Raw genomic sequence first — 57,671 nt, 5'->3', positions numbered from 1 at the left:
GGCCCTGGTCGCGGAAATACTCGGCAACCGTCAGGCCGGTCAGGCCGACGCGGGCGCGTGCGCCCGGCGGCTCGTTCATCTGGCCATAGACAAGTGCTGCTTTGGAGCCCTCGCCGCCGCCCTTCTTGTTGACGCCGGACTCGATGAACTCGTGATAGAGATCGTTGCCTTCGCGGGTGCGTTCGCCGACACCGGCGAACACCGAATAGCCACCATGCGCCTTGGCGATGTTGTTGATCAGTTCCTGGATCAGGACGGTCTTGCCAACGCCGGCACCGCCGAACAGGCCGATCTTGCCGCCCTTGGCGTAAGGCGCCAGCAGGTCGAGCACCTTGATGCCGGTGATCAGGATCTGCGCTTCCGTCGACTGCTCGACATAGGATGGCGCCGGCTGATGGATGGAACGCATTTCGATGCCGTCGACCGGGCCTTCCTCATCGACCGGCTCGCCGATGACGTTGATGATGCGGCCGAGCATGCCCGGGCCGACCGGCACGGTGATCGGCGCGCCGGTATCATAGACGACCTGGCCGCGCACCAGACCTTCGGTCGAGTCCATGGCGATGCAGCGCACGGTGTTTTCACCGAGGTGCTGGGCAACCTCGAGCACGAGGCGGTTGCCGACATTGGTCGTCTCGATCGCATTCAGAATCGCCGGCAGATGATCGCCGAACTGCACGTCGACAACGGCGCCGATGACCTGGCGAACCTTGCCGACAGCGCCTGTCGCCTTGACGGCGACAGAAGATGTCTTGGCCGGAGCGGCCTTGGCCGGTGCTGCCGCCTTCTTGGCCGGAGCTGCCTTCGCTGCTGCCGGAGCCTTTGCCGGCGCTGCCGCCTTTGCGGGGGCTGCGGTCTTGGGAGTCGCTGCTTTCGCCATCGTCTTTACCCTTTTTCGTCCTTTTGTTTCTCACACGATCCGACGGGGTCGATGACCCCTGGGGAATCGCGCCTAGAGCGCCTCGGCGCCCGAAATGATTTCGATCAGTTCCTTGGTAATCTGGGCTTGCCGCTGGCGGTTGTAGGTGATCGACAACTTGTTGATCATGTCGCCGGCGTTGCGCGTCGCATTGTCCATGGCGCTCATCTTGGCGCCCATTTCGCCGGCCGCGTTTTCGAGCAGCGCCCGGAAAACCTGCACGGAGATGTTGCGCGGAATGAGGTCGGAGAGGATCTCGCCCGGCTCCGGTTCGTATTCATAGACGGCGTTGCCGCCGGCCGTCGCGTCGGCGGGAGCCGAAGCCACACCGGCCGGAATGATCTGCTGCGCGGTCGGGATCTGGCTGATCACCGATTTGAACTGCGAGTAGAACAGAGTGCAGATATCGAAGCCGCCCTCGCTGAAGAGGTGGATGACCTTCTTGGCGATACCGTCGGCATTGGCAAAGCGAAGGGTCTTCACCTCACGCAGATCGATACGATCGATGATCATCGATGCATAGTCACGGCGCAGGATATCGAAACCCTTCTTGCCGACGCAGAGGATCTTGACCTGCTTGCCGTCGGCCAGAAGCCTGCGGATGTGATCGCGGGCAAGGCGGGCGATCTGCGAGTTGAAGCCGCCACACAGGCCGCGCTCGGCGGTGCAGACGACGAGCAGATGCACGTTGTCCTTGCCGGTACCGGTCATCAGCGCCGGGGCATCGCCACCGCCGCCGATTGCCTGGGTGATGTTGGCCAGCACCGAACCCATGCGCTCGGAATAGGGGCGCGCTGCTTCCGCGGCCTCTTGCGCACGGCGCAGCTTCGCCGCGGCGACCATCTGCATCGCCTTGGTGATCTTCTGCGTCGCCTTGACCGAGGCGATACGGTTACGAAGGTCTTTTAACGAAGGCATGCTTCAAACCTGATCCCGTCGTCCGGCTTCGTTCAAGCGAAGGTCTTGGCGAAGGCGTCGATCTCGGCCTTCAACTTGGCGCGCAGATCGTCCGACAGCGCCTTTTCCTTGCGGATGGCGTCGAGAACGTCCTTGCCCGCCGCACGCATGTGGCTGAGCAGGCCATGCTCGAACTTGCCGACCTGGTTGACCGGCAGCTTGTCTAGATAGCCGTTGACGCCGGCGAAGATCACGGCGACCTGCTCTTCGGTCTTCAGCGGCGAGAACTGCGGCTGCTTCAGAAGTTCGGTCAGGCGCGAACCACGGTTCAGCAGGCGCTGCGTGGCGGCGTCAAGATCGGAGCCGAACTGCGCGAAAGCCGCCATTTCGCGGTACTGCGCGAGCTCACCCTTGATCGAGCCGGCAACCTGCTTCATCGCCTTGATCTGCGCGGCGGAGCCGACGCGGCTGACCGACAGGCCGACGTTGACGGCCGGACGGATGCCCTGGAAGAACAGGTTGGTTTCGAGGAAGATCTGTCCGTCGGTGATCGAGATCACGTTGGTCGGAATATAGGCCGAAACGTCGTTGGCCTGCGTCTCGATGATCGGCAGGGCCGTCAGCGAGCCACCACCCAGATCGTCGTTGAGCTTGGCGGCGCGCTCGAGCAGGCGCGAGTGCAGGTAGAAAACGTCGCCCGGGTAAGCTTCGCGGCCCGGCGGGCGGCGCAGCAGCAGCGACATCTGGCGATAGGCAACCGCCTGCTTCGACAGATCGTCATAGCTGATCAGCGCGTGCATGCCGTTGTCGCGGAAATACTCGCCCATGGTGCATGCCGTGAACGGCGCCAGGAACTGCATCGGCGCCGGATCGGAAGCGGTGGCGGCGACGATGATCGAATATTCGAGCGCGCCGCGCTCTTCCAGAACCTTGACGAACTGCGCGACGGTCGAGCGCTTCTGGCCGACAGCGACGTAGACGCAGTAGAGCTTTTCCTTCTCGGGACCATTGTCGTGCACCGACTTCTGGTTGAGCATGGTGTCGAGAATGATGGCGGTCTTGCCGGTCTGACGATCGCCGATGACCAGCTCGCGCTGGCCGCGGCCGACCGGGATCAGCGCGTCGATGGCCTTGAGGCCCGTCGACATCGGCTCGTTGACCGATTTGCGCGGGATGATGCCGGGCGCCTTGACGTCGACGCGCTTGCGTTCGGTCGCCTTGATCGGACCCTTGCCGTCGATAGGATTGCCGAGCGCGTCGACGACGCGGCCGAGCAGGCCCATGCCGACAGGCGCGTCGACGATGGCGCCGGTGCGCTTGACGATGTCGCCTTCCTTGATGTCGCGGTCGGCGCCGAAGATGACGACACCGACATTGTCGGCTTCGAGGTTGAGCGCCATGCCGCGGATGCCGCCGGGGAACTCGACCATCTCGCCGGCCTGGACATTGTCGAGGCCATAGACACGGGCGATACCGTCGCCGACGGACAGAACCTGTCCGACTTCGGAGACTTCAGCCTCCTTGCCGAAATTCTTGATCTGGTCTTTCAGAATTGCGGAAATTTCCGCGGCGCGGATGTCCATCAGCCGACCTCTTTCAGTGCAAGCTTGAGCGAATTGAGTTTGGTTTTGAGCGACGTATCGATCTGGCGCGAGCCCATCTTGACCACCAGCCCGCCAAGCAGCGACGGGTCGACGGTGACGGTGATGGCCACGTCCTTGCCGGCAACGCTTTTCAACGCAGCCTTGAGTTCGGTCTGCTGGGCAGCGGTCAGCTCGTGAGCCGACGTCACTTCAGCAGCGGTCTCGCCACGATGTTCGGCTGCGATCTGGCGGAACGCCCTGATCATGCCGGGAATGGCGAACAGACGGCGATTGCCGGCGACGACGCGCAGGAAATTGCCGGTCAGCCCGGTGATCTTGGCCTTGTCGGCGATCGCGCCGATAGCCTTGGCCTGATCTTCGCTTGAGAAGACCGGGCTGTTGATCAGGCGGGTCAGGTCGGCGCTGCCTTCCAGCATCGCTTCGAAACTGTTGAGGTCGGCTTCGACCTTGGCGACGGAATTTGCCTGCAGCGCGAGTTCGAACAGCGAACCCGCATAGCGTTCTGCGACACCTGAGATTGGCGATGACGATTGGGTCACGGACCGTCTTTTCTCTTGTCTGACAGGCCGCAGATTGTTGGCGCGAGCAAAAACTCTGGCTAAATCTTTGACCTTACTGCATTTTTTCAAGCACGGAGACGCGGCTTCCGCTATCCCCGGCCGAAAGTCGATTGCCGTCTAGCACAGGCATTTTAAGACCGCAATGCATCGTCCGGCATGGTTTTCAGGCACTATTGTCGCATCCGGCGGCAGAGTCCAATCGCAAGTCCCGGATTAGGCTGGGATTCAAGGCAAAAAGCCAAAGGCAAAGGCGAGCGGCGGCCCCGCAAGCGCCAGTTCGATTACCACGGAAACCCAGTTGTAGGGCGTGTTGGCGCCATCCGACATCATCGCCAGCAAACGGCCGAAGGCGGAGAACAGCCAGCAGAAGCCCAGCGTCATATAGATCAGCGGCTGGGCAAGCAGGATGCAGCAGATGCCGACGCCGAGATAGAACCCGGCCATCGCGGCACGGCCCTCGGCAACCGCTTCCGGCTTTTCGGGGATCGCCTGAATCCGCATGATCTTGAAGCCGATGCGCGGCGCCAGAAACATCAGCAGGCCAAAGACCAGCGTCACGGCGGCACTCGACCACGCCGCCCATTCGCCCTGGCTCATTGGCCACGGAAAGGCAAAATCCATCTTGTCCCCTCGAAAAAGCCTGCTTCGAAAATCCCGCGCATTCTAGCGAAGGTCGAGGCATGCGCCAGTACAGCATTGGCGATTTTCGGCCGAAGACCTATGCGCCCAGCGCGAACTCGACCGCGGCTTCGACATGGATGCGCGTCGTGTCGAAGACCGGGACGTCGAAATCCTGCTGGCCGATCAGCATGGTGATCTCGGTGCACCCCATGATGACACTGTCGGCGGCCTCTTCCGCGCGCAGACGATTGGTCTCGGCGATGTAGGCCGCCTTCGAGATATCCGAGACGATGCCCTGGCAAAGTTCCTCGTAAATCACGCGATGAACCATGTCGCGCCCAGCACCATCGGGCACCACGGGCCGCAGGCCATATTTATCGGCAAGCCGGCCCTTGTAGAAATCCTGCTCCATGGTGAAGCGCGTCGCCAGCAACGCCGGCCGCTGCATGCCGGCGCGCTTGACGGCGATGGCCGTGGCGTCGGCAATGTGGATCAAGGGGATCGACACCGCTGCCTGCACCTGGTCGGCCAGCTTGTGCATGGTGTTGGTGCAGATCAGCAGGCCTTCGGCGCCGCCGGCCTCGAGCTTGCGCGCCGCCTCGGCAAGGAGCACGCCGGCGCCGTCCCAATCACCGTGATGCTGCCGCTCGGCAATCTCGGCGAAATCGAACGACCACAACAGCAGCTTGGCCGAATGCAACCCGCCCAGCCGCTCGCGCACGATCTCGTTCAGCATCCGATAGTAGATGGCAGTCGATTCCCAGCTCATGCCACCGAGCAGGCCAAGGGTTTTCATGGCAGCTTCCGCCTCTCAACAATTTCCGCACAGCCTATAGCCGACATCCGCGCCCTTACAAAAAGCTCTGCGGATCGATATCGACCTGCACCCTGACCGAACCGCGCTGCTTCGGTCCATTGGCCAGCATGGCACGAATGAACCCTTGCATGTCGGCACGCCGCTCGCCCTGGATCAGCAGGCGAAAGCGATGGCGGCCGCCGAGCAGCGACAGCGGCGCTTCCGCCGGGCCGAGCACGAACAGGTCGCTGGCCTCGGGCGCCACGCGGCGCAAGCCGCGTGCGTGCCCCTCCGCTTCCGCCCGCGTTACCGCGCTGACGATAACGCCGGCCAGCCTGCCGAATGGCGGCAGCGCCGCCCGCTCCCGCTCGGAAATCTCGCGTTCGTAAAAGGCCTCGGCATCACCCGAGACGATCGCCCGCATCACCGGATGCTCAGGCTGGAAGGTCTGCAGCAGGCCGAGGCTTTTCTTGCCGGTTCGGCCGGCGCGGCCGGTCACCTGGCTGAGCAATTGAAAGGTGCGTTCCGCCGCGCGCGGATCACCATTGGCAAGGCCGAGATCGGCATCGACAACGCCGACCAACGTCATGTTGGGAAAGTTATGGCCCTTGGCCACCAACTGGGTGCCGATGACGATATCGGCCTCGCCATTGGCGATGGCTTCCAGTTCCAGCCGCAGCCGCCGCACGCCGCCCATCAAGTCTGATGACAGCACGATGGTGCGCGCTTCGGGGAAATGCGAGACAACCTCCTCGGCGATGCGTTCTACGCCCGGCCCGCATGCCACCAGATGATCGAGCGTGCCGCATTCCGGGCAGGCTTCGGGGCGGCGCTCATTGTGGCCGCAATGATGGCAGACCAGCTGGCCGCGAAAACGATGCTCGACCAGCCATGCCGAGCAGACCGGGCAACCGAAGCGGTGGCCGCAGACCCGGCACAGGGTCAGCGGCGCATAGCCACGCCGGTTAAGGAACAACAGGGATTGTTCCTGCCTCTCCAGCGTCCGGCGCATATGGTCGAGGAGCACCGGCGACAGGAAGCCGCCCCGCGCCGGCGGCGCACGCCGCATGTCAACCGTCTTGAGATCGGGCAGTGCCGCCTCGGCGAAGCGGGCGGAGAGCACCGCTCTGTTATACTTGCCTTGTTGGGCGTTGACCCGGCTTTCGACCGATGGCGTCGCCGACGCCAGCACGACCGGGAAGCTGCCGAGATGGCCGCGCACCACCGCCATGTCGCGTGCATTGTAGAAGACGCGGTCTTCCTGCTTGTAGGCGGGGTCGTGCTCTTCGTCGACGACGATCAGGCCAAGCTCCTTGAACGGCAGAAACAGCGCCGACCGCGCGCCGGCAACGACACGCACGCCGCCCTCCGCCACCTGACGCCACACTCGTTCGCGCATTCTTGGCGGCAGATCCGAGTGCCATTCGCCCGGCTTGGCGCCGAAGCGCTGCTGAAAACGTTCGAGAAAAGCATGTGTCAGCGCGATCTCCGGCAACAGGATCAGCACCTGCTTGCCCTGGTCGAGCGCCGCTGCCACCGCCTCGAAATAGACCTCGGTCTTACCTGACCCGGTCACGCCGTCGAGCAGCGCCACGTTGAACACGCCGGCCGCGACATTGGCGCGCAGCATCAGCGCTGCATCGCTCTGGTCCGGCATCAGTTCGGGTATGGCGTAAGTTGGATCGGGCGCGGCCACCACCGGCCGTGGCGGGATCATCACGGTTTCGAACACGCCTTGCGCCTTCAACCCGTCGATCACCGTCGACGACACGCCGGCCGCGTGCGCCAGTCCGGAGCGCGTCCAGGCAAGCCCGCCCTCCGCCGTCTCCAGCACCCGCTCTCGCGCGCCCGTCATCCGGTCGGGGGCCAGAAGCGTGCGCTGCAGCCCTTCGATCCAGGGTTCGGGATCGAAAGCCTCCGGTGCCCGCAGCAGCATGCGCGCCACCATGCCGGGCGGCGACAGGGTGTATTGCGCCACCCAGTCGACGAAGCGCCGCATGGCGCGGTCGATCGGCGGGCAGTCGAAAACCTGCTCGATCGGCCGCAGCTTTTTGGCGTCGATATTTTCAACGACGCCGTCCCAGACAATGCCCGCGACCTGGCGCGGACCGAGCGGCACGCGCACGATCGAGCCCGGCACCACGCGCATGCCGGCAGGCACCGCATAGGTATAGGGGCGCTCGGCCGGCATCGGCACCAGCACGGGGGCGGCCGCGACAAAGGGCGAATCTTCCATCATGATGTGCGTGACCTTGCCCCGACTTTGGTCTAGATCAAAGAGCAACACTGAACGTGCCCTCCCCAGCACGACGAAATCGTCAGGAGACCCGCCATGAAATTTTTTGTCGATACCGCCGACGTCAAGGATATCCGTGAGCTCAACGATCTCGGGCTGCTCGACGGCGTCACCACCAACCCGTCGCTGATCCTCAAATCCGGCGGCAAGATCGCCGATGTCACCAAGCAGATCTGCGACATCGTCAAGGGCCCGGTCTCGGCCGAAGTCACCGCCACCGAATATTCCGAGATGATGCAGCAAGCCAAGGTTCTGGCCAAGATCGCCGACAATGTCTGCATCAAGGTGCCGCTGACGCTCGACGGCCTGAGGGCTTGCAAGACGATCCGCACCGAGATGAACCGCATGGTCAACGTGACGCTGTGCTTCTCCGCCAACCAGGCGCTGCTTGCCGCCAAGGCCGGCGCCTCGTTCATCTCGCCTTTCGTCGGCCGCATCGACGATATCGGCCTCGACGGGATGGAGCTGATCCAGGAAATCCGCCAGATCTACGACAATTATGATTTCGAGACCGAGATCCTCGTCGCCTCGGTCCGCACCGTGAACCACGTCAAGCAGGCTGCCCTGATCGGCGCCGATGTGGTAACGGCGCCGCCGGCGACCCTAAAGGCGCTGGTCAAGCACCCGCTGACCGACAAGGGCCTGGAGCAGTTCCTCGCCGACTGGGCGAAGACCGGCCAGACGATCGGCTGATAAGGCGATCGGCTCAGTGCCCCTGATAGAAAAAGGCCGGGAAACCGGCCCTTTTTGCACGCTGTGGTCGCCACGGCAATTGCTGATCAATCCGCGCCGTCATGGTCAGGCGCGGCCATCTGTGGTCGCCGGCCCATGATGATTTCGCGTTTGCCGACATGGTTGGGCGCGCCGACCAGGCCTTCCTTTTCCATGCGCTCGACCAGCGACGCGGCGCGGTTGTAGCCGACGCCCAGGCGGCGCTGGATGTAGGATGTCGAGCACTTCTTGTCGCGCGCCACCACCTTGACCGCCTCGTCGTAGATGGCATCGCTGTCTTCGGCCGCGATCGATCCCTTGTCGAACACCGCGCCCTCGTCGGCTTCGACCTCTTCTTCATCCTCGTCAGCCGTCACGGTTTCCAGATATTCGGGGCGGCCCTGCGCCTTCAGATGCGCCACCACATGCTCGACCTCCGCGTCGGAAACAAAGGGACCGTGGACGCGGGAAATACGCCCGCCACCCATCATGTGCAGCATGTCGCCCTGGCCAAGCAGCTGTTCGGCGCCTTGCTCGCCCAGGATCGTGCGGCTGTCGATCTTGGATGTCACCTGGAAGGAAATACGGGTCGGGAAATTGGCCTTGATCGTGCCGGTGATGACATCAACCGAGGGACGCTGCGTCGCCATGATCAGGTGAATGCCGGCGGCGCGTGCCATCTGCGCCAGACGCTGGATCGCGCCTTCGATCTCCTTGCCCGCGACCATCATCAGGTCGGCCATCTCGTCGACGATGACAACGATATAGGGCATCGGCGCCATGTCGATTTCCAACTGTTCGAAAAGCGGCTCGCCAGTGCCCTTTTCGAATCCGGTCTGCACGGTCATGACGACTGTCTCGCCCTTGTCTCGGGCCGCGGCGGCGCGCTCGTTGTAGCCATCGATGTTGCGCACGCCGAGCTTCGCCATCTTGCGATAGCGGTCCTCCATCTCGCGCACGGCCCATTTGAGCGCGGTGACGGCTTTCTTGGGATCGGTGACAACAGGCGTCAGCAGATGCGGGATACCGTCGTATACAGAGAGCTCGAGCATCTTGGGGTCGACCATGATCAGCCGGCACTCCTCCGGCTTCAGCCGGTAGAGCAACGACAGGATCATCGTGTTGATGGCAACCGACTTGCCGGAGCCGGTGGTGCCGGCGACGAGCAGGTGCGGCATCTTGGCCAACTCGGCGATGACAGGCTCACCGCCGATTGTCTTGCCGAGGCAAAGCGCCAGCTTGCAGCTGGTGTTGCGGAAACCCTGCGATTCGATCAGCTCGCGGAAATAGACGGTTTCGCGTGTCTCGTTCGGCAGCTCTATGCCGATGACGTTGCGGCCGGGCACGACGGCAACGCGTGCTGAAATCGCCGACATGGAGCGGGCGATATCATCGGCGAGCCCGATGACGCGGGAGGATTTGACGCCCGGCGCCGGCTCGAATTCGTAGAGCGTAACGACGGGGCCAGGCCGAACATGGATGATCTCGCCGCGCACGCCGAAATCCTCGAGCACGCTTTCCAGAAGGTCGGCATTCTGCTCCAGCCGCTCCTGCGACATGTAGAAGCCTTGCCCCTCCGGCGGCTGTTGCAGCAGCTCCGCCGAGGGAAGCTCATAAGCCTCGCCGGTGGTGGCCGGCACAATTTTGCCGACCATGGGGAGCGGCGAGGTCAGACGCCCGGCCTGAGCCAGCCCTGCCTCCTCCACGCCTTGCGCGGCCTGCGTCGGAACAGCGGTGCGCGCGATAGCGGGAGCAATGACCGGCCGCTCAGCTTGCCGTGGCGCGCTGGTCGCTGCGGGCTGAAGCGCGGCGTCATTCGAGTTGGCCGGGCGGACCTCCGGCAAGGCTGGCGATGCTTGCTGGCCGGGAAGGCATTCGATGACACGAAACGACGAGGTCGGGTCGGCCACGGGAGCCCGACGCTTGTCGACCCGCCCGGCCACGGCCGGCGCGTTCGGGCGCGGAGCCGGGGCGGCCTGAGCCACCGGCAACGGGCCTTCGACCATGTAGGGCGCCATAAGCTCGAAGAAGACGTGATCCGACAGATAGGGCCAGCGCGCGGTCTCGCGGCCCGCCGCTTTGGCCGGTGTCACCACCCTTCCCTGGGCGGACGCCGGCGGGATGGATGTCCGTGCCGTCAGGGCCGTTCTCACGCCAGCTGGCACAGCGGCCCGCGCCTTTTCGCCGGCATGTCCAACTGGAACGGAGACAGGGGCCGGTGCGATGACTCGGTTGGCGACGGGCGGGCGAGCAACACCTGCAGCAGGACCCTGGTTTTTCATCGGCGAGGACGAGGCTGCAGGCGATGCCGAAGGCGATCGCGCGGTTATTTGCGGCACGGACTGCGCCAGCGGTTCACTTTGCTCGGCGGCAATCTGGTCGCGCGGCGGATGGCGTGGGCTGGGTTCATAGTCCGGCGTGCGCGTAAACCGCACATTGGGCGCCAGGAAGAAATAGTCTTGCCAGGCGGGGCTTTCATTGCCGCCGAGGTCAAGGTGCGGCGGCGGTGAACCCGCTTTGGCGACGCCAGAGCGAGGGCCATCCGCCTTGCTGCTCGGGCCGTCCAGACGCCCTACCTCGGGATCATCCGATGAAGCTGGCTTCCATGAATTGACCCGAGGAAAACGCTTGGATTCCATGCTCAAGACTCACGCTGCAATGTCTGCTGAGCAATAGGGAGCGAGTGGTTAACAGCTGCTTCCCGACGGATCGATCGCGCAAGATTCTTGGGCAGAAATCGCGTCGTGCTGGCCGCCATGAACAAGCCAGGGGAGCGGCCTCAGAGCATCCATGCCGGCGACACGATTCGCGCGTCAAAACAACGCCGTCCCGCACGGGACAAAGCGATCTGCGTTTCCTCGAAACGATGAACGGCGTTAGCCAGCCTTGCCGTGCTTGGCCAGATCCTGAGCGATGGAAAGCTGAAGTGCGTTGGCCAGTTCGTTTGCCGCGCGATTCTCGGCGTCGATCTGTGCACGGTAGGAAGCGAATTCCTGGCGCGGCCTGTCGAAGGACGAGGTGATCGAGCGCTTCCCGGTCGCAATGACGACGCCGGTCTTGGCATCGCTCAGCGTATACGTTGAAGTCAGCATCACCGAACCGGCAGTCGGCTCATCCTGATCGGTTCCGACCTGCACGAGCGCAGCGGATTCGACCAGTTCAGTCACCCCAAGGTCCAGCGAATAGGCTGGCGAGGCTGGTTCACCAGCACCTCTTCCAAAGCCGAAGATCAGGTTGTTGCGAACCTGCTGGGCGTAGCGCGTCTTGACCGGCTTGATGGCGATCGAGGCCAGTTCGGCATTGGCGCTCTGCGAGCCGGCCGACAGCGGCGCATTGGAATAAAGCGGCCGCACCGTGCATGCCGACACCAGCGCCAGCGTGCCGATCAGGCTGGAAACCGCTATCGCGCGCAGCAAACGCGGCACGTCTGTCTTGTTTGGATCAGGCAACGACATTGACGATCCTCTGCGGCACGATGATCACCTTGCGCGGAGCCTTACCTTCAAGTGCTTTCTGCACGAAGTCGAGAGCCAGAACCGCTTTTTCGACCGCACCTTGGTCCGCGTCGCGGGCAATTGTCAAATCGCCGCGCTTCTTGCCGTTGACCTGCACCGGATAGGTGACTTCGTTGTCGACGACAAGCGCCGGATCGAAGACCGGCCAGGGCCGTTCGGCCACCAGATCGGTACCGCCGAGCGCTTCCCAGCACTCCTCCGCCAGGTGCGGCATGACCGGCGCGATCAGGTGCACCAGGATGTCGACGGCCTCGCGGCAAGCGCCTTGCAGCGCCGCATCTGCCTTGCCTTCGGCTGCCTCGTTGAGCGGCGTGGTCAGCGCATTGGCCAGCTCGTAGATGCGGGCGATGGCGCGGTTGAAGGCGAGCTTCTCGATATCCTCGCCGACAGCCTTCAGGATCTTGTGCGCGGCCTTGGAGACGATGCCGGCCTCGCCATCCTTTGCCGCCTCCGGCTTGACCTTGGCCAGCGTTTCGGCGGCTGTCGACACCAAGCGCCAGATGCGTTGCATGAAGCGATGCGCGCCGGCGGCGCCATCATCGGTCCACTCGACATCGCGCTCCGGCGGCGAATCCGACAGCATGAACCAGCGCGCGGTGTCGGCGCCGTAGCCATCGGTGATGTCTTCCGGGCTCACCGTGTTCTTCTTCGACTTCGACATTTTTTCCAGCGGGCCGATGGCCGCGAACTCGCCGGTAGCGATTTCAATGGCGCGGCGCTTGCCGTCGACGTCCTCGAACTTCACCTCGGTCGGCGCCAGCCAGCGGCCGTTTGACGCAGTGCCGATCCGATAGGTCTCGTGCACGACCATGCCTTGCGTGAACAAGCCCTTGAACGGCTCCGCCAGATCGACATGGCCGGCCTCGCGCATAGCGCGAGTGAAGAAGCGCGAGTAGAGCAGATGCAGGATCGCATGCTCGATGCCGCCAATATACTGATCGACCGGCAGCCATTCATTGGCCGCCTTGGGGTCGGTCGGCTCATGCGCCCAGGGCGCCGTGAAGCGGGCGAAATACCAGGACGAATCGACGAACGTATCCATCGTGTCGGTTTCGCGGCGCGCATCCTTGCCGCATTGCGGGCATGTGACGTGACCCCAGGTCGGATGACGGTCGAGCGGATTGCCTGGCCGGTCGAACTCGACATCGTCCGGCAGCCTGACCGGCAGGTCGGCCTTCGGCACCGGCACCACGCCGCAATCCTCGCAATGGATCATCGGGATCGGGCAACCCCAATAACGTTGCCGCGAAATACCCCAGTCGCGCAGGCGGAAATTCACCTTGCGCTCGGCCATCGGCCGGTTGCCTATGGTCTTCTGCTCGAGCAGTTTTGCGACCTCATTGAAAGCAGCATCCGGCGTCATGCCGTCGAGGAAACGCGAATTGATCATCGCGCCGTCATCGACAAAGGCTTCGTCGATGACCTGGAAGGTCGAGGCGTTCTCGCCGTCAGGCATCACCACCGGCACCACCGGCAGGCCGTATTTGTTGGCGAAGTCGAGATCGCGCTGGTCATGCGCCGGGCAGCCGAAGATGGCGCCGGTGCCATATTCCATCAGCACGAAATTGGCGACGTAAACAGGCAGCGTCCAGCTGTCGTCGAACGGATGGACGACGCGAATGCCGGTATCGAAACCCTTTTTCTCGGCGGTTTCCAGCGCCGCCACCGAGGTGCCCATGTGGCGGACCTCTTCGATGAACTTCGCCAGCGCCGGATTGTCCTCGGCGGCCTTCCTGGCCAGCGGATGATCGGCGGCGATTGCCATGAACGACGCGCCGAAAATGGTGTCGGGCCGGGTCGTGTAGACTTCCAACTCATGCTCGCCGGCGGCCGGTGTCGCCAGCGGCCAACGGACCAGCAGGCCTTCCGAACGGCCGATCCAGTTCTGCTGCATCAGCTTCACTTTTTCAGGCCACTCGTCGAGGCCTTCGAGCGAATCCAGCAGGTCCTGCGCGAAGTCGGTAATCTTGAAGAACCACTGCGTCAGTTCGCGCTGCTCGACCAGTACACCAGAGCGCCAGCCGCGCCCGTCGATCACCTGCTCGTTGGCGAGCACGGTCATGTCCTCCGGGTCCCAGTTGACCTTGGAGGATTTGCGCGTCACCAGCCCCTTCGCGACAAAGTCGAGGAACAGCATCTGCTGGCGGTGGTAATAGTCGACATCGCAGGTGGCGAATTCGCGCGCCCAGTCCAGCGACAGGCCCATGACCTTGAGCTGCTCGCGCATGGTGGCGATGTTCTGATAGGTCCACTCCTTGGGATGAACCTTGTTTTGCATCGCCGCATTCTCGGCAGGCATGCCGAAGGCGTCCCAGCCCATCGGATGCAGCACGTTGAAGCCCTTGGCCCGCTTGTAGCGCGCCACCACGTCGCCCATCGTATAGTTGCGGGTATGGCCGATATGGATCTTCCCGGAGGGATAGGGAAACATCTCCAGCACGTAATATTTCGGACGCGGATCGTCGTTTTGTGCCTCGAACAGCTTCCTGGAGTCCCAGGCCTTCTGCCATTTGGGCTCTGATGCGCGCGGATTGTATCGTTCGGTTGCCATGGGATGTTTTTCACTTAAAAGCATGCGCGGACTGCGGGCGACAGCTCGGCAGTTCAGGAATGTGGTCCGGGTGTTCACCATGGTTTGGCAAACCCGTCAACCATATGGGTATCGCGTCTGACAAAAACGCGGGTCAAAACAGCAGGATTTAGAGATGGGCGACGCCGTTCAGCAGTTTCTCGCGGTCAAGGCGAAGATCGCCGCCGCCGAGCAGGAGGCACGGCGCGAGGCCGGTGCGGTAACGCTGGTGGCGGTCTCCAAGACCTTCGACGCTGCCGATATCAGTCCGGTGATCGAGGCTGGCCAGCGCGTCTTCGGCGAGAACCGCGTTCAGGAAGCGCAGGGAAAATGGCCTGACCTGAAGCAGGCTTTTCCGGATATCGAACTGCATCTGATCGGCCCGCTGCAGTCGAACAAGGCAAAGGAAGCCGTGGCGCTGTTCGACGTCATCGAGACGGTCGACCGTGAGAAGATCGCCGTCGAACTCGCCAGGGAGATTTTCCGCCAGGGCCGGATGGTGAAACTCTACGTCCAGGTCAACACCGGATCCGAACCTCAGAAAGCCGGCATCGAGCCCCGCGACGCCGTCGCGTTCGTTGCCCGCTGCCGCGAAGTCCATGGCCTCGCCATCGAGGGCCTGATGTGCATCCCGCCGGCGGATGAAAACCCGGGGCCGCATTTCGCCTTGCTGGAAAAACTGGCGCGGGAGGCTGGCATCGAGAAACTGTCGATGGGCATGTCCGGCGACTACGAGACGGCAATAGCCTTCGGCGCCACCAGCGTCAGGGTCGGCTCGGCGATTTTCGGCAGCCGGTAACCGCTGGCAGGCTGGTCCAACTCATTAGATTAATTGCGCCAAGACTTGAAACGAAACGTACCGTTCTTATTTGCCTGACGTCATCACAATTGCTCTGGAGCCTTCACCATGCGCTACAATCAGCTTGGAAACACGGGGATGTTCGTCTCCGAACTTTGCCTCGGCACCATGACCTTCGGCGCCGCCGGGCAAAATGCCCAATGGGGCTTGATAGCCAGTCTCGACCAGAAAGGCGTCGACGAGATCGTCGGCCACTCGATCGCTGCCGGCGTCAATTTCTTCGACACGGCGGACGTCTACTCTTTCGGCGAGTCGGAACGCCTGCTCGGCCAGTCGCTGAGGAACCTCGGCGTCAACAGGCAGAACGTGGTCATTGCCACCAAGGCTCACGGCGCCATGGGCGAAGGCCCGAACCAGCGCGGCTCCTCGCGCGGCCACATCATGGATTCGGTCGACGCCAGCCTGGAGCGGCTGCAGCTTGACCATATCGACCTCTACCAGTTGCATGGCACGGACACAGTGACGCCGATCGACGAAACCTTGCGGGCGCTCGACGATCTCGTCGCCAGCGGCAAGGTGCGTTACGTCGGCGTCTCGAACTGGGCGGCGTGGCGGATCGCCAAGGCGCTCGGCATCGCCGACCGCAAGGGCTTTGCCCGTTTCGAGACCGTCCAGTCCTATTATTCGATCGCCGGCCGCGACCTCGAGCGTGAGATCGTGCCGCTGCTCAACGAGGAAAAGCTTGGGCTGATGGTCTGGTCGCCGATGGCCGGCGGCTTGCTTTCAGGCAAATACGGCCCCGGCGCGCCGGGCAATGGCGAAGGCCGCCGCGCCAGCTTCAACTTCCCTCCGGTCAACGAAGACCGCGCCTGGGCGGCCGTTGCCGTCATGCGCGAGATTGCCAGGAAGCACGATGTCAGCGTCGCCACCGTGGCGCTCGGCTATGTCCTGGCAAAGCCCTTCGTCATGAGCGTCATCATCGGCGCCAGCCGGATGGAACAACTCGAACAGAACCTTGCCGCAACCCAGGTGAAACTCGACACTGACGATCTCGTCCGTCTCGACGCGGTCAGCGCCTTGCCGGCGGAATATCCCGGCTGGATGCTGGAACGCCAGGCGGCGGGCCGGCGCCCGGCTCCGTTCACGCCGAAAGCATAATTGCCTGTCAGACACAGGTATCTCGGGAGCCGGGCGGTTCTCGAGATACCCGCCTCAGATCAGCCGTGCGTTTTCAGCCAGAAAGTCGAGAAAGGCGCGCACCCGCGCCGGCAAGTGCCGGCCCTGCCCGACATAGACGGCATGGGTCGCCTCCTCATCGCCGGGATTGAAAGCCTCGAGCAGCGGCACCAGCCGACCGGCGGCAATGTCGGACGCGACATGCCAGCGCGCCAGCCTTGAGATGCCTGCCCCGGCCAGCGTCATCAGCCGCATCGCCTCACCGTCGCTGACCAGAGTATTCCCGGTGATCGGCACGATGATGGTGTTGCCGGCCTCGTCGTGAAACGGCCAGCCATCGACATGCCGCACGAAACCGAAGCCCATGCGGTTATGATGTTCGAGATCGGCGGGAATGCGAGGCACGCCATGCGCCTCGAGATAGGATGGCGCGGCAACGACGACGACCGGGCTTTGCCCGAGCTTGCGCGCCACCAGTCGCGACTCGCCAAGCGGCCCGGCGCGGATGGCAATGTCGGCACGCTCCTGCATCAGGTCGATGACGCTGTCGGTCAGCACCAGGTCGACCGAAATTTCCGTGTAGCGTTTGAGGAACCGCGGCATCAGCGGGATCAGCCGATGCACCCCGAACGGGACATAGGTGTTGACCCGCAGCCGTCCGCGTGGCGCGGCACCCGCAGCAGCCTCACGCTCGGCCGCTGCCATGTCGGCCAGGATGCGCAGGCCGCTGTCGTAGAAAGCCGTCCCTTCCGGCGTGAGCTGCAGCCGGCGTGTCGAGCGGCTGACCAGCCGCGCGCCGAGCCTCGCCTCCAGCCGCGCGATCAGCTTGCTGACCGCCGATGGCGTCATGCGCAGTTCGCGCGCCGCGGCCGAAAAACTGCCCGTCGCGGCAACGCGAGTAAACACTTCGATCTCGCCGGAGCGGTTGATGTCAGGCCTGGCCATCTGTGAATCTATTTCACAGAAAGTATGCCTGAGACAAGTCTGGTTCACAGTGCGTGGCGGCACGATCTTCCGGGTCAGGGCGCGGATGGCGCTCGTCGCCGAAGTGGAAACCCCGATGCCCCTTGCTCTCTACGCCCTCGCAGCCGGTGCCTTTGGCATCGGCGTCACCGAATTCGTCATCATGGGCCTGCTCATCGATGTCAGCAAAGACCTCGGCGTCTCGATCTCCGCCGCCGGCCAGCTGATTTCAGGCTATGCGCTCGGCGTCGTCATCGGCGCGCCCCTGCTGACCATCGCGACCGGCAACTGGCCACGCAAGACCGTGCTGCTTGCGCTGATGGCGATCTTCACGCTTGGCAATCTCGCCTGTGCGCTGGCGCCCGACTACTGGACGCTGATGGGCGCCCGCATCATCACCGCCTTTGCCCATGGCACTTTCTTCGGCGTCGGCTCCGTCGTCGCCACCGGGCTGGTCGCACCCAACAGGAAGGCCTCGGCGATCGCGCTGATGTTCACAGGCCTGACCATCGCCAATATCCTCGGCGTCCCCTTCGGCACCTGGCTCGGCCAGGCCTTCGGCTGGCGGGCGACCTTCTGGGCGGTAACGCTTGTCGGCCTAGCGGCCTTCGCCGTCATCTTGCTTCTGGTGCCGCGCAGCCGGACGGCGCCCGAGAAGAGCGACCTGAGCGCCGATCTCGCCGTGCTTCGCCGCACGCCTGTCCTGCTCGGTCTCGCCACCACCGTGCTTGGCTATGCCGGCGTCTTCGCCGTATTCACCTACATCGCACCCGTGCTCACGGAGATCAGCGGCTTCAGCGAAGCAGCCGTATCGCCGATCCTGCTCGTCTTCGGCGGCGGGCTCATCGCCGGCAATTTGCTCGGTGGCAAGGTTGCCGACCGCTGGCTGGTGCCAGCCGTTCTCGGCAGCCTCGTGGTGCTGGCACTGGTGCTCGGCACCATGACCTTCGCTGTCCACAATCAGGTGATGGCGGTCATCTATGTCGGGCTGCTTGGCGCCGCCGCTTTCGCCACCGTGGCGCCGTTGCAGATGTGGGTGCTGGAAAAGGCGCAAGGCGCTGGCCAGAGCCTCGCCTCGTCCTTCAACATCGCCGCCTTCAATCTCGGCAATGCCGCCGGCGCCTGGCTTGGCGGCGCGGTCATCGCCCACGGTCTCGGCCTCGGTGCACTCACCTGGGTCGCAGCCTTGCTGCCACTCGCGGCACTCGCCGTGGCGGGACTGGCGCTGCATTTGGACAGGCAAGAAGAGCGGCTGATCCCGGCAGCTGCCGGACCCGCCTCGATAGAGTAACGGCCGCGCAGATCCACCCTCGAAAGACCCGAACGCAGACCCCGAGAGGAGAGACCGTCATGATGAATTCAGTTCGCCATACCCTTGCAGCCAAACACCTGACACTCATTGCCCTCGCCTTGGTGGCCTCGTTGGCGGCCGGCCCGGCCTCGTCAGGCGAAAAACCAGCCTGGGTCGGCACCTGGCTCGCCAGCTCCCAGCCGACATGGGGACCCGACTTCGCCTTGCCGGTGAAGATCGCACCGCAACTTGAGAACCAGACCATTCGCCAGACGGCCAGGATCAGTGTTGGCGGCAAGCGGTTCCGCATCGTTCTTTCAAACGAGTATGCGAATGTGCCGATAGACATCGGCGAAGCTCACGCGGCGATCGCCGGCGAGGGTTCGAAAATCATCGCCGGCACGGATCGCATACTGACCTTCGGCGGCGAGGCGAAAGCAACAATCCCCGCCGGCGCGCCTTTGATCAGCGACCCGGTGGATCTGCCTCTCGACGCCTTGAGCAGCCTCTCGGTCTCCATATATCTGCCACAGGCAACGCCGATCTCCACCTTCCATTGGGACGGCAAGCAGACCGCCTATATCGGCAGCGGCAATCAGACGGCCTCGGAGACTGTGACCTCCGCGCAGACCACCGACGCCCGCATCCTGCTCAACGAAATCCTCATCGATACTCGCGAAAATGATGGCGCCGTCATCGCCATCGGCGATTCAATCACCGACGGCAATGGCGCCTCGCTGGACGCCGACAACCGGTGGCCAGACCTGCTGGCCGAGCGCCTCGCGCCAATGCGCATGGCAGTGTTGAACGCGGGCATTTCGGGCGCAAGGCTGCTGAGTGATGCCATGGGCGTAAAGGCATCGGCGCGCTTTGGCCGCGACGTGCTGGCGCAGCCGGGCGCGAAGGCGGTGGTCGTGTTGATCGGCATCAACGACATCAGCTGGCCCGGCACGCCCTTCGTCACGGAAAAAACACTTCCCACGCTTTCCGCGCTCACCGACGGGTATCTGCAACTCGCCGCCCAGGCGCATGCCCACAATCTCATCATCATCGGCGGCACATTGACACCCTTCGAGGGAGCGCTGAGCGGCACCCCGCTCGACAGCTACTACACGCCTGAGAAGGAAGCCCTGCGCCAGAAGGTCAACACCTGGATCAGGACCAGCGGCGCCTTCGATGCGGTGGCCGACTTTGACCTGCTGCTCCGCGATCCCGCGCATCCGACACGCCTGCTCCCGGAATTCGATTCCGGCGACCACCTGCATCCCGGCGGCAAGGGCAACCGGGCAATGGCTGAAGCCGTCAGCCTGTTGATCAAGAACTGAGTGGCCCAGCACCACCTGATTTCACCATTCGCGATTGAAAGGACAAGACCATGGACTATCGACGTCTCGGCGCATCGGGCCTGAAGGTACCGGCGCTCTCATTCGGCGCCGGAACCTTCGGCGGCTCCGGCCCGCTGTTCGGTGCCTGGGGCAACAGCGACGCGCAAGAGGCGCGGCGGCTGATCGACATTTGTCTCGAAGCCGGCGTCAACCTGTTCGACACCGCCGACGTCTATTCGAATGGTGCTTCCGAACAGGTGCTTGGCGAAGCCATCCAGGGCCGCCGCGACGATGTGTTGATCTCGACCAAAACCTCTTTGCCCATGGGCGACGGGCCGAAGGACTACGGCTCCTCGCGCTCGCGCCTGATCAGGGCCGTTGAAGACGCGCTCAAGCGCCTCGGCACCGACTACATCGACCTGTTGCAACTGCATGCCTTCGATGCCTCAACCCCGATCGAGGAAGTGCTGTCGGCGCTGGACGATCTCGTGCGCGCCGGCAAGCTGCGCTATGTCGGCGTCTCCAACTTCTCCGGCTGGCAAGTGATGAAGTCGCTGGCGGAAGCCGACAGGCACGGCTACCCGCGCTACGTTGCGCATCAGGTCTACTATTCGCTGGTCGGACGCGACTATGAGTGGGAATTGATGCCGCTCGGCCTCGACCAGGGCGTCGGCGCACTGGTGTGGAGCCCGCTTGGCTGGGGCCGCCTGACCGGCAAGATCCGCCGTGGTCAGCCAGTGCCGGAGAAGAGCCGGCTGCACGACACGGCAAGCTTTGGGCCGCCTGTCGAGGACGAGCATCTGTACCGGGTTGTCGACGCACTCGACGCGGTGGCGCAGGAGACTGGCAAGACCGTGCCGCAGATCGCCATCAACTGGCTGCTGCAGCGCCCGACCGTCTCTTCCGTCATCATCGGCGCCCGCAACGAGGAGCAGTTGCGCCAGAACCTCGGCGCGGTTGGCTGGGCACTGACATCGGATCAGATCGTCAGGCTCGACGCGGCAAGCAAGGTGACCGCGCCCTATCCCTACTTCCCCTACCACCGCCAGGAAGGCTTCGCCCGGCTCAACCCGCCGGCGGTCTGACCGTCGCCATTGGACCAGGGTGTGTTGAGATTCAGGTCAGGCCGCGCCGAGAATGGTGGCTTCCGAGAACCGGAGCGGAGCGTACTTTTCGTACGTGAGCACCGGAAGCGCAGGAAGCCGCCTTTCGCAGGCCGGCATCACCTGAATATCGGCACGCCCTAGTGCAGCACGAATTCGCCGTCCACCTTGCGCCATTCATTCGGCGCGATCAGCTTCTGGTGCGTGTAGCACACTGAATGCAGCGGGCCCTCGAGCTTGGCCTTCCAGAACTCGATGAACTTGATCAGCACCGGAAATTTCGGTGCGAGGTCGTAGTCCTGCCAGATGAAGCTCTGCAGCAGATGCGGGTGGTCTGGGAAATGATAGAGAATCTTGGCCGTGGTCAGGCCGTATCCCCTGAGCATCAGTTCCATTTCGGAATGGTCGCGCATTGCGATCCCCTCGCGTTGAGTCTCCTTTCCTCCCAACGACAGAGTGTGCGCGCCGTTGCTTAACCGTCTATTGATTTTTTCTTCATCAAGGACCGGTTTAAGACGCGAAAACATGGCGTTAGCAGCGGCTGTGGCCGAGTGCTGATAGCGGCCGGGGCCCGCGCATGCGGCATCGCGCCGCGCAAAGCGGATCGAACCCAATGTCTAATATTGCCGTCGCGGCTGAACTGTTAATAATGCGCCCGAATTCGCGGCCGCTTCGCCGCGATGCCGCCGGCGGTCAAGCCGGCCGCGTGGTTCGGGAGGAAAGTGCAGAAATGTCCGAGGTTCATGTCCACCGCGTCCAGCCGGCGTGGAAGAAAAACGCGCTGATCGACAACGACACCTACCTGAAATGGTATGCTGACAGCGTCAAGAACCCGGACAAGTTCTGGGCCAAGCACGGCAAGCGGATCGACTGGTTCAAGCCCTACAGCAAGGTCAAGAACACCTCCTTCGACGGCAAGGTCTCGATCAAATGGTTCGAGGACGGCCAGACCAACGTCTCCTACAATTGCATCGACCGGCACCTGAAGAAGCGCGGCAACCAGACCGCGATCATCTGGGAAGGCGACAATCCCTACGACGACAAGAAGGTCACCTATAACGAGCTCTACGAGCACGTCTGCCGGCTTGCCAATGTGATGAAGAAGCACGGCGTCAAGAAGGGCGACCGCGTCACCATCTACATGCCGATGATTCCGGAGGCAGCCTATGCGATGCTGGCCTGCACGCGTATCGGCGCCATCCATTCGATCGTCTTCGGCGGCTTTTCTCCGGATGCGCTTGCCGGCCGCATCGTCGACTGCGAGTCGACTTTTGTCATCACCGCCGACGAGGGCCTGCGCGGCGGCAAGCCGATCCCGCTGAAGGAGAACACCGACAAGGCCATCGACATCGCCGCCAAGCACCATGTGACGGTCAAGAACGTCGTTGTCGTGCGCCGCACCGGCGGCAAGATCGGCTGGGCTGCGGGCCGCGACGTCTGGTATCACGACGAGGTCGCGACGGTTAAAGCCGAGTGCAAGCCGGAGAAGATGAAGGCGGAGGATCCGCTGTTCATCCTCTACACCTCCGGCTCGACCGGCAAGCCGAAGGGTGTGCTGCACACCACCGCCGGCTATCTCGTCTACGCCTCGATGACCCACCAGTATGTCTTCGACTACCATGACGGCGATATCTACTGGTGCACCGCCGATGTCGGCTGGGTCACCGGCCACAGCTACATCGTCTACGGGCCGCTCGCCAACGGCGCCACCACGCTGATGTTCGAGGGCGTGCCCAACTACCCCTCGCAGTCGCGTTTCTGGGAAGTCATCGACAAGCACAAGGTCAACATCTTCTACACCGCGCCGACCGCGCTGCGTGCCCTGATGGGCGCCGGCGACGCGCATGTCACCAAGACATCGCGCAAATCGCTGCGGGTGCTGGGGTCGGTCGGCGAGCCGATCAACCCGGAAGCCTGGGAGTGGTATTTCAACGTCGTCGGCAACGGCAAGGTGCCGATCGTCGACACCTGGTGGCAGACCGAGACCGGCGGGATCCTGATCACACCGCTGCCTGGCGCGACCGACCTGAAGGCCGGATCTGCGACCCGGCCCTTCTTCGGCATCAAGCCGGAGCTGGTCGATGGCGAGGGCAAGGTGCTGGAAGGGGCAGCCGATGGCAATCTCTGCATCACCGATTCCTGGCCCGGCCAGATGCGCACCGTCTACGGCGACCATGAGCGCTTCATCCAGACCTATTTCTCCACCTACAAAGGCAAGTACTTCACCGGCGACGGCTGCCGCCGCGACGCTGACGGCTATTACTGGATCACCGGCCGCGTCGATGACGTCATCAACGTTTCCGGCCACCGCATGGGCACGGCGGAAGTGGAATCGGCGCTGGTCAGCCACGACAAGGTTTCGGAAGCCGCCGTCGTTGGCTATCCTCACGACATCAAGGGCCAGGGCATCTATTGCTATGTCACCCTGATGGCCGGCCAGCAGCCGAGCGAGGAGCTTCGCAAGGAACTCATCGCCCATGTCCGCAAGGAGATCGGCGCCATCGCCTCGCCCGACAAGGTCCAGTTCGCGCCGGGCCTGCCAAAAACCCGCTCAGGCAAGATCATGCGCCGCATCCTGCGCAAGATCGCCGAGGACGATTTCTCGGCGCTCGGCGACACCTCGACGCTCGCCGATCCGGCTGTCGTCGACGACCTGATCGCCAACCGGCAGAACAAGAAGGCCTGACGCGGTCTCCCGCGTCCGCAGGCTCCACCGCACAACGCAATCGCTATCCGGCGCGTTCGCTCGCTGGGTAGCGCTTCGCTGTCATCGCGGGTCGGGCCGGGCCGTATCAACAGCAATCGATTGCTCAGCCTTGCCTGGCTTCCCGAGCATCGGAGCGCTCACCCTCAGCATGGCCCGGGCGGCCTCTGCGGAAATCTCTTCGCGCCTGTAATACGCATGACAGAAAGCGGCGCCATACAATCCCGGCGCGACCCTCCCCGTCGCGTTGTCCAGCAAGTTTCAAATCCAATCAATCAATCGGAGCACCAATGACGTCCCTGCCCATTCTTGGCGCTGCCATGACCCTCGACGATCTCGAAATCCATCGCGGCTGGCTTCTCGAAAAGCAGCGTGACTTGGAATTGCAGAGCTTCGTTGATGCCGAGGTTCTGAACGGCGATTGGGCGCCACTTGCCGCCCGCACCAGGAAGCTTCTCGACGGCCACGAAGGCCGGCTCGGGATTCATGGGCCTTTCTGGGGTTTCACCATCGCATCGCAGGACCCTGAGATCCGCGACGTGGTCAGCAAACGCCTGTTGCAAGGCATGGATGTCTGCGCCGCCATCGGCGCAACGCATATGGTAATTCACAGCCCCTATACGACCTGGTCCTACAACAACCTCGACAACAATCGCGGCGAGCGCGAAAAAATCATCGAATACACCCACATGACGTTGCGCGACGCCGTGCGGCGGGCCGAGGACATCGGCTGCACCATGGTCATCGAGAACATCGAGGATAAGGACCCGCATATCCGCGTGGCATTGGCCGACAGTTTCAATTCCCCGGCCGTCGCCGTGTCGATCGATACCGGCCATGCCTATTACGCGCATGGCTCGACCGGCGCTCCGCCGGTCGATTACTATGTCCACGCTGCCGGCAACCAATTGCGGCACATCCATCTGCAGGATGCCGACGGCTATGCCGATCGCCACTGGAGCCTCGGCGAAGGCACGATCCAATGGCGCTCCGTCTTTGCCGCGCTGGCCAAGCTCGAAAGCAATCCACGCCTGATCATCGAGATCAAGGACAAGTCGAAAATCCCTGCTTCGGCGGCCCACATCATCTCACTCGGCCTCGCCGAGTGAGATGATGGCGGGCGGCATGCCGCAAGTGCCGCTCGCCCTTGTTGCAATTCTCAATGCTTTGCCGAATGCGTTGGGAACCGGGTGCCCGGCGTTAACGGTAAAGGTCCGCCCGCGTCGGCGGCAGTCCACTCAGGCCTCGCGCCCGCTTGGTGACGACGGTCTGGAAAATCTGCGCCGAGGCGCGTTCGAAAGTGATCGAGCAGCCGGTGAGATAGAGTAGCCAGAGCCGCGCCCTGGGCTCACCCACCTCGGCGATCGCTTCGTCGAACCGCGCACGCAGCCGCTCGGCCCACAACCGGCAGGTACGGGCGTAGTGCTCGCGTAAATTCTCGACGTCGTGGACAAGGAAGCCATGCGCTTCGAGATTGCCGAGCGTCATGCCGATCGTGTCGACCTCGCCGCCCGGGAAAATGTATTTGATCAGCGCCTTGTATTCGGCCCCCTTGCGCAAGGTCTTCTTCCTGTCGCCCTTGCCACGCCGTGTGATGGCGTGGTGCAGGTAGATGCCGCCCGGCTTGAGCAGGCGGTGGATGGTGGAGAAGTAGGTCGCGTGGTTGGCGAGACCCACCGCTTCAAACATGCCGATTGACGAGATCTTGTCGTAGCTGCCGTCGAGTTCGGTATAGGACTTGATGTCGATGGTGATCCTGCCCTCAAGACCCTCGGCACGGATGCGCTCGCGCGCCAGCCGGGTCTGCTCCTCCGACAGCGACACGCCATGGCCGATGACGCCATGGTGCTTGGCGGCATAGATCAGCATCGCTCCCCAGCCGCAGCCGATGTCGAGCAGCCGGTCGCCCGGCTTCAGCCTGAGCTTGCGGCAGATATGTTCGAGCTTGTCGGTCTGCGCCTGATCGATGTCGTTGGCGAAGTCGGTGAAATAGGCGCAGGTGTAGACCATGCGCTCGTCGAGGAAGAGCCGGTAGAACGCGTTCGAGATGTCGTAATGATGCTGGATGGCTTGCTTGTTCGAGCCGCTGACGAAGGGATTTTGCCCGGCAAGATCGGCCCGTTGTGTCATCCGCCTTCGCGAGAACAGCACCGCCGGCAGGTCGCGCAGCATCGCCAGCTTTGGCAAGGCCTTGAACCGCAGCTTGCCCTTTGAAGGCAACGCGTAGACATCGAACAGCGACCCGCCTTCCACGTCGATCGTCTTGGCAATCCACATTTCGACCAGTGTCGAGAATTGCGGCCGGCGGACCAATTGCCAAACGATGTCCTGATCGTTGATGGCAAGCACCGGGCCGCTGGCGGGGCCAATCCGCTCGCCGGTCCACAGCCTGACCGCGAAACCGGGCTTCAGTGCCTGGACGACCGTCCGGACGATGCGTGCTGCTTTGTCGGCTGCATCCATATTTCCTCCCCACGGGTCGATTGTCCGCGGCCCGAAGTGTGATTTTGGCTGTTTGGCCGGCCAGCCGCAACCCACTCCGCGATATCGCTCGCCATCCAGCGAGAATCGGCGAACAGCCTGCTCCGCGCCAGGCAACTGTTTCAATCAGGGCACACCAGGGCGGCATTGATATGCCGCGGCGGGCAGGCCCGGACAGTCGCTCTTGCCAAAGCGAGCGAAACACCCCACCTTGAGCATGTGTTCAACAAATCGAAAGGAGGTGATCCGATGTCGAGTGATTTCGTTTTCCAGAACGTGGCCTCAGCGGATTGCACTTTCGGGAAGCAGTCTTCCCGTTAAGGCGCGAGATGCGCGGCGGGTGACCCAACGGTCATCGCCATGGGCCGCGCCACGGACGGAAACACGGAAGGCCGCCGGCTTCGAAAGAAGCGGCGGCCTTTTCCTTTTCTGGAACTTACTTTGTAAGCGCCAGGGTTTCGATGTTTCGCGCAATGGTCTGAAAGGCTGAGTCCAGCTCGCCGCCATTGGCCGCCTGATAAAAATGCTTGACCGAGCCAGTGTCGGGATTGGCGCAATCCTGCAACGTTGTGACTGCATTCGCCTCGTCGAGTTTAAAGCCGATCGTGAATATCTCGATGCCCTTGGCACGCATGGCGGCGCAGAGCTTCTTTGCCGCCGTGCGGGTCGGCTCCTTGCCTGCGCTATTGTAGACATCGCTGGCGTCAGTGGCGTCGAAATAGGACAGGTTGAACTCGCCATCGGTCATCAGAATCGCGTATTTCGCGACCTTCTTCGGATCCATCTTGGCTGGCCGCTCCGAGGCCTTCATCACGCTGCCCCAGTTTTCCGAGAGCATGTACCAGGCCCATTGCACGCCGACATGTCCGGCGGTGCCGCCCGATGCGACAAGGTTCTTGATGACGTTCTTGAGCGCGGCGGGGTCGGCCGTCAACGGCACAAGGGTCGCGACCGGGCAGGCGGCGGTGCCGGAATCCTTGGCAAATTGCGACAGCCAGAAATCCCGATTGACCATGCTGGAGGCCGGGCCTGCGTCGGAATACTGGTCCGCGCCCTTACGTTCGGTGGCGCAGTTGCCGTAGCTCGCGGAGACGGACGCTGGTTGCGCACTGGCGTTGCCCGGCGCCTGCTTGCGCTGGCTGACGTTTGTTTCGACATAGACGCTACTGGCGGCAAGCGCACCGGCATTGACCGAGTTGGCGTAAGGCACGATGGACACGCGCACGCGCGGTTTGCTCGGATCCTGGTTGCCTATGAAACTGTCCACCGCATTGCTTGCGGCCGTCCTCAGGTCCTTGATCTTTTGACCCGCCATTGAGCCGGTGACGTCGAGCATCATGGCCACCTCGATCGTCTTGTCCGAATAGAGCGACGTCGTGGAGGCCGTGACACGTTGCTTGTCGCCCAAGCCGAAAATCGGAAAATACAAGGCGACGTCGACATGAACGTCCGCCTGGACAGTATTGGCCGTCTTGTCGAGCGTCAGCTTGTCGAGAACGATCTGATTGGCCTCCAGTATGCCCGCGGTGCTGTTGGCGTCGAGAAAATTCTGTACCGATTTGTTGGCGTCGGTTTCCTTGATGACGCCGGTCGTCAGATCACGCGCTGTCGACGTCACCGCGGCATCGACAACGCCCTGCAGGCTCGATCTGGCATTGTAGAGCTGGGACACGTTGACGGAGAAGCCAGCCCCCAGCGCCAAGACCGAGGCAGCAAGCCCGAACAGAACCGCGAAATTTCCACCGCTATGTCTGGCGAACCCGCCGACCGTGTGAACAAGACCCCCGTAATTTCGCATTCTTCAGTCTCCGCATGCCTCGGCCTCGTCGCCGTCAGGGTCAATGCAGGATTCCAGCCGGATATGCCGCCGATCCGGCCAAGGTCGGGGTCGCCAGCCTCAAAGGGTTGTTTTTGTTGGTTTTCACTGAACAAGAAGGTGAACTATTGGTAAACGCCATAACGCGTTCTCGCCCGCGTTTACCTGTCACTCACCATACCCAGACTGAGGCGTTCGTCCGGCGTCAGGCAACGTCTTGTTACGGCACAGGGTGCCTGTGCCGTAGTCGATCAGTTGTCCCAGGATTGCTGGCGTCCTTGGCTGGCAGAATATCGATGGGTGTGCAGTTGCGGCGTCGCCATTTTGCATGAAAGTGGCTTATGACTGCGCGAATTAGCTACATCATCAGCGCATTGATTGGCGCCACGCTGGGTGAAATTATTGGTTATAGCGCATCGACGTTCATATCCGGCGTCCGATTCAATTACTGCATTGGCCACCCACTCTTGCACACGTAGGCCCTTCACGGCGCTGTTCTTGGTATGGGGATGGGCTGGGCGATCCTTTATATCAGGGAAGTGACTCAACGCTGACGTTGGTCACCCGAAATGAGCTCTCGTGTGCAACGCTTAGCCTTGCAAAGCCCTCTCAGGTCGACCTCCCCTGAATATCAAAGGGCCCTAGGCGAGCATCTGAGCGCTGACCGTCCGGTCGATGCCGTGATAGGGCGGGTTGAACAGGTTGCCCTCCTGCTCGTAGGTCCAGACCTTGAACAGGCTGAGCCGATGCGGGCCGAAACTGTGCAGCAGCGGCACGTCTGTGGCGTCGCGTCCGCGCGCGATGACCACGCGGCCCACTCTCGGCGTGTTGTGGCGAGCGTCAAACGTGTACCATTTGCCGTCGAGGAACACTTCCATCCATGCCGAAAAATCCATCGGCGCCGGGTCGACCGGCACGGCGATGTCGCCGAGATAGCCATTCACATAGCGGGCCGGGATGTTCATGCAGCGGCAAAGTGTGATCGCCAGATGGGCGAAGTCGCGGCAGACGCCAACCCGCTCTTCATGCGCCTGCGCCGCCGTGCGCGTCGGACGTGCATAGCCATAACCGAAGGACAGGCGGTTGTGGACATAGTCGACGATCGCCTGAACCCGCGCCCAGCCGGACGGCAGGTGGCCGAAAAGTTGCCAGGCCAGCCCACTCAGATGATCCGTTTCGCAATAGCGGCTGCCTAGGAGATAGCCGAGAACTTCGTCCGGCAAGTCCGCCACCGGCACTTCCCTGGCCAATGTATTGACAGCGTCAGTCTCGCCGCTGTCCTCGATAACAGCATCATAGAGAATGCGAAATCCGCCGGCGGGCGCAGTGAAGCGGCGGCAGGCATTGCCGTGAAGGTCATGATAGACGGTGGCCGGGACCGAGGGCGACGTCAGCACCCGCGTCTGCCGCTTGATATCGGCCTGCCGGTCCTTATGGATGTCGAGCAGCGAAATCACCGGGGTAGCTTCGGTGCATTCGATGGCGATTTCATAGCCGAGCCGGATCAGCATCGCGGTCCCCTTTCGATTGTCGCGGAAAGCAGTTTCGGTCAAACGTCGTAGGGCTGCCGTGGTTCCCTGGCTCGATTGAAAAGGCCGGCTCGCCCTTTCCATACCGATCCCCGAACGATACTTTCGGCCGACGCGTCAGGCGCCCCCGGCAATCAAGGAAACTCATGTTCGCTGGCAGAAAATTCGCGGCCTTCCTGTTCGATATGGACGGCACGTTGCTCAATTCGATCGCCGCCGCCGAGCGTGTTTGGACCGCATGGGCGATCCGGCATGGCCTCGACGTGGCGGCTTTCCTGCCGACGATGCATGGCATAAGGGCGATCGAGACCGTCCGCCGCCTGGCGCTTCCGGGCGTCGACCCCCAGCATGAGGCGGACGAGATTTCCCGCGCCGAAATCGCCGACGTCGAGGGCATCCACGCCCTTGCGGGCGCCGCGGCTTTCCTGGCTTCGTTGCCGCCGCGGCGCTGGGCGATCGTCACCTCATCGCCGCGCGCGCTGGCCCTGCGGCGGATCGAGGCGGTTGGCATTCCGCTTCCAGCCACGATGATTACCGGCGAGGACGTGCTGCATGGCAAGCCGGCGCCCGACTGTTTTCGGCTGGGCGCCGAGCGGCTCGGCTTCGATCCACGCGACTGCCTGGTTTTCGAGGATGCGGTTCCCGGCATCGAGGCGGCCGAGGCGGCTGGCGCCACGGTGGCCGTGGTCACCGCGACACATCAGCACAAGATGGACACGTCGCACGCCACGATCTTCGACTACAGCAACCTGCGCGCCGTGACAGATGCGCAGGGCCGCGTTGGCCTGGAGCGGATGCAAAGCGCGGCGGCTTCCTAGACTTCTCGGCTTCTAGAAATCGCTGGTCAGGCCTTTGACCTCCCAGTCGCCGTAGCGGCCAGGCTCCTTGCCGCCACGGCCGCCGATCTCCTTCGGCAGCGCGGCTTCGTGCTGGCGATAATCCGCGCGCCGTGCCTCGGCTTCCGCCAGCGCGCGGCGAGCCTCCGGTGTCAGCGCCTTTTGCGGTGCCTCGTTGTCGACACCGGCGGCGGTTTTACTGGTTTCGTCGTTCATGCGATATTCCCGGCGGATTGAAACAGGAACTGGCGTTTCCCATCATATAGCGATGACCTCGCAAGGATCGACCCCTATTCGCCATCCTCTGAACAGGAGCCGACGATGAATACCATCCGCACCGCCATGCTTCTCGCCGTGATGACCGCGTTGTTCATGGGCGTTGGCTTCCTCATCGGCGGCACCGGCGGCATGATGATCGCGCTGGTCGTCGCCGCCGGCACCAACCTGTTCAGCTACTGGAATGCCGACAAGATGGTGCTGTCGATGAACCGCGCCGTTGAGGTCGACGCCAACAACGCGCCCGAATATTACGCGATCGTACAGGGCCTCGCCCAGCGCGCCGGCCTGCCGATGCCCAGGACATACCTGATCGACAATCCGCAGCCGAACGCCTTCGCCACCGGGCGCAACCCGCAAAACGCGGCGGTCGCAGCTTCCACCGGCCTGCTGCAGGCGCTCACGCATGAGGAGGTCGCTGCCGTGATGGCGCACGAACTCGCCCATGTGCAGCATCGCGACACCTTGACTATGACGATGGTCGCCACCCTTGCCGGCGCGATCTCGATGCTCGGCAATTTCGCCTTCTTCTTCGGCGGCAACCGCGACAACAACAACAATAAGTTCGGCTTTGTCGGCGTGCTGGTGGCCATGATCGTTGCGCCTTTCGCCGCCATGATCGTGCAGATGGCGGTCAGTCGCACCCGCGAGTACGAGGCCGACCGGCGCGGCGCCGAAATCTGTGGACACCCGCTCTGGCTCGCATCGGCGCTTGACAAGATCGCCTGTGGCGCCGAACGCATCCGCAACCCCGATGCCGAGCGCAATCCGGCAACCGCCCACCTCTTCATCATCAATCCTCTTTCCGGCGAGCGCATGGACAATCTGTTTTCCACCCACCCCAGCACCGACAACCGCATCGCCGCCTTGCAGGCGATGGCGCGCGACATGGCCGGCAACAACAGCCAGGCCGCCTCGCGCCGGGCCCCGGCGCCACGGCAGGCGGACATGCAGCAGCCGTCCGGACCGTGGGGCCAGGCAGCACAGCCCGAGCAGCCGGCACAGGCAGAGAAGCCGAAGCCCAATCCATGGGGGCGCAATCCGACCGGGCCCAAAGGCCGGTGGTCGTGAGCATGGCGGACAAGGCGCCACGACGCACGGGTTCTGGCGATAACCAGCACAAAGACGACGGTGAATTCGTTGCCGGCCTGGCAGCGCGCAAGGCGGCCGCGCGCCTGCTGGCCGCCGTCATTGACGCCAGAACGCCGCTCGACGGGCTGACCGACCACGAGAACGGCCATCCGCAGTACAAGGCGCTCGATCTGCGCGACCGTGGCCTGGTTAGGGCCATACTCGTCACCGCCTTGCGCTACCGCATGACCATATCAGGGCTGCTGGCGCGGCGCCTGGAAAAGCCACTGCCGCCCAACGCCACGGCGCTGTCGCACATATTGCATGTCGCGGCGGCGCAGATCCTGTTCCTCGACATTCCAGACAGCGCCGCCGTCGACCTTGCCGTGACCCACGCCAAGTCCGATCCGCGCACGGTGCGTTTTTCCGGCCTCGTCAACGGCGTCTTGCGCACGCTTGCGCGCGTCAAGGAGACGGAATTGCCTGCGGCCCTGGCTGCCACCGATGAAGCGCCCAAATGGTTTTCCGACCGGCTGAAGGCCACCTATGGCGCGGCCAGGGCCGGAGAGATCCTTTCCGCGCATCGTCATGAGGCGCCGGTCGATTTCTCTGCCAAGGCCGACCCGGAACTCTGGGCCGAGCGGCTTGGCGGCTTCGTCCTGCCAACCGGCACAATCCGGGTGGAAAAACTGGCTGGTGCCGTGACCGAACTGCCAGGCTTCGCCGAGGGCGCATGGTGGGTTCAGGATGCAGCAGCCAGTCTTCCGGCACGGCTGTTCGGCGACATCAAGGGATTGCGTGTTGCCGATCTCTGCGCCGCCCCTGGCGGCAAGACAGCGCAGCTCATTCTCGCCGGCGCCAGGGTCACAGCCGTCGATACCTCGAAGAACCGGCTCGCGCGGCTGACGCAGAACCTCGAAAGGCTCGGCCTGCCAGCCGACATCGTCCAGGCCGATTTGCTCAAGTACCAGCCGGAAGAGCTGTTCGACGCCGTGCTTCTCGACGCGCCCTGCTCGTCGACCGGCACGGTACGCCGGCATCCTGATGTGCCGTGGACAAAGACGCCGGCCGATGTCGAAAAGCTCGCCGACCTGCAGCGGCGGTTGCTGGCCCGCGCCGTGACGCTGGTCAAGCCCGGCGGCAGGATCGTCTTTTCCAATTGTTCGCTCGATCCGATCGAAGGCGAAGACCTGCATCGCGCCTTCCTCAAGCAGACGAAGCTGGTCGCCGACGATCCGCTGCGGCAAGGCGAGATCGAAGGCATCGATCCCTTCCTGACGCCACAAGGCACGCTGCGCACGACGCCCGCCGATCTGGACCAGGGTTCGCCCGAGCGCTCCGGCCTCGACGGCTTCTTCGCTGCCCGGATGCGCAGAGCCGGCTAAATGCCCGCGGCTGCAAAGCAGAGCCCGGCTACAAGGAAATGGCTTGCCCCCTAGCAAATGCGTTAACCGCAAGGAGTTGCTGACTTTTTTGGGGAGCATCGCGGTCAAATCAGGGTGAACCACCCTGGCTTCATGGAATACGCCTTCGCATAAGTTCTTGAATCATATAAACTTGCCCCGGGGTATAGGACGATGAGGAGGGGTTTTGGCACTCGCGGCCGGCAGCACGACGCGTCTATGGACGCTTGTCGCGAAGGAGTTCTGGCGCAAGACGCGCCGGCGCCTGCGTGCTGGGCCAATCTATCGTTGGCGCTATTCCGGCCGCACACCCGAGCGCGTCCTGATCGCACCGCCGGACCTGCGTCTGGCCGATCCGCAGATCGCGCTTGAGATCTACTACGGCCGCTATCCCCTGTCGGGACACCTGGTCGAGACCGGCGGCAAGTCACCTTTCCAGATCAACGTGCCCAATCGCGGTTGGCAAAAGACGCTGCATGGCTTTCGCTGGCTGCGTCACATGCGCGCCGCCGGCACGGAACTGGCCGCGGCCAATGCCCGCGCCCTGGTTTCCGACTGGATCGCCATGCATGGCAGCCATATTTCCGGCATCGCCTGGGAGCCCGGCACGACCGCCAAGCGCATCATCGCCTGGCTGCAGCATTCCTCCGTGGTGCTGCAGGGCGCCGAGTTTCCGTTCTACCGCGCCTTCCTGAAATCGCTGGCCGTGCAGATCCGCTATCTCAGGTCGATGGCGCGCGAAATGCCTGATGGCAAGGACAGGCTGCGCGCCCGCATCGCGCTGGCCTTCGCTGCCCTGTCGCTGCCGGCACCGGCATCGGCGCTGCGTGGTGCGACCCGACACCTTGCTGATGAACTCGACCGCCAGATCCTGCCGGATGGCGGCCATATCTCGCGCAATCCGATGGCGGTGCTGGAAATCCTCGCCGACCTTTTGCCGCTGCGCCAGACCTATGCCAACCAGGCGGAAACGCCGCCGCAAGCACTGATCGGCGCCATCGACCGGATGCTGCCGGCGCTGCGCTTCTTCCGCCACCAGGATGGCAGCCTTGCCCGCTTCAACGGCATGGGCGCAACCATCCATGACCGCATCGCCACCATCCTGCGTCACGACGACACCGCCGGCGCGCCTCTGCTGCACGCGCCGCATTCCGGCTATGAACGCCTGTCGATGGGCGGTGTGACTGTGATCGCCGACACCGGGCTGCCGCCGCCGGTCGACGTCTCCAATGCGGCGCACGCCGGCTGTCTGGCCTTCGAGCTGTCGTCGGGCCGCCAGCACTACATCGTCAATGCCGGCATCGACACCTATGGCGCCGCTGAATTCCGGCCGCTGGCCCGCGCCACCGCCGCGCACTCGACCGCCACGATCAACGACACGTCTTCGGCGCGCTTCAGCCATTCGCTGCGGGTCAACGACCTGCTCGGCACACCACTGATCGGCGGCCCCCAGCATGTCCAGTGCAAGCGTATCGACCAGAAGGGCGTGCAGGGTTTCATCGCCCGCCATGACGGCTATGCCGCGCGCTTCGGCTTTTTGCATGAGCGCGAGATGAAGCTGTCGACGAATGGAAACGTGCTGACCGGCAGGGACCGGTTCCAACGGCCGGGTGGCGCGGCAGTCCGCAACAATGGCCGCGATTTCATCACCGTGCGCTTCCATATCCATCCCGACATCAACCTGTTCCAGGATGAACACGATCGCCTGGTGCTGACGGCCGACGAGGCCGACACCTGGGTGTTTACCTCAAGTGAGGTGGCCGCCGAGGTCGAGGAATCCATCTATTTCGCCGGGCTCGGCGGTCCGCGCCGCAGCCGGCAGATCGTGCTTGCCTTCAAGGCATCGGACGTATCCGAGGTCCACTGGCAGCTGACGCGGACAACCATCGCTGGTTATCTCGAAAACAACTGAGCGGCTGCCGAAAGCTGGCCTTTCCGCCCCGGGGGGTTAAGCCTTCGGCGGTGAAAGCCCGGGCGCCGCGAGCTTCAATGCATAAGCCCTTATGTCGGCTGGCCATGGCTCGGTCCGCCGCTCGAACCGCTGCTCGTCACCCGCGAACAGGGCCCGAACCGCCTCCTCGAATCCCGGCAGATTGCCGGCCGTGGCCGACATGAAGCGGTAGGCCGCTTCGCGGGCCGTTCGCATCAGGCCTTGCCCGGCGCCCGAACGCCGTTTCTCGTCCACAAGACGGCGCAATGCCTGGGATGCGCCACCCGGCTGCGAAGCCAGCCATTCCCATTGCCTTGGCAACAGCGTGACCTCGCGTGCCACGACGCCAAGCTTGGGCCTGCCACGCACGCGCGCATCGGCCCCGCTCCTGCCGCGTGACGGCCGTGGCGCTGTTTCGGACACCGTCTCCCGTGGGTCGTCCGACGCGGCGAGCCGGCCAGCGATCTCGGCGTCGGATCCACGCAGGTCCAGATCGACAACCGCGCCCGTCGCGTCATCGAAGACCAGTATCGGCGCCAGATCGGCTCGCGGCTTCTTTGATCTTATGGCCAATGCGACGTCGATCAGCGCTCCCGTCAAGAGCACGGAATTGCCTTCGAAAGCTGTGTAGCGTCTGCCGGACGGCTCGGACATCATGGCTCCAACCTGATCCAACCTTCCTATCTCGCATCGCCAGTTCTGTCAATTTTACCCGGGTAAAATTGACAGAACTGGCGATCTTGTCTACAGGCTCGCGGCAGAGAGGTTGGCAAATGAAGACAACAGACAGGAAGGCTGCCCTTGCCGCCTACAAGAAGCGCAAGGTTGCCGCCGGCATATATGCCTTGCACTTCGATGGGACCGACCAGAAGTGGGTCGGCTACACGCCGGATTTGAGCAAGCTGCAAAACCGGTTTCGGTTTACGCTGGGGCTAGGCAGCCATCCTTCAAGGGACCTGCAGGCAGCTTGGAACAACCGCGGCGCCAGTGACCTGATTTTCGAGGAACTGGAGCAATTCGACGCCGACGAGGCGCCGGCGGGAGCAGCGCTCCAGGCACGTCTGGCGCAATGGCGTGGCGAATTGAACGCCTTACCCGCCTGACCGCCGTTTGATTTCCCGGCGTCATGTGCTACGGCGCGGGCATCCTCCACACCAGCCGTGAAAGGCCGCCAGCCATGGCCGTCGCCGCCAAGAACATTCCAGCTCCCGATCTCGTTCCGGTCCGCCGCGCGCTGCTTTCCGTTTTCGACAAGACCGGACTGATCGATTTCGCCCGCGCGCTGGCGGCAGCGGGTGTCGAGCTGGTCTCGACCGGTGGTACGGCCAAGGCAATTGCCGAGGCTGGCCTCGCCGTTCGCGACGTCTCCGAACTCACCGGCTTTCCCGAGATCATGGACGGCCGGGTCAAGACCTTGCACCCGTCCGTGCATGGCGCGCTGCTTGGCGTGCGTGACGATCCCGAACATGCCGCGGCGATGCACAAGCACAAGATCGAGCCGATCGACCTGCTGGTTTCCAACCTTTATCCGTTCGAAGAGGTCCACCGCTCCGGCGCCGACTACGCATCGATTGTCGAGAACATCGACATCGGCGGCCCGGCGATGATCCGCGCTTCGGCCAAGAACCACGCCTATGTCGCCATCGTCACCGACCCGCAGGACTATGCTTCGGTGCTCAACGCGCTGGAGATGAACCTCGGCTCGCTGTCGCTGGATTTCCGCAAGAAGCTGGCCGCCAAGGCCTTTGCCCGCACCGCCACCTATGACACGGCGATCTCGGGCTGGTTCGCCGAGGCGCTGGAAATCGAACACCCGACCTGGCGCGCCTTCGGCGGCAGGCTGGACTCGGTGATGCGCTACGGTGAAAACCCGCACCAGGGCGCTGGCTTCTATGTCAACGGCGACAAGCGGCCGGGTGTCGCGACAGCGCGCCAGCTGCAGGGCAAGCAACTGTCCTACAACAACATCAACGACACCGACGCCGCCTTCGAACTGGCCGGTGAGTTCGACCCGGCACGTTGCGCCGCTGTCGCCATCATCAAGCATGCCAACCCCTGCGGCGTCGCCGAAGCCACGTCGCTGAAGGCAGCCTATGCCAAGGCGCTGGCCTGCGACCCCGTCTCGGCCTTTGGCGGCATCATCGCCATGAACCGCGCGCTCGACGCCGAGGCTGCCGAGGAGATCGTCAAGACCTTCACCGAAGTCATCATCGCGCCTGACGCGTCGGAAGAAGCGATGCGCATCGTCGCCGCGAAGAAGAACCTGCGCTTGCTGGTTACCGGCGGCTTGCCCGATCCGCGCGCCGCCGGCACCACGGTCAAGTCCGTCGCCGGGGGCCTGCTTGTCCAGTCACGTGACAATGCGGTGATCGACGATCTCGAACTGAAAGTCGTGACCAAACGCGCGCCGACTCCGGCTGAGATGGCGGACCTGAGATTCGCCTTCCGCATTGCCAAGCATGTCAAATCGAACGCCATCGTCTACGCCAGGGACGGCGCTACCGTCGGCATCGGCGCTGGCCAGATGAGCCGGGTCGATTCCTCGCGCATCGCCGCTCGCAAGGCGCTCGACGCGGCTGAGACGGCAGGTCTGGCGGAGCCGCTGACCAAGGGCTCGGTTGTTGCCTCCGACGCCTTCTTCCCCTTCGCCGATGGTCTCTTGTCGGCGATCGCCGCCGGCGCCACAGCCGTCATCCAGCCGGGCGGCTCGATGAACGACAAGGATGTCATCGCCGCCGCCGATGAACATGGCATCGCCATGGTATTTACCGGCGTGAGACATTTCAGGCATTAAACGCCCTGCGCGACGCGCATTTCCTTCTCCCCCTGTGGGAGAAGGTGGATCGGCGCGCAGCGCCGAGACGGATAAGGGGTGTTCCAGCGGGATAAGACGTCGGTATTCCCTGGAACATCCCTCATCCGTCGCCTTCGGTGACACCTTCTCCCACAGGGGGGAGAAGGAAGAAACTCACTCCACTGGTCGATCCGCCGGATATGGCGTGCGCAGCAGGATCGCCATGCCGACGCCTAGAAACAGCACGATCACCGCCATGCCGAGCCGTGACGAACCTGTGGCAAGCGTGACCGTCGCCACCATGAACGGCGCCAGGAAACTGGTTGCCCGGCCGGCCAGCGCGTAGATGCCGAAATAGCGGCCGGATTCGGCGGCGGTGACGCTGCGCGCCATGTAGGAGCGTGACGACGCCTGCACGGGACCGAAGGCGACGCCGATCAGCAGGCCAAAGAAGATGTACGCTTTTTCCGCCGCCGTGCCGAACAGCCCGCCGCTGTCGGGGCCAGGCATCTGCCAGAGGCCGAACAGCGTGTAGCCCGGCCCGGTCGAGACGATGCCGACCGTGGCGATGCTGAGCAGCACGAGCGAAATCAGCACGATCACCTTGGAGCCGAGCGCCGTGTCGAGACGGGCCGCGGCAAGGCAGCCGAAGATGGCGACAACGTTGAGGATGATGCCGAAAATACCGATCTCGGTGATCGACCAGTGGAACATCGCCGCGGCAAACGTGCCGCCCAGTGCCAGCAGCGCGTTGACGCCGTCCTGATAGATCATCCGAGCCACGAGAAAGCGGAAGATGCCGCTGCGCTTGCGCACTTCACCCAGTGTTACCTTGAGCTCCGCCAACCCCTCCCGCACCGCCGGTCCGATCGGCAACCCCTTGATAGCGTCCGGGGTGAAGAAGAACATCGGCAGGATGAACAGGAAGTACCAGCCAGCCGACAGCGGCCCGGTAGCGCGCGCATCCTCGCCAAGCTTCGGGTCGAGCCCAAAGAGCGGGTCGATGCCAATAATGGTCTTGCCGGTCTCGGAAGAACCAGCCAGGCAAGTGACGACGAAGATCAGGGCGATCATGCCGCCGAGATAACCAAGGCCCCAGGCCATGTTGGAGATGCGGCCGATCTCGCTCTTCGGCACCAGCCGCGGCATCATGGAATCGTTGAACACGGTCGAGAATTCCGCCGCTACCGAGGCCAGCGAGAAGAACAGCACCACCAGGAAAAGATTTGAGCCGGGTGCCGCGAACCACAGCAGGCAAAGGCTGGTGATCTTGATGGTGGCGAAGAAGGCGATCCACGGTTTGCGCGGGCCGGTCTGGTCCGCGATCGAGCCGAGGATCGGCGACAGAACGGCAATCACCAGCCCGGCGGCGGCAATGCCGTAGCCCCAGGCGGCCTGGCCGGTTTCCGGGTCGCTGGCCATGCGCGAGACGAAATAAGGGCCGAAAATGAAGGTGGTGACGACCGTGAAGAACGGCTGCGCCGCCCAGTCGAACAACATCCATCCCCAGATGCCGCGCCCTGACGCTCGCTGCACTGTCTCTACCGCCATGCTGATTCCCCTGGCCCCCGCTCCGCCCGTGTCGGCGCGCCATGTCTGCATGTTTCCGATGCTCATGCAAATGACAAGCGTCGCGCCGCCCCTCATTGTCCTACCGGACATTTCTCCCCGTATGGTGACGGGGAGAAAGACGCTGTCGTGGAGGATTTCGCCAATTGTCGACGTCCCGAAATTGGCTCCGGACTTCCGGCCCATTCCCTTCTCCCCGTCACTACACGGGGAGAAGGTGGCGGTAGCCGGATGAGGGGCAGCGCCAACCTCCGCAAGGACTTCTACATCGCCGTCAGGTCGCTCATCAGGCCGGATGCCACCGACAGCCGCGACACGGTGATGTCCCCGCCCTCGGTCAGCGCCTGTAGCCGCTCGCGGATGCGCGCGACCCGTTCGGCGCCGGCTTCCAGCCAGGCCGCCACCGGATCCGCCGCCTTGGCGTGTCCGGTCAGCGCCGCGACCGCGATGCCGCGCCGTGCCGCGCCGATCGTGTCGGTGGCACGCGACAGCGCGAGCTGATCGTAATAGTCGGCGGGCGAGATGGCGCGTGCCGCATCCTCGACACGCGGAATGCGGAAAGCATCGCTGACGGCGAAGAACGCCTTCGCCGCCGCCACGATATCGGCATTGGCAATCCGTGCCGTCAGCGCGATATCGGGGATGAGTTCGGCCACATCGGTCAGCGCCAGTTGCTCGGCCAGCCGTTCCGACGCACCGCCCTTGAACAGGCTGTGCCGCTTTTCCTCGATCCGTTCCCGCGAAAAGGCCGGCAGCAGCGAGATGAGCTTGGGCTCCAGCACCTTGCGCGCGTCCTGCAACTCGGCGATGCGCTGGGCAAGCGGCGCCGTGCCGGCATCGTTCTTCAGGTACCAGCCGCTGGTCACGTAGATCAGCCGGCTGACCGCCTGGTAGAGATCAAGCTGCACCTGTCCGTCGATGTGGTTGTCCAGCGCGTCGATCTCGCGATAGAGCGCCGGCAGCGCGAAGCCGTCCCGCACCACGGCATAGGTTCGCACCACGTCGGCGGCACTGCGTCCGGTTGCCTCCTGCAGGCGGTTGACGAAGGACGGCCCGCCGCGATTGATCAGGTCGTTGGCGACGACGCGTGTGATGATTTCGCGGCGCAGCCGATGGCCATGGATCTCAGCCGCGTATTTCTTCGCCATGCGGTCGGGGAAATAGCCCATCAGGTCGCGGTCGAAATGCGCCTCGTCCGGCACGTCGCTGGCAACGATGTCGGAGAACAGAACGATCTTGGCATAGGCAAGCAGCACGCCAAGCTCGGCCCTGGTCAGCGGCTCGCCGCGCGCTTCACGATCGGCAAGCGCCGCTGGCGACGGCAGCGTCTCCACGGCACGGTTGAGCAGGCCGCGCCCCTCGAGCGCCGCCATGAAACGGCTCTGGTGAGCGATGTCGGCAAGACCGCGCTTGCGCGCAACCGATAGCGCCAGTGTCTGCTCATAATTGTTGGACAACACCAGTGCCCCGACCTCGCTGGTCATCTCGGCCAGCAACTTGTTGCGGGCCGGCCTTGCCAGCGATCCCTTGCGCATCGCCGAGGCCAGCGCGATCTTGATGTTGACCTCGACGTCGGAGCAGTTGACGCCGCCTGAATTGTCGATGGCGTCGGAGTTGCAGCGGCCGCCGTTAAGGCCGAACTCGATACGCGCGCGCTGCGTCACACCGAGATTGGCTCCCTCTCCGATCACCTTGGCCCGCACGTCGAGCGCGGTGACGCGAATGGCGTCATTGGCCCTGTCGCCGACATCGGCATTGGTCTCGGTCGAAGCCCTGAGATACGTGCCGATGCCGCCGAACCACAGGAGATCGACCGGCGCCTTGAGGATTGCGTTCATGATCTCGACCGGTGACGCCGTCGTCTTGCCAAGGCCGATGGCAGCCGCTGCCGCTGGCGGCAAGGTGATCGACTTCTGGTTGCGCGAGACGATGACGCCGCCTTCCGACAGCTTGGTCTTGTCGTAGTCCTGCCAGCTTGAGCGCGGCAGGTCGAACATGCGCTTGCGTTCAGCCATCGACGCCACCAGATCCGGATCGGGATCGATGAAGATATCGCGATGGTCGAAAGCGGCGATCAGCCGTGTCGCATCCGACAAAAGCATGCCGTTGCCGAAGACGTCGCCTGACATGTCGCCAACGCCGACGACGGTGAAGGGTGAGGTCTGGATGTCGCGGTTCATCTCTCGGAAATGCCGCTTGACCGCTTCCCAGGCGCCCTTGGCGGTGATGCCCATCTTCTTGTGGTCATAGCCCGCCGAACCGCCGCTGGCGAAAGCATCGTCGAGCCAGAACCCGTGATTCTCGCTGATGGCGTTGGCGGTGTCGGAGAAGGTCGCCGTGCCCTTGTCGGCGGCGACGACGAAATAGGGATCATCCTGGTCGCGGCGCACCACGCCGGCCGGCGGAATGACATTGTCGATGCCGATATTGTCGGTGATCGACAGCAGGCTGGAGACATAGTTCTTGTAGGCCGATGTGCCGGCTTCGAAGATCGCGTCGCGGCTACCGCCCGCCGGCAGACGCTTCGGGAAGAAGCCGCCCTTGGCGCCAACCGGCACGATGACGGCATTCTTGACCTGCTGTGCCTTGACCAGGCCAAGCACCTCGGTGCGGTAATCCTGGGCACGGTCCGACCAGCGCAGGCCGCCGCGCGCCACCGGGCCAAAGCGCAGATGCACGCCTTCGACCTCGGAGCCATAGACAAAGATCTCGCGCCATGGCCGTGGCTCAGGCAACCCGTCGACCGAACGCGAATCGAGCTTGATCGCCAGCGACTGGCCCTTCTCCTTCGTATCGGCAACGAAGTGATTGGTGCGCAGCGAGGCTTCGATCAGGTTGAGGTAGCGGCGAATGATGGTGTCGTCATCGATGTTGGGGACGTCTTCCAGCGCATCCCTGATCTTGGCCTTGAGGTGCTTGGCAGCCACCACGCCTTCGGCTTCGGCTGTCGGCCCAAGCCGGGCTATGAACAGCGCATGTAGGCCGCGTGCGATCTCGGGATAGCGGTTGAGCGCGGCGGCGATGAAGTCCTGGCTTTGCGGAATGCCCGCCTGCTGCAGGTAGCGGCCATAGGCGCGCAGGATGGTGATCTCGCCCGACCACAGGCCGGCGGTCTGGGCAAGACCATTATAGCCGTCATTGTCGACATCGCCGCGCCAGACCGCGAGGAACGCATCCTCGAACAGCGCGCCGCCGTCGCCAAGCTCGATCGGCTTGCCGTAGCTGTTCTCCAACTCCATGTCGTGGACGAAGACCATGCCAGGCTGATCGCTGTTGATCATGCCAGGCTGATCGCTGCCGGCGGCCTCATCGCCGACCTCGAAGGTACGTTCGCTGATCACGCGGAAGCCGATGTTTTCCAGTACCGGAACCCGCCGCGACAGCGCCACTGGACTGCCATGGTGATAGATTTTCAGCGCCGCCTGATGCGGCTTCTGGTGGGCGTGACGGTAATAATCGATGGCGATCGGATTGGCGGCGCTGATCCTGGCGATGCGGCCGGCGTCGACCAGCGCCACTTCAGGCGAGAAGCTGTCGCGATAGCTTTCCGAAAAACGTGACGCAATGGCGGTGAGCCCGGCATCCGCGCCGGTTTCGGCCGCAGTCTCACGCAACGCATCTTCCCAGGTCCGCACGATGTCGCGGATCGCCTGCTCGATCGCTGCCTGCTCGACCTTCGGCGTCTTGCCGCCGGAACGGCCAATGATGAAATGGACGCGCGCCAGACCGCCTTCCGGGAACGCCGGATAGTAAGCCGACAAGCGGCCTTCGAACACGGTCTTGAGGTAAGTGCCGACCTTCTCGCGCACGACGCTGTCATAGCGGTCGCGCGGTACGAAGACGAGGATCGAAACGAAACGGTCGAATTGGTCGACGCGCACCAGCGCCCTGACACGCGGCCTTTCGATCAGCCCAAGGATCGCTTCGGCGTGCTTGCGCAGAATCGGCACCGGCACCTGGAACAGCTCGTCGCGCGGATAGCTCTCCAGCACATTGATCAGCGCCTTGCCGGAGTGGTCGCTGGCATTGAAGCCGGATTTGGCGATGATAGTTTCGGCCTTCGAACGCAGATAGGGGATCTTCATCACCGACCGCGTGTAAGCGGTCGAGGTGAACAGGCCCACCATGCGCAGCTCGCCCGAAAGCGTGCCCTTCTCGGTGTAGGTCTTGACCCCGATATAGTCGAGATAGATGCGGCGATGCACCGATGACTTGGCGTTGGCCTTGGTGACGATCAGGGGCTCTGGTCCGTGCAGGAAGGCGCGGATTTCCGGTGTCGTCGTCACCGCTTCGGTACCGCGCCGCAACACCAGCACGTCTGGATCGGAAAGGATGCCGAGCCCGGGTTTGTCGGCACGCTCCAGCGTGCCGCTTTTCTCGCCGCCGGTATATTTGAACTCGCGCATGCCGAGGAAGGTGAAATTGTCGTCGCGCAGCCACTCGAGGAAGGCGATCGCTTCAGTGACATGCGCCTTGTCGAGCGGCACCGGCGCGTAGCGGAATTCCGAAATCGCCTGGTCGAGGCGGGCCAGCATCGGCTTCCAGTCGGTGACCGCGGCGCGCACCTGACTCAACAGCTTCTTCAGCCGCCCGGCCAGTGCCTCGGCCTGTTCCGCCGACAGGCGCCCGATATGGACATGGATGACGCTCAGCTTGTCATAGCCGTGCTCGCCCTTGGCGAAGCCGCCATCGCCGAGGATTTCATCGACGCCGTTCTTGCCGTGCTTGACGACGATCACCGGGTGGGTGACCAGCAGCGGCTCGCCGGCGCTCTCGGTGATTTCGCCGAGGATGGAATCAAACAGGAATGGCATGTTGTCGTTGACGACGGTGATGACCGTCATCGGCCGCCCTTCGCGCATGACCCCCGAATCAACATCGATGGCGACGACGCAGTCGCCTTTCTTGTGCTTGGCGACAGCCTGGCCGGCGAGGTCGGCGGCGCGTTCGAGATCGGCGGCCTGATAGGCGGCGACATCTTCAGCCGGCGCACGGGCAAGCAGGTAGTCCGCGAGACTTCCCGGCTTTTCGCCCCCTTTTGCCGCGCCCCCGTTTGTCTTGCTGGTTTTTTTGGGGCCGTTTGCGGATTTCAGGCTGGCCATGACGCTAATTCCCTCCCGTCACATGCTTTTGTGACTATCGTAGCAGATGACCGGTATTTGGCGACAAAGGTTTGACGGCTTGCAAAGAAATATCGGAATTCATCGCCAAATTTTCGGCCAACGAGGAGAATCTATCCATGACCGGCAAAATCACCGCGCTTGACCTCGCTTCAGGAGAGCTGGGCGACGCGACGAAAGCCTATTTCGCCAAATGCGAGGAGAAGCTCGGGCTCGTTCCCAACGTGTTGCGCGCCTACGCTTTCGACGACAAGAAACTGCGTGCCTTCACCGATATGTACAATGATTTGATGCTCGGCGAATCGGCCCTGTCGAAGCTGGAACGCGAGATGATCGCGGTCGCCGTCTCCTCCATCAACCATTGCTACTACTGCCTGACCGCCCACGGCGCGGCGGTACGGCAGCTGTCGGGGGATCCTTCGTTCGGCGAAATGATGGTGATGAATTTCCGCGCCGCCGAGCTTTCGTCAAAACAGACCGCGATGCTCGAATTCGCCGTCAAGCTGACCGAGGCGCCGGCAAAAATCGTCGAGGCCGACCGGGCGGCACTTCGCCAGGCCGGTTTTACCGATCGTGACATCTGGGACATCGCTTCGACCGCCGCCTTCTTCAACATGTCGAACCGCGTGGCGGCGGCAATCGACATGCGGCCAAACCCTGAATACCATGCGATGGCGCGGTGAATCATGACGGTAGAGACTTCAGGCGGGTGGCACTAGACGACATTGCGGAATTCCTAAGGGTCCATGCCTCCGGAGGGAAAGCAGACTTCTTTCGAGGCGGTGGGCTTGATTTTCAGAAAGGCGTACCAAATTGGAGACTCGACAATTGCCCGGGCTGGATGAGTTTGCGCGATTTTCGCTGCTTGAAGGGCCTACGCCAATCCAACGGCTGCACCGCCTGGAGCAGGAGATTGGCGAGGTCCTTAAAGGCGTGCGCTTGTTCGTCAAGCGCGATGATCTGATGGGATTGGGCGGCGGCGGCAACAAGCTGCGCAAGCTCGAGTTCCTGATGGGCGATGCGCTGGCTCAGCGGTGCGACACCTTCATCACGACGGGCGGAATCCAATCGAACCATGGCCGGCTTAGTGCCGCCGCTGCTGCCCGCGCCGGACTATCATGCGAGTTGGTGCTGACCCGCGTGGTGCCGCGTGACGACGAGGAATATCGGCGAAACGGCAACATCCTGCTGGACGGCATCCTCGGGGCCAAAGTCCATGAGCTTCCAGCGACTGCGAATGCCTTGACCTTCGCCAAGGAGCGGGCCACAGCGCTGAAGGCGGAGGGTCGCCGCTCCTACGTGGTTGGCTTGGGTGGTTCGTCGCCTGTCGGCTGCCTCGGCTATGCCATTTGTGCTCGCGAGGTCGCCGAGCAGGAGAAAGCCGTGCCAGGCGGATTTGCCCGCATCGTCATCCCCAACGGAAGCGCCGGCACGCATGCCGGCCTCGCCGCCGGCTTCGCGGCGTTGCGTATGGACCCGGCCAAGGTCCGCTCCTTCACTATCTCCGCCGAGGCCGAGGACGCGCGGCGAACCACGCTTGATCTCGCTCGCGCGACGCTCACGGATGGGTGACAAGAGGCGGATCTTATCCACTCGTTGCTTACATCCATTGAATATCAGCTGCTACGCCTGCGAGGCGGCAAGCACCCAGGTGAGATCGATGGCGACCAGGACCACGGCCATAGTCGCGGTCAGTTCGACCCGGCCGATCACGGTCACCGAAGCCAAGTCTATGATGGTCGGCAGCAGCGCCACAATGGCTGCCACCTGCTTCTCTTGCCGTTTCGCTGGAGGACGGATAGAAGGCAGCATATTCCCAGCTCTGGATACCACTTTGCCCACGTAATCGCTGGTCTCGTCAACTCCCCCGACACAATGCAAGGCGCGGCTTCTGCAGCGCCTGCTTCATTTCACGTGTTCCACAGGGTGGCGGTTCGAGACCGGTTTGGCACTGCTGAACCGCCGTCGCGCGCCATTGCCCGCGTCGCCTGACTTTCCACCACCGCAGTTTATCCGCCACGCCGCGCCTGTATGGGCACCTCGACATCGCCGCTCTGTTGAACTTCCCGACGGGAAGGCTTTTTCGGCATGTCTGGACTTTTGCGAATCCGCTGGGCAATCACGCCCAAATCAGCACCTCAACCTCATATCAACTGCAATCGCTGCGGCGGCCTGAGAGCCTCTCGTTGCAGCTGGAAATTCCGCGTCAACGCCAACGGCAAACGCATCGACGTGTGGCTGATCTACCGCTGCATCGACTGCGACAATTCCTGGAACTTCGCCATTCTGGAGCGGCGCAACCGTCGCGACACCGAACCCGACTTGCTGCAGGCGTTTGAAAGCAACGATCCTGCGTTGGCGCGCCGTTATGCCTTCGATGCCGTCGCGCTGCGAAGCAGCCAGACGCATGTCGAGGAATTTCCCGATGTCAGCGTCCACAAGCGGATTTCCGGCGGCAGGCCGGAAGACACCGCTGTGCTGGAGCTGCACCTTGAAATGGAAATGCCGATATCGTTGCGGCTCGACCGCCTGCTCGCCAACGAACTCAGCATTTCGCGATCAAGGCTGCAGGCGTTGGAGGAGCGACGGCGGCTCGTCGTCACCCCGGATGGAGCGAGGGCTCTGCGCAAGCCGTCGCGGCACGGCACAATGATCCGCATCGACCTTGCCAGCGAACCCGACCGGGAAGACATCATCGCGGCTGCCGGGGGCTGAAAGCAGGAAGGGGAGCACCATGTGCTCCCCTTCCTCATATTCGTTTCGGTGACGCAGGCGGTTACGCCGCGCCGACCACCTTGGCCGACTTCTCAAACCGCTTGCGCTCGTTCGGGTCGAGATAGAGCTTGCGCAGCCGAATGGTCTTCGGTGTCACCTCGACCAGCTCGTCGTCCTGGATCCAGGCCAAGGCCTTCTCCAGCGTCATGCGGATCGGCGGGGTCAGCTTGACGGCCTCGTCCTTGCCGGCGGCGCGGATGTTGGTCAGCTTCTTGCCCTTGAGCACGTTCACTTCAAGGTCGTTGTCACGGGAATGGATGCCGATGATCATGCCTTGATAGACCTTGACGCCCGGATCGATGACCATCGGGCCGCGATCTTCCAGGTTCCACATTGCATAGGCCACCGCTTCGCCCTGCTCATTGGAAATCAGCACGCCATTGGTGCGGCCCGGCAATTCGCCCTTGTAGGGCTCATAGGCATGGAACAGACGGTTCATCACGGCGGTGCCGCGCGTGTCGGTCAACAGTTCCGACTGGTAGCCGATCAGGCCGCGCGTCGGGGCGTGGAAGACGATGCGCTGGCGATTGCCGCCGGAAGGGCGCAGCTCGACCATTTCGGCCTTGCGCTCCGACATCTTCTGCACGACGACGCCGGCATGCTCCTCGTCGACGTCGATGACGACTTCCTCGACCGGCTCCAGCAACTCGCCGTTCTCGCCCTTCTGCATGACGACGCGCGGGCGCGACACGGCGATTTCAAAACCTTCGCGGCGCATCGTCTCGATCAGAACGGCCAGCTGCAATTCGCCGCGGCCGGAGACGAAGAACGAATCCTTGTCAGGCGATTCCTCGATCTTCAGCGCGACATTGCCTTCTGCTTCGCGCAGCAGGCGGTCGCGGATGACGCGGCTGGTCACCTTGTCGCCCTCGGTGCCGGCCAGCGGGCTGTCATTGACGAGGAAGGACATGGTCACGGTCGGCGGATCGATCGGCTGCGCATGCAGCGCTTCGGTCACCGCCAGATCGCAGAACGTGTCGGCGACGGTGCCTTTCGACAGGCCGGCAATGGCGACGATGTCGCCCGCCTGCGCTTCTTCGATCGGCTGGCGCTCGAGGCCACGGAAAGCGAGGATCTTGGAGATACGGCCGGTTTCGATCTGCGTGCCGTCATTGTGCAGCACCTTGACCGCCTGGTTCGACTTCAGCGTGCCGCTCTCGATGCGGCCGGTGATGATGCGGCCAAGGAAGGGGTTGGCTTCCAGAATGGTGCCGATCATGCGGAACGGGCCGGGATGAACGGTCGGCGCCGGCACATGCTTGACGATGAGGTCGAACAGCGGCCCAAGCTGCTGATCCTTCGGACCTTCGGGGTTCTCGGAAACCCAGCCGTCGCGGCCCGAACCGTAGAGGATCGGGAAATCGAGCTGATCGTCGGTGGCATCCAGCGCGGCGAACAGGTCGAACACCTCGTTGACCACCTCGACATGCCGGGCATCCGGGCGGTCGATCTTGTTGATGACGACGATCGGCTTCAGGCCAACCTTGAGCGCCTTGCCGACCACGAATTTGGTCTGCGGCATCGGGCCTTCGGCGGCGTCGACCAGCACGATGGCCGAATCCACCATCGACAGGATACGCTCGACTTCGCCGCCGAAATCGGCGTGGCCGGGGGTGTCGACGATGTTGATGCGCGTATCCTTCCAGTCGACCGAAGTCGCCTTGGCCAGGATGGTGATGCCGCGTTCCTTTTCGAGATCGTTGGAATCCATGGCGCGCTCGGCGACGCGCTGGTTGTCTCGGAACGAGCCGGATTGCCGGAGCAATTGGTCGACGAGGGTGGTTTTTCCATGGTCGACGTGCGCGATAATCGCGATATTACGGAGTTTCATGTTCTGGTCTCGGGAGCGTTGCAGGCAGCAGGCCAAGGGCGCCGCCTCTTTCGGTTGCGCGGCTCATACAGGGTTTTTCGCAATTGCGAAAGAGGAAGCGCGACACCAAATACTCATCAAATCTTAATGGTCCGCATGTGAAATGATTCTGTTAACCAAGGCGGGAACCTTTCGAGGCCCGGGCAGTTCGAACGTCATGACCGATAAAGCCGTCAGAATTAGGCCGATCCTCGCATATGCCGCACTCGCCGTGCTGCTGGCAGCCGGCGCCGCCCAGTCGGCCGCTGGGTTCAAGGAGACGCGCGCCGCTGTCCAGTCGGACACGCAGACCGCCGAGCAGGCGTTCGCCGATGCACCGGACGGCGTTGACCCCATGGTGACCGGACCGGTCAGCACCGCTTTCAAGCAGAGGCAGGTGACCGCCAACTGCGAAACCGCCGTGTGGCCGAACATTCCGATGGTCTGCTATCCGGACTGAGCTTCTCCCTCACGGGCGCCGCATCAAGCCGACCGCACCGGATCAAGCGTGACCTTGTAGAGCTCGTTGTCGTCGCGGTCCATCAGCCGCACCGTCAGCTGTTCGGTGGCGCCCTGGATATCGACGAGCCCGAAGAACTGCAGGCCAGCCGACGGCGGCAGGTTCTGGCCCTGTTCGACGTTCGGCGCCTTGATGAACTTCAGTTCCGGACCAAACGTCATGTCGAAATCGTTCGGGCCGAACGTGCCGGCATGGATCGGCCCGGAGACGAATTCCCAGAACGGATTGAAATCCTGGAACTGCGCCTTGTCGGGGTTGTAGTAATGCGCGGCGGTGTAATGCACGTCGGCGGTGAGCCAGACCGTGTTGGTGATGCCGGCATTCTTGATATAGCGCAAAAGGTCGGCGATCTCGAGTTCGCGGCCCTTCGGCAGGCCATTGTCGCCATTGCTGACGGCTTCCGCCCCGACCTTCTTGGCGCCGTCGTCCCAAACGACGAGGCCAAGCGGCATGTCGGCGGCGATGATCTTCCATGTCGCCTTGGAGTTCGCCAGTTCACGCTTCAGCCATTTCGTCTGCTGCTCGCCGAGCATGCGCGAATGTGGCGTCATCGTCTCCTGCATGTCGGGACCGTTGGGGCCGCGATAGGAGCGCATGTCGAGGAAAAACACGTCGAGCAGCGGCCCGTAGGCGATCTTTCGATAGACGCGCCCGGGCTCTGACGGCTCGTAGCGGATCGTCGTCATCTCGTGGAAAGCGCGCGCCGCACGCGCCGCCAGAACATGGATGGATTTCTCGCTGTAACGGCTGTCGGCGGTCAGGTCCTTCGAATCCGACCAGTTGTTCAGCACCTCATGGTCGTCCCATTGGTAGAAGGTCGGGCAGATCGCGCTGAGACCCAGCACGTTCCTGTCCATCATGTTGTATTTCCACTGGTCGCGGTATTCGTCGAGCGTCTCGGCGACCTTGCGCTTGCCGTCGATGAGCACGACGTTCTTCCACTTGCCGCCGCCGGGAAGGTCGACTTCATCCTTCATGGCGCCGTCGGCATAGATGGTGTCGCCCGAATGCAGGAAGAAATCCGGCGTGTGCTTGCCGATGGTGGAATAGGTCTTCATGCCGGTCTCGTCGATGCCCCAGCCCTGGCCCGCCGTATCGCCGGACCACGCGAAGCGGATGTCACGCTTCGAAGCTGGCGCCGTCCTGAAGCGCCCGACGATCGGCTCGGACACCGTGTTGATATCGGCGAGATCGGCCGCCGTCATGCGATAGAAGATGTCCTGGTCGGAAGCGAGTTCGGTGATGAGCCGCTTGACCGTGTAATCGCTGGCCGGCGACGTATCGAGCGGTGCAAGCCGGGTGGCGTTGGCGAAATTCTCTGTCGACGATATCTCGAACATGACACGCGACGGACGGTCCGTGCGCGTCCAGATCACACCGCTGGTGGCATCGACGTCGCCGGCCTGTACGCCGTGTGTGAAAGCCGGACGCTGGTTGGCGCGGGAATAGTAGGGCATCGCCAGACCGGAGACGCCGACCAGGCCAGCGGCGCTGGCGGAGGTGACGAAAGCACGCCGGGTCATCGAAATCTTGTTCATGGCTGTCTCCTGGATGGCTTGAACGGTGCCACCAAGGTCTAGCGTCAATGTTTCAGACGCATCTCGAAACCATGAAGTTTTCGTAACAGCAGACAGGCTCTTCCCTTCTCCCCTTGTGGGAGAAGGTGGATCGGCGCGAAGCGCCGAGACGGATGAGGGGTGCTCCAGCGTAGTGACGCGTTGGCATTCCCTGGAACACCCCCTCATCCGTCGCCTTCGGCGACACCTTCTCCCACAAGGGGAGAAGGGAAGAGCAGCCTCAAGCCGCCTGCGGCTCGGGGTCGAAAGCAGGCTGGCTGGTGTTGATCAAGAGCGAGATACAGGCGGCGGCGATTGCCGTCATGCCGGCGATCAGGAAGGCCAGTTCATAATTGCCTTGCAGTTCGCGCATGGTGCCGCCGAAGGCGGCGGCGGTGGCCGCGCCGACCTGATGGCCGGCGACGATCCAGCCGAACACGATCGGTCCGCTGCGGTCGCCGAAGGCCTCGTTTGCGAGCCTCAGCGTTGGCGGCACGGTGGCGATCCAGTCGAGGCCGTAGAGCACGGCGAAGATGATCAGGCTGGTCGCCGAGAAGCCGGAATAGGGCAGGTAGATCAGCGACAGGCCACGGATGGCATAATAGACGCCAAGCAGCTTGCGCGGATCGTAGCGGTCGGTGAGCCAGCCCGACAAAGTCGTGCCGATCAGGTCGAAAATGCCCATCATCGACAGCAGGCCAGCCGCCTGCACCTCGCCGATGCCCATGTCGCCACAGAAGGCGATCAGATGCGTGCCGACTAGCCCATTGGTTGTGAAGCCGCAGACGAAGAAGGTGGCGAACAGATACCAGAAAACCCGGGTGCCGGCGGCACGGCGCAGCGTGCCGAGCGTATGGGCGAGAAAATTGCCTTGTGACGCCGGCGACGTCGGCGGCACATCATCCGCCTCGGCACCATAGCGCACCATGCCGATCGAGGCCGGGCGCTCCGGCACCAGCAGCCAGACCAGCGGGATCAGCGCTGCTGTGGCGATCGCGACTGTAACGACAACCGGCTGCCAGCCGCCCGACTGCGCCAGCGAGGCGATGAGCGGCAGGAAGATCAGCATTCCGGTGGCGCTCGAAGCCGACATCAAGCCCATGACAAGGCCGCGATTGGTCTTGAACCAGCGGTTGACGATCGTGGCGCCGAGCACGCTGGCGACAGCGCCGGAGCCTATGCCCGAGAACACGCCCCAGGTGATGAACAGATGCCATGGCTTGGTCATCAACAGGCTGAGCGCGGTCGAGGCCGACATCACCACAAGCGATGCGAGCACCGTGCGGCGCAGCCCGATCCGCTCCATCAGCGCGGCGGCAAAGGGACCGGTCAGGCCGTAGAGCAGGATGCCCACGCCGGCAGCCAGCGACACGACGTCGCGCCGCCAGCCGAAACTGTTTTCCAGCGGCAGCATCATGACCGAAGGCGCGGAACGCAGGCCGGCCGCGATCAGCAGGCAGAGGAAGATGACACCGACCACCACGAAAGCGTAGCGCTGGCCAAAGGGACGGGATTGAGTTATCATGTTACTGACCGGTACGTTGCGGGTGAAGGCATGTATACGTACCGATCGGTAACACTGTCAATCGAGTCATATGATGCCAACGGACAAAAATATTGAACCGACCATCAACGACGGTCATGCGGCGGCTCCGCCCAAGGCCGCCAAGAAGATACTCGATGTTGCGTACGACCTGTTCTATCGGCGAGGCATCCGGGCGATCGGCGTCGACGAGATCGTCAAGCGCGCTGGCGTCACCAAGCCCAGCCTCTATCGCAGCTTTCCTTCCAAGGACGAGTTGGCCGCTTCCTATCTCAGACGCTACGATCTCGAATTCTGGCAGCGCTTCGATGAGGCGGTGGATGCCCATCCCGGCGAGCCGCGCGCACAGATCAAGGCCTTCCTGACCCGTGTCGGCAAGCGCACGCAGATGCCGGATTATCGCGGCTGCGGCATGACCAACGCGGCTGTCGAGTATCCCGAGCGCGGCCACCCGGCGCGCGTTGTCAGCGAAGCCAACAAACAGGAGCTGCGCCGCCGCCTGCGCGCCATGGCAACTGAAATGGGGGCCAGCGATGCCGACACCCTCGGCGACGGGCTGCTGCTCCTGATCGAAGGCGCCTATATCAGCGGCCAGTTGTTCGGCGCCGGCGGCCCGGCACAATCAGTGGCAAGGAATGCCGACCTGCTGATCGAGGCCAGTTTGAAGGTATCACCGATCTAGTCCAGCCGAATATTTGGCGTTACCCTGGGGCATCAGCAATCGAGATGTCCGCCATGCGCGCCCTTTTGATACCGCTCGTCTTCGCCGGTCTCTGCCAGGCAGCTCAGGCCGGCGCGATATCCAGCGCCTACACCGATCTCGACTCGAAAAAGGACTGCGTGACCTACGCCCAAGCAGCGGAAGGCGAGGGCGACTGGGCCGAACTCGCCTGCTCGGGCTATCGCGGCTATCCGGTGCTGATCGCCTATGACGATGCCCGCGAGTCGCTGTTCTACGGCTTTCCGCCCGGCGGCGACATGACATCTGCCTGGGAGAGTTTTTCCGCCTTCAACTCATCCGGTGCCAAGATCGAATGGCGTATCGAAACGACCGGAGACAAGGCCGTGCCCTTCGCGGTCATCCACCGCTGGACGGTCAGCAATCCTGAGGATGAGAAAAAATCGACGGACGTGCTGCTCGTTGCCAAGGTCGCACAGATGGACGCCCGCGAGGGCTGCACGGTTGGCCTCGTTCTGGCCACCGGCAATCCTTCCGCCAACGACCAGGCGCGCAAGCTTGCCGATGAAAAGGCCCGGAGCTTTGCCTGTGGCAAGGACAAGCACACCGTCATCGGCAACGTGCCGCCATTCGGCCGGGTAGACAACTAGACGAAGGGTTGCCTGTCCGCGAACCTACTTGCTCGCCTTGGCTCGCGCGATCGCGTCGACGATCATCTTCTTGGCGTATTTGGAATCGTGCCAGCCTTCGATCTTGACCCATTTGCCGGGTTCCAGATCCTTGTAGTGCTCGAAGAAGTGCTGCACCTGCTGGCGCGTGATGTCGGGCAGCTGCGTGTATTCGGTGACATTCTCGTAGCGCAGCGTCAGCTTCGGTGACGGCACCGCGATGACCTTCTCGTCCTGGCCGGCATTGTCTTCCATCACCAGCACGCCGATCGGCCGCACATTGATCACGCAGCCCGGCACCAGGGCGCGCGTGTTGCAGACCAGCACGTCGATCGGGTCGCCATCACCCGACAGCGTGTGCGGCACGAAGCCGTAATTGCCGGGGTAGCGCATCGAGGTGTGCAGGAAGCGGTCGACGAACAAAGTGCCGGCCTCCTTGTCCATCTCGTACTTGATCGGCTCGCCGCCGATCGGCACCTCGATGATGACGTTGATGTCCTCGGGCGGATTCTTTCCAATGGCGATGGCTTCGATGCGCATGGCTTTGTCCCTCTTTCGATGAAAGATCGATAGCGGGCGAAACGTCATGGTGCAATGCGGCTATTGGTACGCAGCGCTAATGGAAGCGCACAGTTTGTGAATGGCCTGTTACCGAAACCGCGTCCGTCATTCCCAGACGAAGGCTACCTTCTTCAGCGCCTTCTGCTCGAAGACTTCGACGCCCTCGGCGACATCGCGGCCACCGGCGCCGGTATAGAAGTCGAGCGCGTTCTGGTTGTCTTCCAGCGCCCACACAACCATGCCTTTCAGCCCGTGGTCGGCGAGCCGGGCCCGCGCGGCCTGGAACAGCCGGCTGCCGAGCCCAATGCCTTGATATTCCGGGCGCATGTACAGTTCATAGATTTCGCCCTGCTGCCGGAGCTCGCGGGCGCGATTCTTGCCGATCGTCGCATAGCCGGCGATCTTGCCGCCGATCTCGACGACAAGAACGGTCGCGGCGCGGCGGATGGCATTCGCCCACCAGTCGGACCCGCGCCGATTGATCATCGACGTCAGCGTGCGATGGGGAATGATGCCGGAATAGGCGCCGTTCCAGGCCTGCTGGTGCACGTCGGCGATAGCGCCCGCGTCGCGTGGTTCGGCCTTACGGATATCGATCGTCAGCGTGTTCATGATTTGTTAACCATAAACCCGCATCGCCCGATTGCAAGAGTTCGCAGGACCATCGCCGCGCTTTCTCACAAGCGCCGTCGGCAAGAGAGTGCCTGGCTGGAAATGCGCTCCAGCGCCCGGCAGAGTAGCGTTTACGGGAACGCTTTCAGATTTCGACCAGGTGATCGTCCAACTCGTTGGTATCGCCTGACGTAACCGGAAAGTGCTCGGTCAGCACCGCCCCTACCTGCCCGATCGCCTTGACGAAGCCGTCGGCGAGGCGGTCGTCGCCGGCATGCGCGGTCAGGTCGCGCACGACGCCGTCCCAGACATGCTGGCCAACGCGGCTGTCGATGCCGCTGTCGGCGATCACTTCGGCATAGCGCTCGGCGATCGAGACGAAGACCAGCACGCCGGTGCGCGCCGCTGTACGGTGAACGTTGCGGGCCAGGAACTGCTTGACCGCGTTGGTGTGCGCCGCCTGATAACGCATCCGCCTCGGCACGAGATGGATGCGCAGGCCGGGCAACGCCCACAGCAGCGCCAGCACGCAGGCCAGCGCCAGCAATTGCGCCAGCACAAAATGCGGCACGCGGATCGACAGCCACCAGGCTTCCAACCCGTAGCCGACGGCAAGGCTGACGGCGAGCATGCAGACCGTCGCCATGAAAGCAGCCGGGAAGAAGTAGCCGTCGCTGGCATGCGCCACGACGCAATAGATCTCGCCATCGGTCCTTGCCTCGGCGGCACGGATCGCGGCGGCGACGCGCTCATGATCTCCAGGGCTGATTGGTCGTGTTGCCATGATTATCTCACCAGCTTCCTGAGGAACCGCCACCACCGGATGAGCCGCCGCCACCCGAAAATCCACCGCCGCCCGAGCTTGAGCCGGACGACCAGCTGCTGCCGGAGCCCGAAGACCAGCTGCTGCCCGATGAACCCGACGTCCAGCCACTGCTACCGGAGGAGGACCCGCTCGCCCCCTGGCCGTAGCGAAAGGTCATGCCCAGCCATTTGTAGACGCCTGGCGACAGTTTCGTGCCGAAGAAAGGCGGCAGGAACGCCATGGCCAGGCCACCGAAGAACATCGTTGCCCAAAGGATGAGGAATATCGTGACGATGGGGTCGAGCGGCGCGCTGCTGCTGGGCGGATTGCGGGCACCGCGCGCTTCCAGTTCCTCGGGATTGCCTTCCAGCACCATGACCATGTCGTCGACGGCCTTGCTGATGCCACCGGAGAAATCGCCGGCGCGGAACGCCGGCACCATGTCGTTTTCGATGATCAGCTTGGTGTGCAGATCGGTCAGCGTGCCTTCCAGCCCATAGCCGACCTCGATGCGCATCTTGTGGTCGTTCTTGGCCACCAGCAGAAGCACACCATTGTTTTCGCCCGCCTGGCCAAGCTTCCAGAAGCGGAACAGCCGGTTGGCGTATGGCTCTATCTCCTCGCCATCGAGGCTGGTGATCGTCGCCACGACGATTTGGTCCGAGCCCTTGGTCTCGAACTCCGCCAGCTTCTGGGTGAGTGCCGCCTTGCTGGCGTCATCGATGATGCCGGCATTGTCGACGACCCGCCCGGTCAGGACAGGCAGGTCAGCGGCAAGCGCAGCCGACGCACAGAACAGAGCCACCAACGAGACCAGAGCAGCCCGGATCGCCGGGACAAGGCTCCCGGATCTCGACGCAGCGGTGATGAGGATCGCCATATCGTCACCAACTTCCCGAGGAGCCGCCGCCGCCGGACGAACCACCGCCGCCGGAAAAGCCGCCGCCGCCACCGCCCGAGGACCAGCCGCCGCCGGATGAAGAACCGCTCCCCCCGCCGTAAGTGAAGGTCATGCCGTGCCAGATATAGACTCCTGGCGCCAGCTTGCGCCCGTTGACCCGTACCAGGATTGCCATAACGAAAGCGCCAAAGAACAGCAGCACCCAGACGATAAGGAACACGGTATGGATGTCGATGCTGGAGCTGGTATCCTGGTTACGCGCCCCGCGCGCCATCAGTTCTTCCGGATTGCCCTCCAGCACCATGACCATGTCGTCGACGGCCTTGGAAATACCGCCGGAGAAATCGCCGGCGCGGAAGGCCGGCACCATGTCGTTTTCGATGATCAGTTTGGTGTGCAGGTCGGTCAGCGTGCCTTCGAGGCCATAGCCGACTTCAATGCGCATCTTGTGGTCGTTTTTCACCACCAGAAGCAGGACGCCATTGTTCTCCTTGGCCTGGCCGAGCTTCCAGAATCGGAACAGCCGGT

At 63.2% G+C, this 57,671-nt stretch carries 47 protein-coding genes and 1 pseudogene (2 of these 48 cut by a window edge); 20 read left to right on the top strand and 28 right to left on the bottom strand.

Features of this window, described 5'->3' with window-relative positions:
- The 7 genes from atpD to GA829_RS06490 form a co-directional block, all read right to left on the bottom strand.
- A protein-coding gene (atpD, locus tag GA829_RS06520) for a F0F1 ATP synthase subunit beta (RefSeq protein ID WP_195177726.1) crosses the window boundary here: on the bottom strand, positions 1 to 880 show its 5' portion. It extends 692 nt beyond the left edge of the window; the window shows 880 of its 1,572 coding nt (coding positions 1-880); it begins with the start codon at positions 878 to 880; its stop codon lies beyond the left edge, outside the window.
- Between the two features lie 72 nt (positions 881 to 952).
- Entirely contained in the window at positions 953 to 1,837 is an 885-nt protein-coding gene (locus tag GA829_RS06515; protein WP_195177725.1) for a F0F1 ATP synthase subunit gamma, read from the bottom strand.
- Between the two features lie 32 nt (positions 1,838 to 1,869).
- A complete protein-coding gene (gene atpA, locus GA829_RS06510) occupies positions 1,870 to 3,399 on the bottom strand; it encodes a F0F1 ATP synthase subunit alpha (protein WP_195177724.1) in 1,530 nt (509 codons plus the stop codon).
- The gene (locus tag GA829_RS06505) at positions 3,399 to 3,959 is read right to left on the bottom strand and encodes a F0F1 ATP synthase subunit delta (RefSeq protein ID WP_195177723.1); all 561 of its coding nucleotides are present in this window, start codon (positions 3,957 to 3,959) and stop codon (positions 3,399 to 3,401) included. Before GA829_RS06505 ends, atpA begins: the two co-directional genes overlap by 1 nt.
- A gap of 246 nt (positions 3,960 to 4,205) precedes the next feature.
- Positions 4,206 to 4,601 carry an AGROH133_08824 family phage infection protein gene (locus GA829_RS06500; RefSeq protein WP_195177722.1) on the bottom strand — a complete coding sequence of 132 codons (396 nt, stop codon included), beginning with the start codon at positions 4,599 to 4,601 and terminating at the stop codon, positions 4,206 to 4,208.
- Between the two features lie 97 nt (positions 4,602 to 4,698).
- Positions 4,699 to 5,397, bottom strand: a complete 699-nt coding sequence (locus GA829_RS06495) for an aspartate/glutamate racemase family protein (RefSeq protein ID WP_195177721.1) — start codon at positions 5,395 to 5,397, stop codon at positions 4,699 to 4,701.
- A gap of 55 nt (positions 5,398 to 5,452) precedes the next feature.
- Positions 5,453 to 7,636, bottom strand: coding sequence for a primosomal protein N' (locus GA829_RS06490; RefSeq protein WP_195177720.1), 2,184 nt, complete (start codon positions 7,634 to 7,636; stop codon positions 5,453 to 5,455).
- A 93-nt stretch (positions 7,637 to 7,729) separates the two neighbouring features.
- Here GA829_RS06490 and fsa point away from each other — a divergent pair, with 93 nt between their 5' ends.
- Positions 7,730 to 8,386: a fructose-6-phosphate aldolase gene (gene fsa / locus GA829_RS06485; RefSeq protein WP_195177719.1), complete on the top strand. Its 657-nt coding sequence runs from the start codon at positions 7,730 to 7,732 to the stop codon at positions 8,384 to 8,386.
- A gap of 86 nt (positions 8,387 to 8,472) precedes the next feature.
- Here fsa and GA829_RS06480 read toward each other — a convergent pair whose 3' ends face one another.
- The 3 genes from GA829_RS06480 to leuS form a co-directional block, all read right to left on the bottom strand.
- Positions 8,473 to 11,043, bottom strand: coding sequence for a DNA translocase FtsK (locus GA829_RS06480; RefSeq protein WP_195177718.1), 2,571 nt, complete (start codon positions 11,041 to 11,043; stop codon positions 8,473 to 8,475).
- Between the two features lie 237 nt (positions 11,044 to 11,280).
- Positions 11,281 to 11,859: a hypothetical protein gene (locus tag GA829_RS06475; protein ID WP_195177717.1), complete on the bottom strand. Its 579-nt coding sequence runs from the start codon at positions 11,857 to 11,859 to the stop codon at positions 11,281 to 11,283.
- Positions 11,846 to 14,470, bottom strand: a complete 2,625-nt coding sequence (leuS, locus tag GA829_RS06470; RefSeq protein WP_195177716.1) for a leucine--tRNA ligase — start codon at positions 14,468 to 14,470, stop codon at positions 11,846 to 11,848. The genes GA829_RS06475 and leuS overlap by 14 nt, the downstream gene beginning before the upstream one ends.
- Positions 14,471 to 14,624: 154 nt before the next feature.
- Here leuS and GA829_RS06465 point away from each other — a divergent pair, with 154 nt between their 5' ends.
- Positions 14,625 to 15,287 (top strand): YggS family pyridoxal phosphate-dependent enzyme, encoded by a 663-nt coding sequence (locus tag GA829_RS06465; protein WP_195177715.1) that lies wholly within the window; start codon positions 14,625 to 14,627, stop codon positions 15,285 to 15,287.
- A 108-nt stretch (positions 15,288 to 15,395) separates the two neighbouring features.
- Positions 15,396 to 16,445, top strand: coding sequence for an aldo/keto reductase (locus GA829_RS06460; RefSeq protein ID WP_195177714.1), 1,050 nt, complete (start codon positions 15,396 to 15,398; stop codon positions 16,443 to 16,445).
- Between the two features lie 54 nt (positions 16,446 to 16,499).
- Here the strand turns inward: GA829_RS06460 and GA829_RS06455 are convergent, their stop codons facing one another.
- Complete coding sequence (locus GA829_RS06455) at positions 16,500 to 17,408, bottom strand: LysR family transcriptional regulator (RefSeq protein WP_195177713.1); 909 nt, start codon at positions 17,406 to 17,408, stop codon at positions 16,500 to 16,502.
- A gap of 115 nt (positions 17,409 to 17,523) precedes the next feature.
- Here GA829_RS06455 and GA829_RS06450 point away from each other — a divergent pair, with 115 nt between their 5' ends.
- The 3 genes from GA829_RS06450 to GA829_RS06440 are packed head-to-tail and all read left to right on the top strand — an operon-like array spanning position 17,524 to position 21,127.
- Complete coding sequence (locus GA829_RS06450; protein WP_195179542.1) at positions 17,524 to 18,717, top strand: MFS transporter; 1,194 nt, start codon at positions 17,524 to 17,526, stop codon at positions 18,715 to 18,717.
- A gap of 59 nt (positions 18,718 to 18,776) precedes the next feature.
- Entirely contained in the window at positions 18,777 to 20,042 is a 1,266-nt protein-coding gene (locus tag GA829_RS06445; RefSeq protein ID WP_195177712.1) for an SGNH/GDSL hydrolase family protein, read from the top strand.
- A gap of 50 nt (positions 20,043 to 20,092) precedes the next feature.
- Positions 20,093 to 21,127 carry an aldo/keto reductase gene (locus GA829_RS06440; RefSeq protein WP_195177711.1) on the top strand — a complete coding sequence of 345 codons (1,035 nt, stop codon included), beginning with the start codon at positions 20,093 to 20,095 and terminating at the stop codon, positions 21,125 to 21,127.
- A 158-nt stretch (positions 21,128 to 21,285) separates the two neighbouring features.
- On the opposite strand, the gene GA829_RS06435 is transcribed toward GA829_RS06440, so the two are convergent.
- Complete coding sequence (locus tag GA829_RS06435) at positions 21,286 to 21,558, bottom strand: usg protein (RefSeq protein ID WP_195177710.1); 273 nt, start codon at positions 21,556 to 21,558, stop codon at positions 21,286 to 21,288.
- A 317-nt stretch (positions 21,559 to 21,875) separates the two neighbouring features.
- Between GA829_RS06435 and acs the strand changes: the two genes are divergently transcribed.
- Positions 21,876 to 23,831 (top strand): acetate--CoA ligase, encoded by a 1,956-nt coding sequence (acs, locus tag GA829_RS06430; protein WP_195177709.1) that lies wholly within the window; start codon positions 21,876 to 21,878, stop codon positions 23,829 to 23,831.
- Positions 23,832 to 24,139: 308 nt separating this feature from the next.
- The gene (locus tag GA829_RS06425; RefSeq protein WP_195177708.1) at positions 24,140 to 24,958 is read left to right on the top strand and encodes a sugar phosphate isomerase/epimerase family protein; all 819 of its coding nucleotides are present in this window, start codon (positions 24,140 to 24,142) and stop codon (positions 24,956 to 24,958) included.
- Between the two features lie 91 nt (positions 24,959 to 25,049).
- Here GA829_RS06425 and GA829_RS06420 read toward each other — a convergent pair whose 3' ends face one another.
- The 3 genes from GA829_RS06420 to GA829_RS06410 form a co-directional block, all read right to left on the bottom strand.
- Entirely contained in the window at positions 25,050 to 26,312 is a 1,263-nt protein-coding gene (locus tag GA829_RS06420; protein WP_195177707.1) for an SAM-dependent methyltransferase, read from the bottom strand.
- A 454-nt stretch (positions 26,313 to 26,766) separates the two neighbouring features.
- Complete coding sequence (locus GA829_RS06415) at positions 26,767 to 28,128, bottom strand: pilus assembly protein (RefSeq protein ID WP_195177706.1); 1,362 nt, start codon at positions 28,126 to 28,128, stop codon at positions 26,767 to 26,769.
- 659 nt (positions 28,129 to 28,787) lie between these two features.
- On the bottom strand, positions 28,788 to 29,657 hold the full coding sequence (locus GA829_RS06410) for a transglutaminase-like domain-containing protein (RefSeq protein WP_195177705.1): 870 nt from the start codon (positions 29,655 to 29,657) through the stop codon (positions 28,788 to 28,790).
- Between the two features lie 164 nt (positions 29,658 to 29,821).
- On the opposite strand from GA829_RS06410, the gene GA829_RS06405 reads away from it, so the two are divergent.
- Positions 29,822 to 30,493, top strand: coding sequence for an HAD-IA family hydrolase (locus GA829_RS06405; protein WP_195177704.1), 672 nt, complete (start codon positions 29,822 to 29,824; stop codon positions 30,491 to 30,493).
- A gap of 12 nt (positions 30,494 to 30,505) precedes the next feature.
- Here the strand turns inward: GA829_RS06405 and GA829_RS06400 are convergent, their stop codons facing one another.
- Complete coding sequence (locus GA829_RS06400) at positions 30,506 to 30,727, bottom strand: DUF1674 domain-containing protein (protein WP_195177703.1); 222 nt, start codon at positions 30,725 to 30,727, stop codon at positions 30,506 to 30,508.
- Positions 30,728 to 30,832: 105 nt separating this feature from the next.
- On the opposite strand from GA829_RS06400, the gene htpX reads away from it, so the two are divergent.
- From htpX to GA829_RS06385, 3 genes are all read left to right on the top strand, one after another.
- Complete coding sequence (gene htpX, locus GA829_RS06395; RefSeq protein ID WP_195177702.1) at positions 30,833 to 31,858, top strand: zinc metalloprotease HtpX; 1,026 nt, start codon at positions 30,833 to 30,835, stop codon at positions 31,856 to 31,858.
- 2 nt (positions 31,859 to 31,860) lie between these two features.
- Positions 31,861 to 33,243 (top strand): RsmB/NOP family class I SAM-dependent RNA methyltransferase, encoded by a 1,383-nt coding sequence (locus tag GA829_RS06390; RefSeq protein ID WP_374940388.1) that lies wholly within the window; start codon positions 31,861 to 31,863, stop codon positions 33,241 to 33,243.
- A 205-nt stretch (positions 33,244 to 33,448) separates the two neighbouring features.
- Positions 33,449 to 35,173, top strand: coding sequence for a heparinase II/III family protein (locus GA829_RS06385; RefSeq protein WP_195177700.1), 1,725 nt, complete (start codon positions 33,449 to 33,451; stop codon positions 35,171 to 35,173).
- A 36-nt stretch (positions 35,174 to 35,209) separates the two neighbouring features.
- Here GA829_RS06385 and GA829_RS06380 read toward each other — a convergent pair whose 3' ends face one another.
- Positions 35,210 to 35,845: a DUF2239 family protein gene (locus tag GA829_RS06380; RefSeq protein ID WP_195177699.1), complete on the bottom strand. Its 636-nt coding sequence runs from the start codon at positions 35,843 to 35,845 to the stop codon at positions 35,210 to 35,212.
- A 119-nt stretch (positions 35,846 to 35,964) separates the two neighbouring features.
- On the opposite strand from GA829_RS06380, the gene GA829_RS06375 reads away from it, so the two are divergent.
- On the top strand, positions 35,965 to 36,294 hold the full coding sequence (locus GA829_RS06375) for a GIY-YIG nuclease family protein (RefSeq protein ID WP_195177698.1): 330 nt from the start codon (positions 35,965 to 35,967) through the stop codon (positions 36,292 to 36,294).
- A gap of 74 nt (positions 36,295 to 36,368) precedes the next feature.
- Positions 36,369 to 37,985 (top strand): bifunctional phosphoribosylaminoimidazolecarboxamide formyltransferase/IMP cyclohydrolase, encoded by a 1,617-nt coding sequence (gene purH / locus GA829_RS06370; RefSeq protein WP_195177697.1) that lies wholly within the window; start codon positions 36,369 to 36,371, stop codon positions 37,983 to 37,985.
- A gap of 174 nt (positions 37,986 to 38,159) precedes the next feature.
- Here the strand turns inward: purH and GA829_RS06365 are convergent, their stop codons facing one another.
- Positions 38,160 to 39,536: an MFS transporter gene (locus GA829_RS06365; protein ID WP_195177696.1), complete on the bottom strand. Its 1,377-nt coding sequence runs from the start codon at positions 39,534 to 39,536 to the stop codon at positions 38,160 to 38,162.
- A gap of 281 nt (positions 39,537 to 39,817) precedes the next feature.
- Positions 39,818 to 44,656, bottom strand: a complete 4,839-nt coding sequence (locus GA829_RS06360) for an NAD-glutamate dehydrogenase (RefSeq protein WP_195177695.1) — start codon at positions 44,654 to 44,656, stop codon at positions 39,818 to 39,820.
- A gap of 137 nt (positions 44,657 to 44,793) precedes the next feature.
- Between GA829_RS06360 and GA829_RS06355 the strand changes: the two genes are divergently transcribed.
- Both GA829_RS06355 and GA829_RS06350 read left to right on the top strand, forming a co-directional pair.
- Complete coding sequence (locus tag GA829_RS06355; protein ID WP_195177694.1) at positions 44,794 to 45,357, top strand: peroxidase-related enzyme; 564 nt, start codon at positions 44,794 to 44,796, stop codon at positions 45,355 to 45,357.
- Between the two features lie 145 nt (positions 45,358 to 45,502).
- A complete protein-coding gene (locus tag GA829_RS06350; RefSeq protein WP_258052177.1) occupies positions 45,503 to 46,246 on the top strand; it encodes a pyridoxal-phosphate dependent enzyme in 744 nt (247 codons plus the stop codon).
- Between the two features lie 54 nt (positions 46,247 to 46,300).
- On the opposite strand, the pseudogene GA829_RS06345 reads toward GA829_RS06350, so the two are convergent.
- A pseudogene (locus GA829_RS06345) lies at positions 46,301 to 46,429 on the bottom strand (LysE family translocator); the annotation flags it as partial.
- A gap of 333 nt (positions 46,430 to 46,762) precedes the next feature.
- On the opposite strand from GA829_RS06345, the gene GA829_RS06340 reads away from it, so the two are divergent.
- Positions 46,763 to 47,389 (top strand): DUF1062 domain-containing protein, encoded by a 627-nt coding sequence (locus tag GA829_RS06340; protein WP_195177692.1) that lies wholly within the window; start codon positions 46,763 to 46,765, stop codon positions 47,387 to 47,389.
- Between the two features lie 61 nt (positions 47,390 to 47,450).
- Here GA829_RS06340 and typA read toward each other — a convergent pair whose 3' ends face one another.
- Positions 47,451 to 49,280 carry a translational GTPase TypA gene (typA, locus tag GA829_RS06335; protein ID WP_195177691.1) on the bottom strand — a complete coding sequence of 610 codons (1,830 nt, stop codon included), beginning with the start codon at positions 49,278 to 49,280 and terminating at the stop codon, positions 47,451 to 47,453.
- Between the two features lie 196 nt (positions 49,281 to 49,476).
- Between typA and GA829_RS06330 the strand changes: the two genes are divergently transcribed.
- On the top strand, positions 49,477 to 49,758 hold the full coding sequence (locus GA829_RS06330; RefSeq protein ID WP_258052176.1) for a hypothetical protein: 282 nt from the start codon (positions 49,477 to 49,479) through the stop codon (positions 49,756 to 49,758).
- 23 nt (positions 49,759 to 49,781) lie between these two features.
- Here the strand turns inward: GA829_RS06330 and GA829_RS06325 are convergent, their stop codons facing one another.
- Both GA829_RS06325 and GA829_RS06320 read right to left on the bottom strand, forming a co-directional pair.
- Complete coding sequence (locus GA829_RS06325; protein ID WP_195177689.1) at positions 49,782 to 51,356, bottom strand: alkaline phosphatase D family protein; 1,575 nt, start codon at positions 51,354 to 51,356, stop codon at positions 49,782 to 49,784.
- A gap of 259 nt (positions 51,357 to 51,615) precedes the next feature.
- Positions 51,616 to 52,899: an MFS transporter gene (locus GA829_RS06320; RefSeq protein WP_195177688.1), complete on the bottom strand. Its 1,284-nt coding sequence runs from the start codon at positions 52,897 to 52,899 to the stop codon at positions 51,616 to 51,618.
- 73 nt (positions 52,900 to 52,972) lie between these two features.
- On the opposite strand from GA829_RS06320, the gene GA829_RS06315 reads away from it, so the two are divergent.
- Positions 52,973 to 53,599: a TetR/AcrR family transcriptional regulator gene (locus GA829_RS06315; protein ID WP_195177687.1), complete on the top strand. Its 627-nt coding sequence runs from the start codon at positions 52,973 to 52,975 to the stop codon at positions 53,597 to 53,599.
- Between the two features lie 53 nt (positions 53,600 to 53,652).
- Complete coding sequence (locus tag GA829_RS06310) at positions 53,653 to 54,246, top strand: hypothetical protein (RefSeq protein WP_195177686.1); 594 nt, start codon at positions 53,653 to 53,655, stop codon at positions 54,244 to 54,246.
- Between the two features lie 24 nt (positions 54,247 to 54,270).
- Here the strand turns inward: GA829_RS06310 and ppa are convergent, their stop codons facing one another.
- The 5 genes from ppa to GA829_RS06285 all read right to left on the bottom strand — a co-directional run.
- Positions 54,271 to 54,804 carry an inorganic diphosphatase gene (gene ppa, locus GA829_RS06305; RefSeq protein WP_195177685.1) on the bottom strand — a complete coding sequence of 178 codons (534 nt, stop codon included), beginning with the start codon at positions 54,802 to 54,804 and terminating at the stop codon, positions 54,271 to 54,273.
- 126 nt (positions 54,805 to 54,930) lie between these two features.
- Positions 54,931 to 55,437 (bottom strand): GNAT family N-acetyltransferase, encoded by a 507-nt coding sequence (locus GA829_RS06300; protein WP_195177684.1) that lies wholly within the window; start codon positions 55,435 to 55,437, stop codon positions 54,931 to 54,933.
- 145 nt (positions 55,438 to 55,582) lie between these two features.
- Positions 55,583 to 56,221, bottom strand: coding sequence for a TPM domain-containing protein (locus GA829_RS06295; RefSeq protein ID WP_195177683.1), 639 nt, complete (start codon positions 56,219 to 56,221; stop codon positions 55,583 to 55,585).
- Between the two features lie 7 nt (positions 56,222 to 56,228).
- The gene (locus tag GA829_RS06290; protein ID WP_195177682.1) at positions 56,229 to 57,122 is read right to left on the bottom strand and encodes a TPM domain-containing protein; all 894 of its coding nucleotides are present in this window, start codon (positions 57,120 to 57,122) and stop codon (positions 56,229 to 56,231) included.
- A gap of 4 nt (positions 57,123 to 57,126) precedes the next feature.
- A protein-coding gene (locus GA829_RS06285; RefSeq protein ID WP_195177681.1) for a TPM domain-containing protein crosses the window boundary here: on the bottom strand, positions 57,127 to 57,671 show its 3' portion. The gene runs 271 nt beyond the window's last position; the window shows 545 of its 816 coding nt (coding positions 272-816); its start codon lies beyond the right edge, outside the window; its stop codon occupies positions 57,127 to 57,129.

This window comes from Mesorhizobium sp. INR15 (assembly GCF_015500075.1).
In the GTDB taxonomy this organism is placed as follows: domain Bacteria; phylum Pseudomonadota; class Alphaproteobacteria; order Rhizobiales; family Rhizobiaceae; genus Mesorhizobium.
This window is presented reverse-complemented; position numbering and strand designations above follow the sequence as displayed.

Coding starts and splice junctions, on each gene's coding strand:
- GA829_RS06400 (WP_195177703.1), bottom strand. CDS start 30,727: ATGAACGACGAAACCAGTAAAACCGCCGCCGGTGTCGACAACGAGGCA.
- GA829_RS06390 (WP_374940388.1), top strand. CDS start 31,861: ATGGCGGACAAGGCGCCACGACGCACGGGTTCTGGCGATAACCAGCAC.
- GA829_RS06435 (WP_195177710.1), bottom strand. CDS start 21,558: ATGCGCGACCATTCCGAAATGGAACTGATGCTCAGGGGATACGGCCTG.
- GA829_RS06375 (WP_195177698.1), top strand. CDS start 35,965: ATGAAGACAACAGACAGGAAGGCTGCCCTTGCCGCCTACAAGAAGCGC.
- GA829_RS06315 (WP_195177687.1), top strand. CDS start 52,973: ATGCCAACGGACAAAAATATTGAACCGACCATCAACGACGGTCATGCG.
- ppa (WP_195177685.1), bottom strand. CDS start 54,804: ATGCGCATCGAAGCCATCGCCATTGGAAAGAATCCGCCCGAGGACATC.
- htpX (WP_195177702.1), top strand. CDS start 30,833: ATGAATACCATCCGCACCGCCATGCTTCTCGCCGTGATGACCGCGTTG.
- GA829_RS06295 (WP_195177683.1), bottom strand. CDS start 56,221: ATGGCAACACGACCAATCAGCCCTGGAGATCATGAGCGCGTCGCCGCC.
- GA829_RS06310 (WP_195177686.1), top strand. CDS start 53,653: ATGCGCGCCCTTTTGATACCGCTCGTCTTCGCCGGTCTCTGCCAGGCA.
- GA829_RS06325 (WP_195177689.1), bottom strand. CDS start 51,356: ATGAACAAGATTTCGATGACCCGGCGTGCTTTCGTCACCTCCGCCAGC.
- atpA (WP_195177724.1), bottom strand. CDS start 3,399: ATGGACATCCGCGCCGCGGAAATTTCCGCAATTCTGAAAGACCAGATC.
- GA829_RS06450 (WP_195179542.1), top strand. CDS start 17,524: ATGCCCCTTGCTCTCTACGCCCTCGCAGCCGGTGCCTTTGGCATCGGC.
- GA829_RS06515 (WP_195177725.1), bottom strand. CDS start 1,837: ATGCCTTCGTTAAAAGACCTTCGTAACCGTATCGCCTCGGTCAAGGCG.
- GA829_RS06480 (WP_195177718.1), bottom strand. CDS start 11,043: ATGGAATCCAAGCGTTTTCCTCGGGTCAATTCATGGAAGCCAGCTTCA.
- GA829_RS06330 (WP_258052176.1), top strand. CDS start 49,477: ATGACCGATAAAGCCGTCAGAATTAGGCCGATCCTCGCATATGCCGCA.
- typA (WP_195177691.1), bottom strand. CDS start 49,280: ATGAAACTCCGTAATATCGCGATTATCGCGCACGTCGACCATGGAAAA.
- GA829_RS06445 (WP_195177712.1), top strand. CDS start 18,777: ATGATGAATTCAGTTCGCCATACCCTTGCAGCCAAACACCTGACACTC.
- GA829_RS06360 (WP_195177695.1), bottom strand. CDS start 44,656: ATGGCCAGCCTGAAATCCGCAAACGGCCCCAAAAAAACCAGCAAGACA.
- GA829_RS06495 (WP_195177721.1), bottom strand. CDS start 5,397: ATGAAAACCCTTGGCCTGCTCGGTGGCATGAGCTGGGAATCGACTGCC.
- GA829_RS06500 (WP_195177722.1), bottom strand. CDS start 4,601: ATGGATTTTGCCTTTCCGTGGCCAATGAGCCAGGGCGAATGGGCGGCG.
- GA829_RS06355 (WP_195177694.1), top strand. CDS start 44,794: ATGACCGGCAAAATCACCGCGCTTGACCTCGCTTCAGGAGAGCTGGGC.
- GA829_RS06320 (WP_195177688.1), bottom strand. CDS start 52,899: ATGATAACTCAATCCCGTCCCTTTGGCCAGCGCTACGCTTTCGTGGTG.
- GA829_RS06410 (WP_195177705.1), bottom strand. CDS start 29,657: ATGCTGATCCGGCTCGGCTATGAAATCGCCATCGAATGCACCGAAGCT.
- GA829_RS06300 (WP_195177684.1), bottom strand. CDS start 55,437: ATGAACACGCTGACGATCGATATCCGTAAGGCCGAACCACGCGACGCG.
- GA829_RS06380 (WP_195177699.1), bottom strand. CDS start 35,845: ATGTCCGAGCCGTCCGGCAGACGCTACACAGCTTTCGAAGGCAATTCC.
- GA829_RS06290 (WP_195177682.1), bottom strand. CDS start 57,122: ATGGCGATCCTCATCACCGCTGCGTCGAGATCCGGGAGCCTTGTCCCG.
- GA829_RS06475 (WP_195177717.1), bottom strand. CDS start 11,859: ATGTCGTTGCCTGATCCAAACAAGACAGACGTGCCGCGTTTGCTGCGC.
- GA829_RS06490 (WP_195177720.1), bottom strand. CDS start 7,636: ATGATGGAAGATTCGCCCTTTGTCGCGGCCGCCCCCGTGCTGGTGCCG.
- GA829_RS06465 (WP_195177715.1), top strand. CDS start 14,625: ATGGGCGACGCCGTTCAGCAGTTTCTCGCGGTCAAGGCGAAGATCGCC.
- GA829_RS06420 (WP_195177707.1), bottom strand. CDS start 26,312: ATGGATGCAGCCGACAAAGCAGCACGCATCGTCCGGACGGTCGTCCAG.
- GA829_RS06365 (WP_195177696.1), bottom strand. CDS start 39,536: ATGGCGGTAGAGACAGTGCAGCGAGCGTCAGGGCGCGGCATCTGGGGA.
- GA829_RS06425 (WP_195177708.1), top strand. CDS start 24,140: ATGACGTCCCTGCCCATTCTTGGCGCTGCCATGACCCTCGACGATCTC.
- acs (WP_195177709.1), top strand. CDS start 21,876: ATGTCCGAGGTTCATGTCCACCGCGTCCAGCCGGCGTGGAAGAAAAAC.
- GA829_RS06340 (WP_195177692.1), top strand. CDS start 46,763: ATGTCTGGACTTTTGCGAATCCGCTGGGCAATCACGCCCAAATCAGCA.
- fsa (WP_195177719.1), top strand. CDS start 7,730: ATGAAATTTTTTGTCGATACCGCCGACGTCAAGGATATCCGTGAGCTC.
- GA829_RS06460 (WP_195177714.1), top strand. CDS start 15,396: ATGCGCTACAATCAGCTTGGAAACACGGGGATGTTCGTCTCCGAACTT.
- GA829_RS06440 (WP_195177711.1), top strand. CDS start 20,093: ATGGACTATCGACGTCTCGGCGCATCGGGCCTGAAGGTACCGGCGCTC.
- GA829_RS06405 (WP_195177704.1), top strand. CDS start 29,822: ATGTTCGCTGGCAGAAAATTCGCGGCCTTCCTGTTCGATATGGACGGC.
- GA829_RS06415 (WP_195177706.1), bottom strand. CDS start 28,128: ATGCGAAATTACGGGGGTCTTGTTCACACGGTCGGCGGGTTCGCCAGA.
- GA829_RS06455 (WP_195177713.1), bottom strand. CDS start 17,408: ATGGCCAGGCCTGACATCAACCGCTCCGGCGAGATCGAAGTGTTTACT.
- leuS (WP_195177716.1), bottom strand. CDS start 14,470: ATGGCAACCGAACGATACAATCCGCGCGCATCAGAGCCCAAATGGCAG.
- purH (WP_195177697.1), top strand. CDS start 36,369: ATGGCCGTCGCCGCCAAGAACATTCCAGCTCCCGATCTCGTTCCGGTC.